This window comes from Thermobifida sp. (assembly GCF_017577275.1).
Lineage (GTDB): Bacteria > Actinomycetota > Actinomycetes > Streptosporangiales > Streptosporangiaceae > Thermobifida > Thermobifida fusca.
The window spans coordinates 1-45,162 of sequence record NZ_PITY01000011.1 but is presented as its reverse complement, the minus strand read 5'-3'; the positions used below and the strand labels follow the sequence as shown (position 1 = coordinate 45,162).

At 68.8% G+C, this 45,162-nt stretch carries 35 protein-coding genes; 10 read left to right on the top strand and 25 right to left on the bottom strand.

Features of this window, described 5'->3' with window-relative positions; all coding sequences use genetic code 11:
• Positions 1-466: 466 nt before the first annotated feature.
• Positions 467-2,731, bottom strand: coding sequence for a DNA helicase PcrA (gene pcrA / locus CW348_RS01190; RefSeq protein WP_011293003.1), 2,265 nt, complete (start codon positions 2,729-2,731; stop codon positions 467-469).
• Positions 2,732-2,828: 97 nt separating this feature from the next.
• On the opposite strand from pcrA, the gene CW348_RS01185 reads away from it, so the two are divergent.
• The gene (locus CW348_RS01185) at positions 2,829-3,758 is read left to right on the top strand and encodes a nucleoside hydrolase (RefSeq protein WP_011293004.1); all 930 of its coding nucleotides are present in this window, start codon (positions 2,829-2,831) and stop codon (positions 3,756-3,758) included.
• A 5-nt stretch (positions 3,759-3,763) separates the two neighbouring features.
• On the opposite strand, the gene CW348_RS01180 is transcribed toward CW348_RS01185, so the two are convergent.
• The gene (locus CW348_RS01180) at positions 3,764-4,429 is read right to left on the bottom strand and encodes a response regulator transcription factor (RefSeq protein ID WP_041428250.1); all 666 of its coding nucleotides are present in this window, start codon (positions 4,427-4,429) and stop codon (positions 3,764-3,766) included.
• 93 nt (positions 4,430-4,522) lie between these two features.
• Positions 4,523-5,707 (bottom strand): ATP-binding protein, encoded by a 1,185-nt coding sequence (locus CW348_RS01175; protein WP_011293006.1) that lies wholly within the window; start codon positions 5,705-5,707, stop codon positions 4,523-4,525.
• Positions 5,708-5,855: 148 nt separating this feature from the next.
• Between CW348_RS01175 and CW348_RS01170 the strand changes: the two genes are divergently transcribed.
• The 5 genes from CW348_RS01170 to CW348_RS01150 all read left to right on the top strand — a co-directional run bounded on the left by CW348_RS01170 (position 5,856) and on the right by CW348_RS01150 (position 10,132).
• Positions 5,856-7,265: a PspC domain-containing protein gene (locus CW348_RS01170; RefSeq protein WP_011293007.1), complete on the top strand. Its 1,410-nt coding sequence runs from the start codon at positions 5,856-5,858 to the stop codon at positions 7,263-7,265.
• The gene (locus CW348_RS01165; RefSeq protein ID WP_011293008.1) at positions 7,252-7,458 is read left to right on the top strand and encodes a hypothetical protein; all 207 of its coding nucleotides are present in this window, start codon (positions 7,252-7,254) and stop codon (positions 7,456-7,458) included. Before CW348_RS01170 ends, CW348_RS01165 begins: the two co-directional genes overlap by 14 nt.
• Before the next feature lie 182 nt (positions 7,459-7,640).
• On the top strand, positions 7,641-8,138 hold the full coding sequence (locus CW348_RS01160) for a (2Fe-2S)-binding protein (RefSeq protein ID WP_011293009.1): 498 nt from the start codon (positions 7,641-7,643) through the stop codon (positions 8,136-8,138).
• Positions 8,135-8,998 carry a xanthine dehydrogenase family protein subunit M gene (locus CW348_RS01155; protein WP_011293010.1) on the top strand — a complete coding sequence of 288 codons (864 nt, stop codon included), beginning with the start codon at positions 8,135-8,137 and terminating at the stop codon, positions 8,996-8,998. The genes CW348_RS01160 and CW348_RS01155 overlap by 4 nt, the downstream gene beginning before the upstream one ends.
• A 174-nt stretch (positions 8,999-9,172) precedes the next feature.
• Positions 9,173-10,132, top strand: a complete 960-nt coding sequence (locus CW348_RS01150; RefSeq protein ID WP_227480925.1) for a hypothetical protein — start codon at positions 9,173-9,175, stop codon at positions 10,130-10,132.
• A gap of 162 nt (positions 10,133-10,294) precedes the next feature.
• Here the strand turns inward: CW348_RS01150 and guaA are convergent, their stop codons facing one another.
• The 11 genes from guaA to groES form a co-directional block, all read right to left on the bottom strand.
• A complete protein-coding gene (gene guaA / locus CW348_RS01145; protein ID WP_011293012.1) occupies positions 10,295-11,881 on the bottom strand; it encodes a glutamine-hydrolyzing GMP synthase in 1,587 nt (528 codons plus the stop codon).
• A gap of 159 nt (positions 11,882-12,040) precedes the next feature.
• Complete coding sequence (locus tag CW348_RS01140; protein ID WP_011293013.1) at positions 12,041-13,618, bottom strand: succinic semialdehyde dehydrogenase; 1,578 nt, start codon at positions 13,616-13,618, stop codon at positions 12,041-12,043.
• A gap of 115 nt (positions 13,619-13,733) precedes the next feature.
• Positions 13,734-14,747 carry a UDP-glucose 4-epimerase GalE gene (gene galE, locus CW348_RS01135; RefSeq protein ID WP_011293014.1) on the bottom strand — a complete coding sequence of 338 codons (1,014 nt, stop codon included), beginning with the start codon at positions 14,745-14,747 and terminating at the stop codon, positions 13,734-13,736.
• Positions 14,748-14,883: 136 nt separating this feature from the next.
• Complete coding sequence (locus CW348_RS01130; RefSeq protein ID WP_011293015.1) at positions 14,884-16,227, bottom strand: AAA family ATPase; 1,344 nt, start codon at positions 16,225-16,227, stop codon at positions 14,884-14,886.
• Between the two features lie 8 nt (positions 16,228-16,235).
• Complete coding sequence (locus CW348_RS01125; protein WP_061783938.1) at positions 16,236-17,957, bottom strand: glycerol-3-phosphate dehydrogenase/oxidase; 1,722 nt, start codon at positions 17,955-17,957, stop codon at positions 16,236-16,238.
• A 192-nt stretch (positions 17,958-18,149) separates the two neighbouring features.
• Positions 18,150-19,022 (bottom strand): lytic transglycosylase domain-containing protein, encoded by an 873-nt coding sequence (locus tag CW348_RS01120; RefSeq protein ID WP_016189222.1) that lies wholly within the window; start codon positions 19,020-19,022, stop codon positions 18,150-18,152.
• A 209-nt stretch (positions 19,023-19,231) separates the two neighbouring features.
• A complete protein-coding gene (locus tag CW348_RS01115) occupies positions 19,232-20,344 on the bottom strand; it encodes a GuaB3 family IMP dehydrogenase-related protein (RefSeq protein WP_011293018.1) in 1,113 nt (370 codons plus the stop codon).
• A 156-nt stretch (positions 20,345-20,500) separates the two neighbouring features.
• Positions 20,501-22,003 (bottom strand): IMP dehydrogenase, encoded by a 1,503-nt coding sequence (guaB, locus tag CW348_RS01110; RefSeq protein ID WP_011293019.1) that lies wholly within the window; start codon positions 22,001-22,003, stop codon positions 20,501-20,503.
• A gap of 111 nt (positions 22,004-22,114) precedes the next feature.
• Entirely contained in the window at positions 22,115-22,735 is a 621-nt protein-coding gene (locus CW348_RS01105) for a sigma-70 family RNA polymerase sigma factor (RefSeq protein ID WP_049755075.1), read from the bottom strand.
• A gap of 164 nt (positions 22,736-22,899) precedes the next feature.
• Positions 22,900-24,513 carry a chaperonin GroEL gene (gene groL, locus CW348_RS01100; protein ID WP_011293021.1) on the bottom strand — a complete coding sequence of 538 codons (1,614 nt, stop codon included), beginning with the start codon at positions 24,511-24,513 and terminating at the stop codon, positions 22,900-22,902.
• Positions 24,514-24,655: 142 nt separating this feature from the next.
• Complete coding sequence (gene groES, locus CW348_RS01095) at positions 24,656-24,967, bottom strand: co-chaperone GroES (protein ID WP_011293022.1); 312 nt, start codon at positions 24,965-24,967, stop codon at positions 24,656-24,658.
• Positions 24,968-25,160: 193 nt separating this feature from the next.
• Between groES and CW348_RS01090 the strand changes: the two genes are divergently transcribed.
• Positions 25,161-26,432 (top strand): class I SAM-dependent methyltransferase, encoded by a 1,272-nt coding sequence (locus tag CW348_RS01090; protein ID WP_011293023.1) that lies wholly within the window; start codon positions 25,161-25,163, stop codon positions 26,430-26,432.
• Between the two features lie 309 nt (positions 26,433-26,741).
• Positions 26,742-28,715: a hypothetical protein gene (locus tag CW348_RS01085; RefSeq protein ID WP_394355881.1), complete on the top strand. Its 1,974-nt coding sequence runs from the start codon at positions 26,742-26,744 to the stop codon at positions 28,713-28,715.
• 110 nt (positions 28,716-28,825) lie between these two features.
• Here the strand turns inward: CW348_RS01085 and tsaD are convergent, their stop codons facing one another.
• From tsaD to CW348_RS01050, 7 genes are all read right to left on the bottom strand, one after another.
• Positions 28,826-29,869, bottom strand: coding sequence for a tRNA (adenosine(37)-N6)-threonylcarbamoyltransferase complex transferase subunit TsaD (gene tsaD, locus CW348_RS01080; protein ID WP_011293025.1), 1,044 nt, complete (start codon positions 29,867-29,869; stop codon positions 28,826-28,828).
• Entirely contained in the window at positions 29,866-30,324 is a 459-nt protein-coding gene (rimI, locus tag CW348_RS01075) for a ribosomal protein S18-alanine N-acetyltransferase (protein WP_011293026.1), read from the bottom strand. The genes tsaD and rimI overlap by 4 nt, the downstream gene beginning before the upstream one ends.
• Positions 30,321-31,016 (bottom strand): tRNA (adenosine(37)-N6)-threonylcarbamoyltransferase complex dimerization subunit type 1 TsaB, encoded by a 696-nt coding sequence (gene tsaB, locus CW348_RS01070; protein ID WP_016189229.1) that lies wholly within the window; start codon positions 31,014-31,016, stop codon positions 30,321-30,323. The genes rimI and tsaB overlap by 4 nt, the downstream gene beginning before the upstream one ends.
• An 11-nt stretch (positions 31,017-31,027) precedes the next feature.
• Positions 31,028-31,525: a tRNA (adenosine(37)-N6)-threonylcarbamoyltransferase complex ATPase subunit type 1 TsaE gene (gene tsaE / locus CW348_RS01065; RefSeq protein WP_011293028.1), complete on the bottom strand. Its 498-nt coding sequence runs from the start codon at positions 31,523-31,525 to the stop codon at positions 31,028-31,030.
• Positions 31,526-31,629: 104 nt separating this feature from the next.
• Positions 31,630-32,754 carry an alanine racemase gene (gene alr, locus CW348_RS01060; protein ID WP_278459562.1) on the bottom strand — a complete coding sequence of 375 codons (1,125 nt, stop codon included), beginning with the start codon at positions 32,752-32,754 and terminating at the stop codon, positions 31,630-31,632.
• 85 nt (positions 32,755-32,839) lie between these two features.
• Positions 32,840-34,999 carry a PrsW family intramembrane metalloprotease gene (locus CW348_RS01055; protein WP_011293030.1) on the bottom strand — a complete coding sequence of 720 codons (2,160 nt, stop codon included), beginning with the start codon at positions 34,997-34,999 and terminating at the stop codon, positions 32,840-32,842.
• A gap of 573 nt (positions 35,000-35,572) precedes the next feature.
• Positions 35,573-37,045 carry a bifunctional ADP-dependent NAD(P)H-hydrate dehydratase/NAD(P)H-hydrate epimerase gene (locus CW348_RS01050; RefSeq protein ID WP_011293031.1) on the bottom strand — a complete coding sequence of 491 codons (1,473 nt, stop codon included), beginning with the start codon at positions 37,043-37,045 and terminating at the stop codon, positions 35,573-35,575.
• Positions 37,046-37,252: 207 nt separating this feature from the next.
• Here CW348_RS01050 and CW348_RS01045 point away from each other — a divergent pair, with 207 nt between their 5' ends.
• A complete protein-coding gene (locus tag CW348_RS01045) occupies positions 37,253-37,744 on the top strand; it encodes a DUF4913 domain-containing protein (RefSeq protein ID WP_011293032.1) in 492 nt (163 codons plus the stop codon).
• Positions 37,745-37,746: 2 nt separating this feature from the next.
• On the opposite strand, the gene coaA is transcribed toward CW348_RS01045, so the two are convergent.
• Complete coding sequence (gene coaA, locus CW348_RS01040) at positions 37,747-38,652, bottom strand: type I pantothenate kinase (RefSeq protein WP_016189231.1); 906 nt, start codon at positions 38,650-38,652, stop codon at positions 37,747-37,749.
• A 552-nt stretch (positions 38,653-39,204) separates the two neighbouring features.
• Between coaA and glmS the strand changes: the two genes are divergently transcribed.
• Positions 39,205-41,055 (top strand): glutamine--fructose-6-phosphate transaminase (isomerizing), encoded by a 1,851-nt coding sequence (gene glmS, locus CW348_RS01035; protein ID WP_016189232.1) that lies wholly within the window; start codon positions 39,205-39,207, stop codon positions 41,053-41,055.
• 161 nt (positions 41,056-41,216) lie between these two features.
• Here glmS and glmM read toward each other — a convergent pair whose 3' ends face one another.
• The 3 genes from glmM to rplM form a co-directional block, all read right to left on the bottom strand.
• The gene (glmM, locus tag CW348_RS01030) at positions 41,217-42,566 is read right to left on the bottom strand and encodes a phosphoglucosamine mutase (RefSeq protein ID WP_104612846.1); all 1,350 of its coding nucleotides are present in this window, start codon (positions 42,564-42,566) and stop codon (positions 41,217-41,219) included.
• 224 nt (positions 42,567-42,790) lie between these two features.
• Positions 42,791-43,300 carry a 30S ribosomal protein S9 gene (gene rpsI, locus CW348_RS01025; RefSeq protein ID WP_011293036.1) on the bottom strand — a complete coding sequence of 170 codons (510 nt, stop codon included), beginning with the start codon at positions 43,298-43,300 and terminating at the stop codon, positions 42,791-42,793.
• A gap of 33 nt (positions 43,301-43,333) precedes the next feature.
• Positions 43,334-43,783, bottom strand: a complete 450-nt coding sequence (rplM, locus tag CW348_RS01020) for a 50S ribosomal protein L13 (RefSeq protein ID WP_011293037.1) — start codon at positions 43,781-43,783, stop codon at positions 43,334-43,336.
• Positions 43,784-45,162: the final 1,379 nt, after the last annotated feature.

Genomic DNA, 45,162 nt, shown 5'->3' with positions numbered 1-45,162 from the left:
GGGGCAGGAAGGAGCCAAAAACCACACAAACCCGGCTGTCAAGAAACAACCACGCGCTGTTGAGTTCTCAAGAAACAACCGCCAACCGTCTACAAACCCACACGGGCTCTTCCCCGGATGCGGCACATCACTTCAGAGCTCTTCCGGCGCCTGCCGGCTTCGCTCTTGGCTTCTTTCTTTACTCTAGCGCCTCTCCGAGAGTGCTCGGACCATCGGCGCTGGAGTGGGAGAACCGGCCCGTCCGCGGCAGCTACCGCGTCCGTCTCGCTCGGTTCGCTTATCCAGATTACCGTGCTCTGCGGAGTGCTTCGCACATCCTCTGGACTGACCACCGTGCCCGGGCACGCCCGGAAGCCCGGCGGCGTTGGAAGACTTTATCCCACGTTCGCCCGCTTGGCGAATCGGGTTCGGCCAGGACGCATATGCCCAGGTCGAACCCGTATCCGCGGATGCGTGCCCGTCGTCGTCAGAGCTTCTCCAGCGGAGCGAACTTGACCATGAGGTCCTTCTGCCCGACCCCCGCTCCGAAGTCGACACGGGCCCGCGTCCGATCCCCGGTGCCGTCGACCGAGAGCACGGTGCCCAGCCCAAAGGAGTCGTGGTTCACCTTGTCGCCTGGCCGCAGCGCTAGCACCGGGCGCTCGGCCTTGCGGGTCGGCCGCGACGTGCGGGCAGGGGACACGGAACGGCGGAGCGCCTCCGTCGTGGACTCTGCCCGGCGCCAGGTCACGAGTTCTGCGGGAATCTCGTCCAAAAACCGCGACGGAGGGTTGTAGGCCGCGGCCCCCCAGGAGCTGCGTGTCGCAGCCCGGGTCAGGTAGAGCCGCTCCTGGGCACGGGTGATACCGACGTAGACCAGCCGCCGCTCCTCTTCCAGTGCGGACCGGTCGCCGAGCGCCCGCAGGTGCGGGAAGACCCCGTCCTCCAACCCGGTGAGGAAGACCACGGGAAACTCCAATCCTTTGGCCGAGTGGAGGGTCATGAGGGTGACGGCCCCGCCCTGGTCGTCCTCGTCAGGGAGCTGGTCGGTGTCGGCGATGAGGGAGACCTGCTCGAGGAAGTCCACCAGGGTCGGTTCCGCACCGTCGCGGCCGGTTTCCCCGTCGGCTCCTTCTGCGGCCAGCGCGGCGTCAAAAGACGATTCGAACTCGCGGGCGACGCCGACGAACTCCTCGAGGTTCTCCACGCGGCTCTCGTCCTGGATGTCCTTGGAGTTGACGAGCTCTTCCAAGTAGCCGGTGCGTTCCAGGACCGCTTCAATCGTCTCGGCCGGGCTGCGGGTGGCAGCCAGCTCCTCGAGTTCTTCGAGGAGCGCGACGAACTCTTTGATCGCTTTGAGCGAGCGGGTGGCGATTCCCGGTGCTTCGTCTGCGCGGCGCAGGGCCTGCGCGAACGTGATCCGCTCCTGTGCCGCGAACTGTTCGATGACCTGCTCGGCCCGCTCCCCGATCCCGCGTTTCGGCACGTTCAGAATGCGGCGCAGGCTCACCGAGTCCTCAGGGTTGGCCAGCACGCGGAGGTAGGCGAGGATGTCGCGGATCTCCTTGCGTTCGTAGAACCGCACCCCGCCGACGATCCGGTACGGCATGCCGGTGCGGACGAACACTTCCTCCAGTACGCGGGACTGGGCGTTGGTCCGGTAGAACACCGCGACATCGCCGGGGGTGCAGGTTCCCGCGTCGGTGAGGGCGTCGATCTCCTGGACGACGAACGTTGCCTCGTCGCGCTCATCGTCGGCGACATAGCCGACGATAGGCTCGCCCTCTCCCTGGGCGGACCACAGGTTTTTCGGGCGGCGCTCCGTGTTGTGCGCGATAACGGCGTTGGCTGCGGAGAGGATGGTCTGCGTGGACCGGTAGTTCTGCTCCAGCAGGATGGTGGTGGCCTGCGGGTAGTCGCGCTCGAACTCCAGAATGTTGCGGATCGTCGCCCCGCGGAAGGCGTAGATGGACTGGTCGGCGTCGCCCACCACGCACAATTCCGGTCCCGGGGTGGCGGGGTCGCCGTCGCCTACGAGCTCCCGGATCAGGGCGTATTGGGCGTGGTTGGTGTCCTGGTACTCGTCGACCAGCAGGTGCCGGAACCGCCGCCGGTAGTGCTCGGCGACCTCGGGGAACATCTGCAGCAGATGGACCGTGACCATGATGAGGTCGTCGAAGTCCATCGCCCCCGCCTCGTAGAGGCGCTGCTGGTAGAGCTGGTACGCCTCCGCGAGAGCGCGCTCCTGCACGGTTTCTGCCCGCCCCGCGAACGTGTCGTAGTCCACCAGTTCGTTCTTCAGGCTCGACACCTGGGCGGAGAACGACTTGGGCGGGAAGCGTTTGGGGTCCAGGTCGAGTTCGCGGCAGACCAGTTGCATCAGCCGCTGGGAGTCCGCGGAGTCGTAGATGGTGAAACTGCTGGGGTATCCCAGGCGGGCCGCCTCGCGGCGCAGGATGCGCACACAGGCCGAGTGGAAGGTCATCACCCACATGGCGCTGGCCGTGCGTTCACCGAGCAGCCGCTCGACACGCTCCTTCATCTCGGCTGCGGCTTTGTTGGTGAAGGTGATCGCGAGCACCTCGCTGGGGCGGACTCCCCGCTCGGCCAGCAGGTAGGCGATGCGGTGGGTGAGGACACGGGTCTTGCCTGACCCCGCTCCAGCGATGATCAGCAGCGGGCTGCCGTGGTGGAGCACCGCGGCGCGCTGGAGCTCGTTGAGACCTTCGAGAAGCTGCTCTTGGGAGGACACCCCACCAAGGGTAGACGCGGCGGAAGGACACCGCTGACCTCCTGCCGCGGCTAGTCTGGGCCGTTGCCCGTGGAAGCAACGGTTGTGGAGGGATTCAGTGCGGGTTTTCGTCGACTGCGACCCGGGGATTGATGACGCGCTGGCATTGGCCTACCTCGCGGCGGACCACAGGGTCGAGATCGCGGGGGTAGGGGCGGTCTACGGGAACACGGGGGTGGAGAGCACCGCGGAGAACGCGGTGCGGCTGCTGCAGCTTTTCGGACGTCCCGAGACCCCGGTTGCGGTGGGGGCGGCGCGCCCGCTCATGCAGCAGCCCCGGCTCGCCCGGCATGTCCACGGGGACAACGGGCTCGGAGGGATCGAACTGCCCGAGGCGGCGAAGCGTCCCGTGTCCGAGTCGGCAGCGGAGCTGCTTGTGCGCCTGGCCCGGTCGGCTCCCGGGGAGCTCAACGTGCTGGCGCTCGGTCCGCTCACCAACCTGGCTGTGGCGTTGGCTCTCGAACCGCGGCTGCCTGAGCTGGTGAACCGGGTCGTGGTGATGGGCGGTGCGGTCCGGTCGCCGGGCAACGTCACCCCGTGGGCCGAAGCGAACGTCAACAACGACCCTGAGGCGGCCGAGGCAGTGCTCGGCGCGGGGTTCGACCTGACTTTGGTGGCTCTCGACGTCACCATGCGAGCCTTGGCGACCGAGTCGTGGCTGGAGGAGTTGGCGGCGCTGCCGGGGGAGCGCGCCCAGTACGCGCACCGGTTCCTCGCCTACTACGTGGGCTGGTACACGTCGTTTCTGGGCCAGCGGGCGTGTCCGATGCACGACCCGCTTGCTGCAGCGGTGCTGGTGGACCCGTCGCTGGTGAAAGAGTCGGAGACCGTTCCCGTGCTGGTGGAGCTGGCCGGTGCGCACACACGCGGCATGACCATCGCGGATCTGCGTCCCCGCCGCGAGGAGACCTCGCGGCCTGCGGTGGTGCTGCCCACCGAGGTGGACGTGCCCAAGTTCCTCTCCCGGATGCTGCGCGCGCTGGCCTGAGCGGGTTAGACGAGTTTGCGGGCCGTAGCCCAGCGGCTCAGTTCGTGCCGGTTGGACAACTGGAGTTTGCGCAAGACCGAGGAGACGTGGGTCTCCACGGTCTTCACCGAGATGAACAGTTCGCGGGCGACCTCCTTGTAGGCGTAGCCGCGGGCGATCAACCGGAGCACTTCGCGTTCCCGCTGGGTGAGGCGGTCGAGTTCCGGGTCGACGGGGGGTGCGTCGGTGGCCGCGAACGCGTCGAGGACGAATCCCGCGAGACGTGGGGAGAACACGGCGTCACCGTCGGCCACCCGCACAATCGCGTCGGCGAGCTCCGTGCCGGAGATGGTTTTCGTGACGTAGCCGCGGGCGCCGGCGCGGATCACTCCGATGACGTCCTCGGCAGCGTCGGAGACCGACAGGGCGAGGAACCGGATCTCAGGGTGTTTCGGCAGGATCCGGCGGAGCACCTCGATTCCTCCGCCGCCGGGCAGGTGGACGTCGAGCAGGACCAGGTCGGGACGCTGTTCGCTGATGACGCGGACCGCCTCGTCGACGTCTCCGGCTTCGCCGACTACGTCGACGGTGTCGCCGAGTTCGCCCCGCACTCCACTGCGGAACAGGTGGTGGTCGTCGACGATGACGATCCTCGGGATACGGCCACTGGCGAAGGTGTTCTCTTCTCCCACATCGTGGGACTCTACCTGGCTGTACCATCCCCGCAAAGACGGCGTCCTCCTTCGGACACGGGCTGCTGGGACTGGAGTGTCGTCTGGGTCGCGCTAGGTCTCCCCAGACGGGGACGGGCGGGGCATGCGTAGTTGGACTTCGGTCCCTTCCCCGGGTGCGGTGCGGATTCGGGCGTGCCCGCCGTGGCGTTCCATCCGGCCGATAATCGAGCCGCGGACGCCCATGCGGTCGGCTGGTACCGCGTCCAGGTCGAATCCGGGGCCGCGGTCGCGGATGAAGACGAGGACTTCGTCCGGTTCCACTTCGCAGAACACGGAGATGGTGTCCACTCCCGCGTACTTGGACGCGTTCACCATGGCTTCCCGGGCGGCTTGCAGGGTGGCACGCAGCCCGTCGTTGAGGGGGCAGTCGCCCACGCAGACCACTTCGATGGGGACCCCGTGGACCTCTTCCACCTCGGCGGCCACTCCTTCCAGCGCGGGGGAGAGAGTGAGATCCACGTCGGTCCGGCGCTGGTAGAGCCAGTTGCGGAGGGCCCGTTCCTGGACTCGAGCCAGCCGCTGCACTTCGCGCGGGTCGTCGGCGCGGCGCTGAATGAGGGTGAGGGTGTGCAGCACCGAGTCGTGGATGTGCGCGGCGAGTTCAGCGCGTTCCTGGCTGCGGATGCGTTCTCGGCGTTCCCGGTCGCGTTCCCGCACCAGGCCAATGATCCAGGGGGCGACAATCAGCCCGATCCCGGCAAGCAGGGTGAGCGCGAACGTGAGTCCGGCGCGTGCTTCGTGGAGCTGCTGCTGGAAGGCGAGGAACCCGATCACGCCGACGATGACGAGCAGGACGCCCAGGCCGGTGCGGATCCACGCTTTGCCGCGCAGCGTGGTGGAGGCGACCCACTCGTCGCGTTCCGCGGGGTTGGCCTGCTGCCACAGGATGGTGCCGCCGAGAGCACCGAAGACCAGGAACCACAGCAGCGGGTCCAGGACACCGCCGAAGAACAGGAAGAGCATGCCCAGTCCGGCGGCCAGGGCGATGTAGGCCAGGATCTGGCTGATGTCGCGGCCTTTGCGGCGGGTGCGCTCCTCCGGGTCGGCTGTCGTGTCCTCTTCCGCCTCCGGGTCGGGGGGGACGAGCAGGAGCAGGACGAGGTAGACCGCGACCCCGATACCGCCGACGGCGAGAGCGAGCAGCGCCAGCCGCGCCACGACCGGGTCGATGCCGAGGTGGCGGGCTAGTCCGGAGCAGACTCCGCCTAGCAGCCGGTCGTCCGTGCTGCGGTACAACTGCGGTGGCTCTTCTCGCGTCGCGGTCACCGTCTCCTCGCATTCGTCTGCCTGGTACCAGCATGCCTGCCGGGCTGCGCGGTCTGCATCGGGGGAACTCCCCGGTCCCCCGGGACCCGAGTTCAGGGTGAGGTCAGGGAACTCCCTGATGGGAAGCGGGAACACCACGGGAGAGCATGGAGCCATGGTGGACGGCGAGCAGAACAGTGCGGCGCGGGCAGCGGAGCCCGCCGCCGCGGAGACGTCCGCTCCGACCAGCGCCGCTGAGCGCGCCCTGTGCCGGGACGATGTCGCCGCCGTGCTTACCGGGGTGGCGGCTGGTTTGGGGCGTTATACGCGGATCGACCCGGTGGTGTGGCGCACGGCGTTCGCGGTCACCGCGCTGGGCGGGGGGACCGGGGTGTGGCTGTACGCCTTTGCGTGGCTGCTGATGCGGGATGCGCGCGGCGGCCCCGCCATGGCGGAGCAGTTGTTCAGCCGGAGGCTGACCGGGGATGCTGTCCTTGCCCTCCTCGGCTGCGGTCTGGCGGTGGGGACAGCTTTCACCCTGTTCGGCGGGTTCAGTTGGACGACGCTGGTCCTGGCGGTGCCGCTGGTGCTGGGCTGCCTGGTCGCGCACAACCGCGGAGTGGATCTGGCCCACACCCTCCGGCAGTTGCCGGAATGGTTGAAGAAGCAGGATCCCCCGCCGAGCGTGGCTGCTCCTAGCCCTGCCCCTGCCTACTACCATCCGGGCCAGTCGTGGACTGCGGCCTCGGACGGCCCCGTCGACTTGGCTGTCCTCGCGCGGCAGGCCACCGAGCCCGAGGCCGGCCAGAAAACGACGGCCCGTCACGAGGCTGCTGCGGGCATCGCAGAGCTGCGGCCGCAGGAGCGGAACGGGGCCTGCTCCTCGTCCCGGCGCGGCGGGGTAGGGCTGTTCGCTCTCGTGGTCTGGGGTGCGCTGGCCTTGACCGGGGTAATGTTCGTCTTCGGTGGGGTGTCGGTGGATGCCCTGCTGGGGCCGCAGACTGCCCCGCTCTACCTGGGAGGGATTGTCACGTTGTGCGGGGCGGTCCTCATCCTGGGCGCGTGGGTGGGGAATCCGCGCGGCATCGTCCCGGTCGCCACCCTAGCGACCGTGCTGGCGGTGGGTGCCACGGCAACCGATGTGACCGAAGCGCGGTTCGGCTCGGTCACCTGGCGGCCGACCGCGGTCGCCGAGATACGGGAGCCGTTCGAGTTGACTGCCGGTCAGGCCCGTCTCGACCTGACCAGGCTTCCCGTGGAGCCGGGCCAGGAGGTGACGGTGCGGGCGCGGGTCGGTCTCGGATCGGTGGAGGTCATCGTGCCGGACACGGTGCGGACCGTGGTCCGCGGTCAGGCCGGGATCGGTTGGGTCACGCTCGGCGACCAGATGTTCGAAGCGGGTCTCAGGGTGGATGTCCACGAAGTCGTTCCCCCGCGCTCGGGCCCGGGCAGTAACGAAGGCGAGGACGCTGCGGCGGAGGTGCCGACGCTGAACCTCATCGTGGATTCCTGCGCGGGCAATCTGGAGGTGTCGCATGTCACGGCGTAGCACCGACTGGGCCTCGCTGGTCGCAGGGCTGCTGTTCGTGCTGCTAGGGCTGGCGTTCGTGGTCAGTGGCACGACCGCGTGGGACTTCAACGTGCTGTGGCTGCTTCCGGTGCTTGCCCTCGGTTTGGGAGTGGTCGGCATCGTGCGTGTGCTGCTGCGGTCACGCCACTCAGAGCACCGGCGTTCCTCGTGAAACCCTGGGTCAGGCAAATTTTCTGTCTGCCGCGCGGAAAAACCTCGTATGGCGGCTCCGCGTGCTGACCGCCGCTGGAACCCCTCGTCTAGGGTCGTTGCGCACTGTGACGTGACGGACACACTGGCGCGTGCGTGAAGCCGGGGACTACGGGTTTCCCCGGCGGGGAGGGGGAGGTCCGTTTGCCTGGCATCGGTGTCACTGTGGACGGCACGCGGTACGAGGACGAGGTTGACGCGTGTCTTCCCCTCTCCCAGTACCTGCGGGAACGGAAAAGCGGCGGTATTCCCGTGGACTGCCCGACCGCCGAGTGCGGGGCGTGCCTCGTGCTGGTGGACGGGGTGGCCGTCAAAAGCTGTCTGATGCTGGCGGTCCAGACGGACGGGTGCACGGTCACCACGGTCGACGGGTTGGCGGACGACGCTACCGCGCACTCTCTCCAGAAAGCGTTCCGGCGGCATGTGCGGCGGTGCACCCGGTGTCGGCCCGGGCTGGTGGTTGCGGCAGTGGAATTGCTGCGGGGCTGCTCTTCCCCTTCGGAGCAGGAGATCCACGAGGGACTGTCGGGGGTCCGGTGCCCCTGCGGCAGTGACGCCGACATCGTGCGCGCGGTGTGCGAGGCGGCGGACGCAGTGCAGGACGCGGACACACAGCTCCCCGAGACGCGGGTGGTCGGATGAGCGGAGACAACGGCGTACTGCCCCCGGGATGCGAGTACGCGCGGGCGCACAGCATCGCGGAAGCGGTGCAGATCCTGGGTGAGAGCCTAGAAGGGCGGGTGCTGGCGGGCGGTCAAAGCCTGGTGCCGCTGCTGCGGTCGCACCAGGTCTGCCCTGATGTGCTCGTGGACCTGGGTGGGGTCGCGGAGCTGCGCGGGGTGCGGGACGAAGGGGACTCGCTGTGGATCGGGGCGCTCACCACCTACCACGAGGTGGCGAGCCATCCGCTGGTGCGGTCCCATGCCCCGTTGCTGGCCAGGGTTGCGGGGGTGATCGCCGACCCGGCGGTGCGCCACCGCGGCACGGTGGGCGGGGCGTTGGCATACGCCGACCCGGCGTTCGAGCTGCCTACTGCGGCAGTGGCGTTGGGGGCGGAATGCCGGATCACCGGTCCTGCCGGGGAACGCGGGGTTCCCGCGGCGCACTTCTTCGTAGCGAAGCGGACCACTGCGATAGGCCCCGACGAGCTGGTGACCGGTATCCGAGTGCCCAAGTGGCCGGGCTGGTCGTTCCACTACGAGCGGTTTCCCACCGACCGGCGGTCGTGGGCGATCGGCGGGGCCGCGGCAGGGGTGCGCCGCGGCGACGGGGTGATCGCTGCGGCCCGCGTGGTGCTCGGCAATGTGGGGCCTACGCCGTTGCGGGCTGCCACCGTGGAGGCGGCGTGCATCGGTCTTCCGAGCCGGGCTGCCCTGCTGCGCGCGGCAGCGCGGGCCGTTGACGAGGTCCTCCCGTCGGACAGTGCCAGCGGCGACGTGGAGCACCGGGGTCTGGCCCGGGTGTTGACGGGTCGGGCGCTGATCACCGCGGCAGGGGTGTGACCTCGCGGTACGCGGAGACCCGGCCCGCTTATCCGAAGGAAAGGCTACTGTTCCACGACGGTTCAGTGAGATTCCGGCTGCGCCCTCGCTTGCTGAGCCGCGGTTCGGGGGACGATGGTGCATGCAACCCGTGGGAGTCAGGGAGTCTCCTCCCCTGGTGTTTGGAGTCACCGCGTGGAACCGCAGTACAACCCCTCCTTCGGGGGTGGCCCGCAGTATGGTCCTCCTCCCGGACAGTATCCGCCTGGCCAGCCGCACCGGGGAGTGCCCCCGCCCGGCTACCAGGTTCCCCCGCCGATGCCCCCTCCTGGACCTGCGGGTTATACGCCGCCGCGCCGCAGCAGCACCGGTCTGATCCTCGGCCTGTTCTCAGCCAGCCTGGCGCTGGTTGTGGTTGTGGTGACGCTCGTCCTCGTCACAAGTTCGCCCGCCACACGGATCAGCGACCTTGACGCGGTGCACGAAGTCATTGAAGAGCGCTACGAGCGCCACCCGTTCCTGGGGGTCGGCGGTTTCGAGGGCAAGCACACGATCTATGTCGGGCTGAGCCTCTCCTACGTTTCCGGCGTCGGTGAACTCCGGCAGGTCTCCGAGGATCTCGTCGGGACTGTCTGGGAGCACGTGCCCGGCTCTTATGAGCAGGTGGTCACCGCACTGCTCTCTTGGAGCGAGGACTCGCTGTTCGTGGAGCAGTGGGACACGGCGGCCCTGCGAGAGCAGTTCGGTCCGCGTCCGAGCGGACTGGCCGTGGAAGAGGTTGACGGCCGGGATCCCACACTGATCCGGCCTGGAGACTGCTCTGCTGAGCAGGGCTACTGCAATTCTTTGCCTGAGGCGCTGCTGACCGAGAACAGTCGGGCGCTGACGGAGTACACCTGCGGCCTGTTCGAGGAGGGGAGCGCGTTCCCCACCGAACCCTTCCAGATCCGCAACGACAAGAACCCGTACGGCGCGAAGTCGTCGGTCACCTACCTGCTTTCTCCGCTGACTGACTCGCGGCCGGACCTCCTCCATGTCGCGCTGTTGGGGAAGCGCGACGCGTTCCTCGAGGTGACGTGCGTCATCGACGGTGTGGAGGAGAACGAATTGTTCAGCCGCGCAGAGTACGAGAAGGCGTTGGAACTGGTGGAGTAGGCCCCTTCCCCGTGCCACGGGAGGCGGGGGTGAAGACAACGCACGGCTCCCCTGGTGCAGGGGAGCCGTTGCGGTCTTCGCGGCGCGGGAGTGAACGGCGACTCCGGTGGAGGCGTCACGGCCGGGTGCGGTCCCCTGCCGTGGCTGCCGCGGACCGGAGGGTCACTCCCATTCGATCGTGCCGGGCGGCTTGCTGGTGATGTCGAGGGTGACCCGGTTGATGTCGGGGACCTCGTTGGTGATGCGGTTGGAGATCGTGGCGAGGACGTCGTAGGGGACCCGGGCCCAGTCGGCAGTCATGGCGTCTTCGCTGGTGACCGGGCGCAGCACGATCGGGTGGCCGTAGGTCCGGCCGTCGCCTTGCACCCCCACGGAGCGCACGTCTGCCAGCAGCACCACCGGGCACTGCCAGATGGCGCGGTCCAGTCCGGCTCGGGTCAGCTCTTCGCGGACAATGGCGTCGGCTGCCCGCAGGATCTCCAGCCGCTCCGCGGTGACCTCGCCCACGATGCGGATGGCCAGGCCCGGGCCGGGGAAGGGGTGCCGCCACACCATTTCTGCGGGGAGGCCGAGTTCTTCGCCGACTCTGCGGACTTCGTCCTTGAACAGCTCCCGGAGCGGTTCGACCAGGGTGAACTGCAGGTCGTCGGGGAGTCCGCCGACGTTGTGGTGCGATTTGATGTTGGCGGTCCCGTTGCCGCCCCCGGACTCCACCACGTCCGGGTAGAGCGTGCCTTGGACGAGGAATTCGACGGCTTCGTCGCCTTCCCCGGCTTCAGCGACGATCTCGCGGGCTGCCTGTTCGAAGACGCGGATGAACTCGCGTCCGATGATCTTGCGTTTGGTTTCCGGGTCGGTGACCCCGGCCAGAGCGGTGAGGAACCGCTCTTGGGCGTCGACGACTTTGAGGCTGGCTCCCGTAGCGGCGACGAAGTCTTTTTCGACCTGCTCCGCTTCCCCTTGGCGCAACAGCCCGTGGTCAACGAAGACACAGGTCAGACGGTCGCCGATAGCGCGCTGCACGAGGGCGGCCGCTACCGCGGAGTCCACTCCGCCGCTCAGCCCGCAGATCGCCCGCTTGCTGCCGATCTGGGCGCGGATGCGCGCCACCTGGTCTTCGACGATGTTGACCATCGTCCAGGTGGGGCGGCAGCCCGCGGCCTCGTAGAGGAAGTGCTGCAGCACGGCCCGGCCGTGCTCGGTGTGGACCACTTCGGGGTGGAACTGGACCCCGTAGAGGGCCCGGTCGCGGTGCTCCATCGCGGCCACCGGGGCGTCCGCGGTCTGCCCGGTGACGGTGAACCCGTCGGGGACCTGGGACACGGCGTCGCCGTGCGACATCCACACGGTCTGCTGCTGAGGCAGGCTGTGGAACAGCAGGCTGTCGGTGGCGACGTTGATCGTGGTACGCCCGTATTCGGAGCGTCCCGTCCGTTCGACGGTGCCGCCGAGGGTCTGCGCCATGACCTGGAAGCCGTAGCAGATCCCCAAGATGGGCACCCCGGTGTCGAACAGGCCGGGGGGAGCTTGCGGGGCTCCGTCGGCGTACACCGAGGAGGGGCCACCCGACAGGATGATGGCCTTGGGTTTTTTGGCGAGCATCTCCTCGACCGGCATGGTCGGAGGCACGATCTCGCTGTAGACGTGGCATTCGCGTACCCGACGCGCGATCAACTGCGCGTATTGCGCGCCGAAGTCCACGACGAGAACGGTGTCGAACGTGCTCTCGGGAGCACCGGCAACGGACACGTAACGGCCTTCCAGCGGAGATACGGAGACAGAACCACCGCCAGTGTAGTGCGCTGCCGGGTGGTAGAGCGGCGGGAGCGGCAGCAGGGCACGGGTTCTGCTGCCGGATCTCCGCTCTACCACGGCGTCGCAGGGGCACAGAGTGTGCGGAAGCTCACCTCAGCGGATGCGTAGGGCGCGCATGAGCCGGATGCCGGTGGTCATCACTCGCGACAGGGTTTCTGCGGACATCCCCGGGGGGCCGCTGAGGCCGACGACGTGCTGGCTGGACACGGTCTGCGCTTCGGTGTAGCGCAGGATGCCCTCCACTCCGTGGCGTCGTCCCAGGCCGGAGCGTTTCATCCCGCCCATGGGGGCGCCGTAGCTGGCGAACGCGGCGCCATAGCCTTCGTTGATGTTGACTGTCCCGGCTTTCAGCCGTTCCGCGATGCGGCGTCCCCGGGCCACGTCCCGAGTCCACACGCTGGCGTTGAGCCCGTAGGGGGTGTGGTTGGCGCGTTCGATCGCTTCGTCTTCGGTGGTGAACCGGTAGAGGGAGACGACCGGTCCGAAAGTCTCTTCGGCGCACAAGGTCATGGACTCGTCGACGCCGGTGAGCACGGTGGGCTCGTAGAACAGCGGTCCCACGTCGGGGCGGGGGCGGCCTCCGGCCAGGACGGTGGCTCCTTTGCTGCGGGCGTCCTCGACGTGGGCGACGACCCGGTCGAATTGGCGTTGGGACGTGAGAGAGCCCAGGTCCGCGGAGTAGTCGAGGTCCGCTCCGAGCCGCAGGTTCTTCGTCTCTGCCACGAATTTCTCGACGAACGCGTCGTAGATGGAGTCGTGGACGTAGAGCCGTTCCATGGAGATGCACAGTTGGCCGGAGTTGCTGAAGCAGGCGGCTACGGCGCCGTGCACGGTCCGGTCCAGGTCGGCGTCTGCGCACACGATCATCGGGTTCTTGCCGCCGAGTTCCGCGGAGCAGCCGATGAGCCGGGAGGCGGCACGCTGGGCGATGCGGGCTCCGGTCGCTGAGGAGCCGGTGAAGGCGACGTAGTCGGCCTCGTCGACCAGCGGGTCACCGATCTCCGCGGGTTCGCCGAGGACGACGAGCCACAGGTCGCGGGGGAGTCCTGCTTCGACGAGCAGGTCGATGGCCCACAGCGCGCTCAGCGCGGTCTGGGTGTCGGGTTTGGCGACGACGGCGTTGCCTGCCAGCAGGGCGGGGACAGCGTCTGCGACGGGCAGGGTGAGCGGGTAGTTCCACGGGGTGATGACGCTGACGACCCCTTTGGGCTGGTAGTTCACCCTGGTCCGGGTGGCGAGGGGGATGGCGCCGGGCGCGCGGCGGCGGCGGAGGAGTCGGGGGGCATGGCGTGCGTAGTGGAGGGTGCCGAGGGCCGCGTCGCAGACTTCTTCGAAAGCGTTCTTGCGGGCTTTCCCGGTCTCCCATTGCAGGATGTCCAGGATTTCGGTTTGCCGGTCGAGCAGCAGGTCGGAGAAGCGGAGGAAGGGGGCGATGCGCTGGCGGGGCGAGCGCTGCGCCCATTCGCGCTGGGCGGCGCGGGCGCGGCGGAACGCTTCGGTGACGTCGCTGGCCGAGGACTGGGGCAGGGTGGCGAGGGGTTCCCCGGTGAAGGGTGCCGTGGTGACGACGGTACGGCCGGTACTGCTGACCACGTGGCGGGTCAGCCGCTGGACTAGAGCGTCGTCCAAGGGGAGGGAACGCGTTGCTGTGGGGTGCGTCACAGTCTCCATACCAGCAGCTTAGGCGAGCCGCCCTCCACTCGCTACCGGCAAGTAATGAAACAGGGCTGCGCATGTGCCCGCACCCCGGACCGGCACGCTCCCGGGGACGGTCGTCCGGCAGGACTCAGCCGGCGAACCCGTTCGGGTTCATGGTCTGCCAGCGCCACAGGTGGGCGCAGGCCTCGTCCAAGGTGTACGCCGTCTTCCACCCCAAGTCCCGGTTGGCGGCGGACGGGTCGGCGTAGCAGACCGCGATATCCCCCGGGCGGCGGGCCACCACCTCGTAGGGGATCGTCTTGCCGCAGGCCCGCTCGAACGCCGCGATCGCCTCCAGCACGGAGACCCCGTGGCCGCTGCCGAGGTTGTAGGTGCGCATCCCGTAGGCGTCCCCGAGCCGCTCCAGCGCAGCGACGTGCCCGCGGGCGAGGTCCATCACGTGCAGGTAGTCGCGCACTCCCGTGCCGTCGGGAGTGGCGTAATCGTCCCCGTAGACCAGGACCCGCTCCCGGCGTCCAGCCGCCACTTGGGCGATGTAGGGGAAGAGGTTGTTGGGCACCCCTTCGGGGTCCTCTCCGATCAGCCCGCTGGGGTGCGCCCCCACCGGGTTGAAGTAGCGCAGCGTGATAATCCGCCAATCCGGTGCCGAAGCGACCAGGTCGGAGAGGATCCGCTCCGCGAACAGCTTGGTCGCCCCGTAAGGGTTGGTGGCGCGCAGCGGAGCATCCTCAGGAATCGGCACCCGGTCGGGGTCGCCGTAGACGGTCGCTGAAGAGCTGAACACTAAAGAGCGCACGCCGTGGGCGTCCATGGCTTCGCACACCGTCAACAGTGCGTCGAGGTTGTTGCGGTAGTACAGCAGCGGAAGCTCCACGGACTCGCCCACCGCTTTCAACCCGGCACAGTGGACCGCCGCATCGATCCGGTGCTCGGTGAAGACCCGGTCCATCAGCTCCCGGTCGGCGCAGTCGCCGACGTAAAAGTGGACGGAACGGCCGGTAATGCGCTCTACCCGGCGCACCGCTTCCGCGTGGCTGTTGCGCAAATTGTCGACCACGACCACGTCGTGGCCGTTCTCCAACAGCTCGACAGCGACATGCGTTCCGATGTACCCGGCTCCGCCGGTGAGCAGTACGTTCATGGTGATATCCGGATTGACGTGGCACGATGCAGCAACCCTGCTGCGCCACCAGCATAGACGTGCAGGTCGTCTGGCCGGAGCATGCCGCCCCGGCGCCGAGTGATCCGCCGCGCCCTGCGAGCAGCGCCCGGGCTCCTCATGCGCGGCCGTCCGCGACCGTCCACCGGGGGGTGGAGAGCGGACGTGTCGGCGGAAACCAGACGCGTTCCGCTGGCACGCTGACGATCTCCCGTTCGGGGTAGCGCAGCGCGGTCAACCGTCCGCCGAACACGCACCCCGTGTCCACGCACAGAGTGTTGTTGCGCCACTCCACGTCGGCAGCGGGCACGTGTCCGTACACCACGGTCGCCTGTCCCCGGTAGTTCCGGGCCCACGGAAGCCGCACAGGCAGCCCGTACTCGTCGACTTCCCCGGTGGTCTCGCCGTACAACGCGAAAGCACGGACCCGTTTGGAGTCCCGTCCGTGGTATTTCTCCGGCAGCCCGGCATGGGCGACCACCAGTTTTCCGCCGTCGAGAATGTAGTGGCTGACCAGGTCTGCGCAGAAGGCGCGGACCCGGGCCTGGAACGCTTCCGGCTCCGCGGCAAGCTGCTGCAGGGTTTCCCGCAGACCGTGCGAGACCTGCACGCGCCGTCCCTGCAGCGCCCTCCGCAACCGGTCCTCATGGTTGCCCGCCACGCACAGGGCGTCGCCGTCGGCGACCATTCCCATGACCAGGCGGAGCACGCCAGGCGAGTCCGGTCCCCGGTCCACCAGGTCTCCCACGAACACCGCGGTGCGTTCGACGTGGTGGGCGCCGACAGCGCGCCCGTGCTCGTCGCGCACCAACTGGTAGCCGAGCTGGTGCAGCAGCGCCTCCAGTTCGAGCCGGCAGCCGTGGACGTCGCCGATGATGTCGAAGGGGCCGCGCAGCTCGGAGCGGTAACCGGGAAAAGGCACCAGTCGCACCGTGACGGTGTCGACCGTTGCGGGATCGCGGAGCACGTAGACCGCTCTGAACCCTTCCTGGCCCAGGCGGTCCAGGGCGTGCTGCAGGTCGGTGAGCTGCCGGTCGATGGCCTTGGCGCTGAGGGCGCGGTCCGACCGTTCGCGGGCGCGCTGCCGGATCACGTCCACGGGAGGGACGAGGGCGATCGCGACACTCGGCAGATTGTGCCGCCGCGCGATCCGCCGCAGCGCAACCCGGGCGTGCGTGTGGAGGTTGGTGGCGTCGACGACGGTGAGCAGGCCGCGCTGCAGCCTCCGGTCCACCACGGCGTGGAGGATGGTGAACGCGTCGTCGGTGGCGGACTGGTCGTTTTCGTCGTCGCTGACGACCGCCCGGTAGTGGTCCGAGCTGACCACCTGGGTGGGGCGGAAATGCCGGGCGGCGAACGTGGACTTCCCCGCCCCGGAAACCCCGATGAGCAGCACCAGGCTCGCCGCGGGAATCTCGAGGACGCGGGGGGTGTCTGTCGTCTTCCCTTGATCAGCGTTCACTTGCGTGGTCAGACCCGTACGGTGGTGGCTTGCGGCACGATATCCGGGGCACCGTGCTGGACCGCGTCGGCTTCCTGGTCGCTGTCTTGCTCCTGGGCGGCCCGTTCCGCTTCGATCCGGGCACGGTAGTACTCCACTTCTCGGGCGATTTGGGCATCGTCCCAGCCGAGCGGGCCGGCCATGAGCTGTGCCGCCTCCTCAGCCGCGGCAAGGCCGCGGTCCCACGTCTCAATGGCGATGTGGGTGCGGCGGCTGAGCACGTCGTCGAGGTGGCGGGCCCCTTCGTAGCGGACCGCGTAGACCACTTCGGCACGCAGGTAGTCGTCGGCGCCGGTCAACGGCTGCTTCAAATCCGGCTGTTCGGCGATCAGTCCCAGCACTTCGTGGATGAGGGAACCGTAGCGGCGCAGAAGGTGCTGGATCCGGGACACGTGCAGGCCGGTGCGGCGGGCGAGGATGCGACGCTGGTTCCACAGCGCGAAATAGCCGTCGGCGCCCACCAGGGGAAGCCGGTCGGTCACCGACGGGGGCACTCCCCCGCCCAGCCCGTGGGCGACCGCGTCCACCGCGTCCTTGGCCATGACCCGGTAGGTGGTGTACTTTCCGCCCGCGATGAGGACTAGGCCGGGCACCGGGTGCGCCACGGTGTGCTCCCGGGACAACCGGGAGGTCTCCTCGGACTCCCCCGCGAGCAGCGGCCGCAGCCCCGCATACACCCCCTCCACGTCGTCTCTGGTCAACGGGGTTTTCAGGACTGCGTTGACGCGGTTGAGCACGTAGTCGATGTCGGTTCGGCTGGCCGCGGGGTGCGCCTTGTCCAGGTCCCATGCGGTGTCGGTGGTGCCGAGGATCCAGTGCCGTCCCCACGGGATGACGAACAGCACGCTCTTCTCGGTGCGCAGGATCAGCCCGGAGGATGCGTGGATCCGGTCCCGAGGCACCACCAGGTGAACGCCTTTGGAGGCGCGCACGTGGATCTGGCCGCGCCCGCCCACCATCTCCTGGATCTCGTCGGTCCACACCCCGGCCGCGTTGACCACCTGTTTCGCGCGGACCGCGAACTCTCGGCCGGTTTCCAGGTCGACGACGCGGGCCCCGGTGACATGCTCCCCTTCCCGCAGGAACCCGACGGCCTGGGTACGCGAGGCGATGTGCGCGCCGTAGGTGGCGGCGGTGCGGAGCACCATCACCACGTAGCGGGAGTCGTCCACCTGTGCGTCCCAGTACTGCACGGCGCCGACGAGGGCGTCGCGGCGCAGCGCGGGGAAGATCCGCAGGGCGGCACGGCGGCTGAGGTGGCGGTGGCCGGGCAGGCCGCGGGTGCGGGTGCCGGACAGGGCCAGCGCGTCGTAGAGGGCCACCCCCGCCCCGATGTAGGGGCGTTCCCAGTGGGAGCGGAGCGGGAACAGGAACGGCACCGGGCGCACCAGGTGCGGGGCGATCCGGCTGAGGAGCAGGCCGCGTTCGGTGAGCGCCTCGCGGACGAGAGGGAAGTCCAAGTGCTCCAGGTAGCGCAGGCCCCCGTGGATGAGCTTGCTGGACCTGCTGGAGGTTCCTGAAGCGAAGTCGCGGGCCTCCACGAGCCCGACGGAGAGGCCGCGCGCCACCGCGTCCAGAGCGACACCCGCTCCGACGATCCCTCCTCCGACCACCAGCACGTCGAGTTCGGTGTCGGCCATGGCCCTGAGGGCGGCGTCCCGTTCCTGTGGTCCCAACCGTGCTGCCGTCATCTGGTGCGCGGGGTCCCCTCCTCCTTTCCGGGCGCCGGGCGGAGGCAGAGGACGCCGCTTCCCTCCTCTCGCGGGAAGCCGCGTGCGGTGCGGCATGGGAGCGAGCGATGTGGTGAACGACGTTCTGTTCTGCTGGCTTCAGGCTATATCTGACGGTTCACCACAATCTGTACCCACTGTGGAGACGGTCAGTTAAAGCGCGTTGACATAGTCGGCGGCGATGGAGAGAACCTTCCGCCCGTACTCTTCGGACCGGTTGTACGACAAGATCGCTTCCCACCAGTCCTGGCTGGTGGTCAGCACCCGGCCGTCCGCGCACAGGTAGCGGGCGGCGCTCAGCGCGGCGTCGTCGATGTCGTGGGGGTTGGGTGTGCTGTTGTCCGCGGAAGCGCCCCAGATCTCCCACGTGCTGGGGATGAACTGCATGGGGCCGACAGCCCGGTCCCACACCGGGTCGCCGTCGAGCTGTCCGCCGTCGGTATCAGGGATCGCGGCGGTGCCGCGGCTCCCGTCGAGGGGAATGCCGATGACCGGGACAGTGGTGGTCCCGTCGGGGGCGAGCTCCCCGCCCGCGTAGGTGCCGTGGCGGGATTCCACTTCGCCGATCGCCGCCAGAGTCGGCCAGGACACTTGGCACTCCGGCTGCTCCGCGAGGAGCTGCAGTTGTGCAGCCGCGTACGCCTGCAGGGCGCGGCGCGGGATTCCGGTGGCAGCCGAGACCCGGTCGAGCCATGCGGGGTCGATTTCGGGGAGGGCCGCGTGCTGGTCGGACGGCAGCGGGCGGGAGCCCGGGACTCCTTCCGCCTCCGCGGTGCTGGCGTTGGTCTCGGTGAGCGTCTCCACGCGTCCCCCGAGTTCGTGGGGGCCGGGGGGCAGCAGCTGCGGTGCGGAGGATTCAGCGGTGAACGCCACGATGCCGAGAATGCCGCCGGTTACCCCCACCACCGCGGCGATCGCGGCTCCCGCCACGCCCAAGGCACGCCACCCGCCCGACATTCCGGGTTTGGGCGCCGGGGAGGCGGGGGGTGTGTCGGTTCGGACTTTGGAGAGCGTCTCGGCCACCACAACCCCACTCTCTGCCAGACACATGCACGAGCCCGGGGAAGAAGCGTCGGCCTTCCCCTGACGGACAGCAGACGTAACAGGACAGTCACCCTAGTTCGTCGCGTTCCGTCTGTTAAGGGGGGTTCGGAATCAAATGACGCCCCCGGGACTCAACTCGGGGGCGTCGCAGCAGAGGGGGTGCGGTTGTCGTTACGAGGTGAACTGCGCGGTTAGTTCGGCGCCACGACGACCTCGACCCGCTGGAATTCCTTCACATCGGTGTACCCGGCGGTAGCCATGGTGCGGCGGAGCGCGCCCATGAGGTTCATGGAGCCGTCGCTGGTGGAAGCCGGGCCGCGCACGATCTCCTCCAAGGTGCCGATCGTGCCGACCTTGAGCCGCTGGCCCCGCGGCAACTGGTGGTGGTGTGCTTCGCTGCCCCAGTGGTAGCCGCCGCCGGGGGCTTCGACGGCGCGGGCCAGCGGGGAGCCGACCATGACCGCGTCGGCGCCGCAGGCCAACGCTTTAGCGATGTCGCCGCTGCGGGTCATCCCGCCGTCCGCGATGACGTGGACGTAGCGGCCCCCGGACTCGTCGAGGTAGTCCCGCCGGGCCGCGGCGACGTCGCCGATCGCGGTCGCCATGGGCACGGCCACCCCCAGCACGCTGCGGGTGGTGTGCCCCGACCCGCCGCCGAAACCGACGAGCACCCCCGCAGCACCGGTGCGCATGAGGTGCAGGGCGGCGGTGTAGGTGGCGCATCCCCCGACCACGACGGGAACGTCGAGGTCGTAGATGAACTGCTTGAGGTTGAGGGGCTCCGTGCGGCCGGAGACGTGTTCGGCGGAGACCGTGGTGCCGCGGATGACGAAAATGTCCACCCCGGCCTCGATCACGGCCTTGTGGTACTGGGCCGTGCGCTGGGGGGAGAGGCGGGCCGCGGTGACTACCCCGGCGCGGCGGATCTCTTCGATCCGGCGGCCGATCAGTTCTTCTTTGATCGGTTCGGCGTAGATCTCCTGCAGTCTCCGGGTGGCTGTGGCGTCGTCGAGTTCCCGGATCTCCGCAAGCAGCGGCTCGGGGTCCTCGTAGCGGGTCCACAGCCCTTCTAGGTCAAGCACCGCCAGGCCGCCCAGCTCGCCGATGGCTATCGCGGTCTTCGGTGAGACCACGCTGTCCATTGGGCTCACCATCAGCGGCGTGTCGAACCGGTAGGCGTCGATCTGCCACGAGAGGGAGACCTCTTCGGGGTCGCGGGTGCGCCGCGCGGGCACAATCCCGATCTCGTCGAGCTCGTACGCCCGCCGTCCGGCCTTGCCCAGCCCGATCTCAACCTGAGCCAACGCTGTGCTCTCCTCTGTAGTCTGTGAAGCCGTCTCGCTCGGCAGGGTCTTCGGTCAGGACCGCCGAGTGCCGACGGAATCGACCGGAGGTGACCACCGGCGCGAGTCTACCGCCGCGGTATGCGCCCGCCCGGGCGGCGCGGGGTGGAAGGCGGATCAGTTGCGCGCCTGGTAGTTGGGGGCCTCGACCACCATCTGGACGTCGTGCGGGTGGCTTTCTTTCAGCCCGGCAGAGGTGATCTGCATCAACTGGCCGCGCTCACGCAGTTCGTCCAGGGTGCGCACCCCCGCATACCACATGGACTGGCGCAGCCCGCCGATGAGCTGGTGCGCCACCGCGGACAGCGGGCCCCGGTAGGGGACGCGGCCCTCGATGCCTTCGGGGATGAGCTGGTCGTCCGTGACCACCCCGGCCTGGGAGTAGCGGTCCTTGGAGTAGGAGCGGCCCCGCATGGCGCCGAGCGAACCCATGCCGCGGTAGGACTTGTACTGCTTGCCGTTGATGAAGAGGAGCTCGCCAGGGCTCTCCTCCACCCCGGCCAGCAGGCTTCCGATCATCACCGTGCTGGCGCCGGCGGCCACGGCCTTGGCGATGTCCCCCGAGTACTGGAGTCCGCCGTCGGCGATCAGCGGCACGTCGGCGGGGCCGGCGGCTTTCGCGGCTTCCAGGATGGCGGTGATCTGGGGGGCGCCCACGCCCGCGATCACCCGGGTGGTGCAGATGGAGCCTGGGCCCACCCCCACCTTGACCGCGTCCGCGCCGGCGTCGATGAGCGCCTGGGCGGCCGCGCGGGTCGCGATGTTCCCGCCGACGACATCCACCCGGGTGTTGGCTTTGAGCTTGGCGACCATTTCCAGCACCCCGGCGGAGTGGCCGTGCGCGGTGTCCACGACGAGGAAGTCGACCCCGGCGTCCACGAGCGCTTTGGCGCGCTCCTCCGCCTCGGGTCCGACACCGACCGCGGCACCCACGACGAGTCGGCCCTCAGCGTCCTTGGTGGCGTTCGGGTACTGCTCGCTCTTCGTGAAGTCTTTGACGGTGATGAGGCCGCGCAGCCGACCCTCGTCGTCCACGAGCGGAAGCTTTTCGACCTTGTTGGCGCGCAGCAGTCTGAACGCTTCCTCGCGGGACACGCCGACCGGGGCGGTGACCAGCGGCATGGGGGTCATGACTTCGCGGACCGGACGGGAGCGGTCCTCTTCGAAACGCATGTCCCGGTTGGTGACGATCCCGACGAGGCGCCCGTCGTCGTCGACCACGGGGGCACCGGAGATCCGGTAGTGGGCGCTGAGCCGTTCCACGTCGGCGAGCGTGTCGTCGGGGTGGCAGGTCACCGGGTGGGTGATCATCCCCGCTTCGGAGCGTTTGACCAGGTCGACCTGGGCGGCCTGGTCCTCGATCGAGAGGTTGCGGTGCAGGACTCCGGCCCCGCCTTGCCGAGCGATCGCCACGGCCATCCGCGCCTCGGTCACGGTGTCCATTGCCGCGGAGACCAGCGGGATGCTCAGGGTGATATTGCGGGTGAGACGGGTGGTCGTGTTCGCCTCGCCAGGCTGGAGATCCGAGTACGCGGGTACCAGCAGGACATCGTCATAGGTGAGCCCGGGAGGGAGCACTTTCTGGAACTCCTCCTGGTCTCCTGTTGGTTTGAGCGACATGACACCTTCCAACCCAAGCGGCAGCTTCCCTTGCCTCATCCTAGGGCTCATGAACCACTCGCTGTGGCCGGTGGACGGCGTCAGGACTCTCACAAACCGCAGGGAGAAAACTCAGCGCAGTCGGTGCGCGGCACGGCGCAGCCGGGCCAGTGCGCGGTGCTGGGCGACCCGGACCGCGCCGGGAGACATGCCGAGGGCGTGCCCGGTCTCGTCCGCGGACAGGCCCGCGATCACGCGCAGGGACAGGAGGCGGCGCTGCTGTTCGGGGAGTGTGCTGAGGAGTTCTCGGGCCTGTTCTGCTTCGACGATGCGGACCGCGGACTCTTCCGGTCCGGGTGATTCGTCGGGGTGGTCGGGCACCGAGTCGGTGGGAACGTCGGCGCGGGTGCGGCCGCGCAGGGCATCAGCGACCTTGTGGGCGGCGATGCCGAAAACAAAAGAAGCGAAAGGGCGCCCCATGTCCCGGTAGCGCGGCAGCGCGGACAGCAGGGCGAGGCACACCTCTTGGGCCACGTCGTCGAAGTCGTGGGTGGAACCGGGGACGCGGGACAGCCGGGCACGGCAGTAGCGCACCACCATGGGATGGACTTCGCGGATCAGCGAGTCCACCGCGCCGTCGTCCCCTTGGGCCGCCAGCGAGGTGAGGTGGTTGAGCTCTGCGTCGTCTGCCCGCGGGCGGGTGGCCTGCCGGTGAGATGGTGGCGTGCCTTCCGCGACGCGTAGATCCCTCACATATCGAATGATGCCCACTGGCGGAGACTCACTCGCCACGATTCGAGACAACAGAATGGTTACATTTGGGACTATTCTCGCGGGACACCACGCGTGTCCCGGGGGTAGACCCGGGACACGCGTGGTAAAGGCCCGCTGCTTCCCGTGACGGGAGAGGCCTCGGATCAGTGGCTGTGGCCGTGGCCGCCCTCGGCGTTCTCTTCCTCCTCGGGCTTCTCCACGACCAGCGCCTCGGTGGTCAGCAGCATGCCGGCGATGGACGCGGCGTTCTGCACCGCAGACCGGGTGACCTTCACCGGGTCGATGATGCCCTGCGCCACCAGGTCGCCGTACTCCCCGGTCGCCGCGTTGTATCCGTGGCCGGGCTCCAGTTCCGCGATCCGGGAGACGACCACGTTGCCTTCGGCGCCCGCGTTGTTGGCGATCCAGCGGGCCGGCGCCACCAGCGCACGGCGCACGATCGCCACACCGGTGGCCTCGTCACCGGTCCGGCCCAGGTCGCCTTCCAGGGTCTTCGCGGCGTGCACCAGGGCGGAGCCGCCGCCGGCGATGATGCCTTCCTCCACGGCCGCGCGGGTCGCGGAGATGGCGTCCTCGAGACGGTGCTTGCGCTCCTTGAGCTCGACCTCGGTCGCGGCGCCCACCCGCAGCACGCAGACACCGCCCGCGAGCTTGGCCAGCCGCTCCTGGAGCTTCTCGCGGTCCCAGTCAGAGTCGGTGGCCTCGATCTCCTTGCGGATCTGGTTGATGCGGTCGTTGACCTCGGACTGGTCTCCGGCACCGTCCACGATGGTGGTGGTGTCCTTGGTGACGGTGATGCGGCGGGCCTTGCCGAGCACGTCGAGCTCAGCGTTCTCCAGGGTCAGGCCGACCTCTTCAGCGATGACCTGGCCGCCGGTGAGGATCGCGATGTCCTGGAGCATGGCCTTGCGGCGCTCACCGAAGCCGGGGGCCTTGACCGCGGCCACGGACAGCGTGCCGCGCATCTTGTTGAGCACGAGCGCGCCCAGCGCGTCGCCCTCCACGTCCTCGGCGATGATGAGCAGCGGCTTCTTGGTCTGGACGATCTTCTCCAGCAGCGGCAGCAGCTCGGCGAGGTTGCTGATCTTGCCCTGGTGGATCAGGATCAGCGCGTCCTCGAGCACCGCCTCCTGGCGGTCCGGGTCGGTGACGAAGTAGGGCGAAATGTAGCCCTTGTCGAACTGCAGACCCTCCGTGAACTCCAGGTCCATACCGAAGGTCTGCGACTCTTCGACGGTGATGACCCCGTCCTTGCCGACCTTGTCGAAGGCCTCGGCGATCAGCTCACCGATCTGCTTGTCCTGCGCGGAGTTGGTGGCCACGTAGGCGATGTCGCCGCGCTCGTCGATCTCGCGGGCCCGCGACAGCAGAGTCTCGGAGACCGCCTGGGCGGCGGCGTCGATGCCCCGCTTCAGCAGGATGGGCGAGGCACCCGCGGCAACACTGCGCAGCCCTTCGTTGACGAGCGCCTGGGCGAGCACCGTCGCGGTGGTCGTACCGTCACCGGCCGCGTCGTTGGTCTTGGTGGCGACTTCCTTGACGAGCTGGGCGCCCAGGTTCTCGTAGGGGTCCTCCAGCTCCACCTCGCGGGCGACGGTGACACCGTCGTTGGTGATGGTCGGGGCACCCCACTTCTTGTCGATGACGACGTTGCGGCCCTTCGGGCCGAGCGTCACCTTGACGGCGTCAGCGAGGCGGTTCACACCGCGTTCCAGAGCGCGCCGCGCAGACTCGTCGAACTCCAGGATTTTGGGCATTGGACTTCCTCGGATAGTGCTGAGATCGACTGCGGTGCACCGGCCGCGCCGGCTCAGGCACAGCGCGGCCACACGGAAAGCGCGCGGGCGGGTGGTCCCGCCCGCGCGCAGTCACACCTTGCTCGGAAGGATGTTCCGTGGCTTACTTCTCAACGACCGCGAGCAGGTCGCGAGCGGAGAGCACCAGGTACTCCTCACCGTCGTACTTGACCTCGGTGCCGCCGTACTTGCTGTAGAGGACGATGTCGCCCTCCTTGACATCCAGCGGGATGCGCTTGCTGCCCTCGTCGTCCCAACGGCCCGGGCCCACAGCGAGGACCTTGCCTTCCTGGGGCTTCTCCTTGGCGGTGTCCGGGATGACCAGGCCGGACGCGGTGGTCTGCTCGGCCTCCAGAGGCTGGACGACGACGCGGTCCTCGAGCGGCTTCAGCACAATCTTGGTGGCGGTCGACACGGTGTGACCTCCCCCTTCAGAATTTCTGAACGATGAATGGCATGCAGACAAAAGGGACGACCACGGCGGCCTGCCGTCGCGGGTGCCAGACCAACCTCGTCGCGATTAGCACTCTACCCTTGAGAGTGCCAATACGAAACAGTAGTGGCGCCCATCGGGGTCGTCAAACAACAGGTCACAGGGGAACACGAACGTGACAAACAGGGAGCTGGCAGGCTTTCTCGCTTTACGCAGTCCGGTGGGGGAACGCCTGCTTGGTGAAGTGGCCCCGGGCGAGTCGGCAGCCGACCCGCTGCGGGCAGTGGACCGGCTGCGCCGCCACCCAGCCCTCGCCGAGCTCCCTGAGGAAGAGGCCGCGGCACTCGTCCACGCGCTCCTCACCCAAGTCCGGTTGCGCAGTCGCGCCAAAGCGAAGTTCGGCCCGCTCGCCGACCAGATGTTCTTCACCCCTGCAGGCCTGGAACAGGCCACCCGGGCCCCGGTGGCGGCCTACCGGGCCCGCCGCATCGCCGACCGCGTCGCCAGCGCCACCGCCCCCGTCGCGGACCTGTGCTGCGGCATCGGCGCAGACCTGCTCGCGCTAGCCCGGGCCGGACTGTCCGTGGAAGGCGTCGACCAGGACCCGCTCACGGTCGCCGTCGCCGAAGCGAACATCGCGGCCGCGGGCCTGGCCGGGCGCGCCCAGGTGCGGCTCGGCGACGCCACCCAGGTCCGCTCTGCGGAGTACGCGGCTGTGTTCTGTGACCCCGCGCGGCGCAGCCACCGCGGCCGGGTCTTCGACCCGCGCGCCTACTCCCCCGCCTGGGACACGGTCGTGGCCCTGGCCCAGGCCGCCCCAGCCGGATGTGTCAAAGCCGCGCCGGGACTGCCGCACGAGTCGATCCCCGACGGCACCGCCGCCGAGTGGATCTCCGTGGACCGGGAGGTCAAAGAGACCACGCTGTGGTTCGGGGCACTCGCCGAGGGGGCCCCTTCCCGGCAGGCCACCCTGGTGCGTACCAAGCCCGGCTCCGGCGAAGTGGAGATCATCACGGTGGTCGACCACCGCCTGGGCACGCCTCCCCTCTCCCGGCCGCTGCGCTACCTGTACGAGCCGGACAACGCGGTGGTCCGGTCCCACCTGGTGGCCGAGGCCGCGGCAGCGGTCAACGGGTCGCTGCTCGACCCCGCGATCGCCTACCTCACCTCCGACTCCCTGGTCCGCACCCCGTTATGCCAGGTCTACGAGGTGCGCGAGGTGATGCCCTTCTCCTTGAAGCGGCTGCGGGCCGCGCTGCGAGAGCGGAACGTGGGCACGGTGACCATCAAGAAGCGCGGCTCCGCAGTCGACGTGGAACGGCTGCGCCGCGACTTGAAGCTGCGCGGGTCGGAGACGGCCGTGGTGGTGCTGACCCGGTTCGGCTCCCGGCCGTACTGCCTGTTGTGCGCCGAGGTTGCCGCAGGTGAGGACGGTGGGTCACCGTGAGCGCTCTTCTGCCGCGGTATCGCTGTACATAACGGTATGTATAGTTCTTTCGCCGTCTCATGAGACAACGGCTGGTCTGTCGTTAGACTGGCCGCGCTGAATGTTTCTCCCCTCAACTCGCGATTAGTCCGGCGGCTACTTTTACCCCCTTTTGGTGGGTTTCTTCTAGCAACCCATCACGACTCTGAGTAGGGACAAGACTCTGATCTGTCACGACGTGGATGTCCACGGCACCGTCGGACCTCGCGAGGACTCCCCGCCCTGAGCCACTGACGGGCGGGGAAGTGCCACATCTAAAGGAGCACCTCGGTGGAACAGACCAACCACAACTTCCTCAGCGGGGGAGGTCAGACCGGGATCTCTGATCGCATGCGGGAGCTGCTCTCCCGGGCCGCCCAAGAGCATCTCTCGGAGCAGAAAACACAGGATGCGATCACCGAGGAGATGCGCCAACGGCTGGAGGGCATGGAGTGGCTGCTGCGTGAGGTCCGGGAACGCGAGCTGGCCACTCTGACCGACGGCGTCACCACGGTCCAGGCCGGGGTCGAGTCGCTGTCCACCCGTCCTCCGGAGTGGGCGGAGACGCTCGCGGAACACATCGAGCAGGTGGGTGCCCGGGTTGAGCCGCTCGCGGAGATGGCCCCGCTGCGCTCGGACGTCACCGGGCTCGTCAGTGGCCTGGAGAGTGTGCTGGGCCGCCTGGCGGAACTCGCCGAGACCGCGTCCCGCACCGCAGAGCAGACAGCCGCGCTCACCGAGCGGTTGGACGGGCTGGCCAGCGCGATCGACCTGCGCCTGTCGCGGATCGACGAGGCCATCGAATCGCTGAGCACGCGTGCCGCGACCTTGGAGAACGCGGTGGAGACGGTCGGGGAGCGCGTGGAGCAGCGTCTCCTCGCCGCACTGGCCGAGCAGCGCGACGCGCTGCAGGAGGCCCGCACCGAACTCGGCCAGCGCATCACCGAAACCGCCGACGCCCTGCGCCAGGAGACGGCGGAGCAGACAGCCGCGCTCACCACCGCCCTGACCGAGCAGCGCGACGCGCTCACCACACGGCTCGACGAGCACCGCGACGCGCTCAGCGGCACCTTCTCGCAGAGCATGGAGTTCCTGACCACGCAGGCGGACGAGAACCACGCCGAGGCCACTGCTGCGATCGCCGACGTCAACAGCGCGGTGGCGGCGCTGAGCAGCACCACCGAAGAGCGGCTCGGCGAAATGCGGGAGCAGTTGCGCCGCAACCGGGTGGAACTGTCCGAACAGTCCGCGTCCCAGCACGCGGAACTGCGGGAACGCGACGAAGAGCTCCGCGAAGCGCTGCTGGCCCGGCTCGCGGAAACCGCGGACAGTCTGCGCGCCGCCTTCGACGAAGGGCGCTCCGCTGCGGCGACCGCGGCCGCTGAACTGGCGTCGGCGCTCGCCGAGGCCCGTTCCGACGCCAAGTCGGACTCTGCCGAACTCCTCGAGCAGCTCACTGCCCGGGTCGAGGAGCTGCGTGCCGCGGTGGCTGAAGAGCTCCGCACGCTCGACGCCGCGGCCCAGGAGCGGGGCGCCGCGCTCAGCGAACGGTTCGCGGAACACCACAACGCTGTCACGGAACGGCTCGACCAGCACGAGCGGGAGCTGGCGGAGCGGGTCGACACGCACCTGTCCACGATCACGACCCGGTTGGACAGCCAGCACGAGTCGCTGGCCGGCAAGTTCGAGAACAGCCTGGAGAACCTAGGCAGCCGCTTCGACACGTTCGAAGGCCGCTTCGACGGCAGTTTCGAAGGCATCGACGGCAAGATCGACGGGATCAACGGGCGGCTGGACGGCCTCGACGGCCGGGTCACCGGTGTGGAAGGCAAGTTCGAAGGGGTCCACGGCCACTTCGAAGGGGTTGACGGGCGGCTGGAGGCGATCGACGACCGGCTGGAGGCCGTCAACCAGCGTCTCGCTCAGCTTCCGGCTTCGCTCGAAGTCAGCGAGGTGCACCGTCGCCTGTCCGAGCTGGTGGAACGCCCGGTCATCGACCACAGCGACCGGCTCGACTCGCTGGACCGCAAGCTCGACGAGAACCTCAACCCGCTGCTGAACGAGCTGCGGGCCCGGCCGGACCGGCACGAGTTCGAAGAGACCCTCAGCGAGGTGGTGGAGACGTCGCACGACGACGTCACCAAGCGCCTGGCGGCTCTCGAAGAGACGATGCTCGCGCTCGCCGAAGCCCTGCTCCGCCCCGGCCGCGACGGCGGCAAGAAGCGGCGCAACAGCAGCGACTTCGACGACCTGGACGACGAGTAAGTCTCGTCCTCTCCCGGGGCCGGTCCGCGTGCGGGCCGGCCCCTGCCGCTGTCTGGGGGCCGCTGGGGCAGTAGAGCCCCCAGCGGCGGATCGGGATGCTCGCGGCCCGGTCAGTTCACGAGCACGCTGCTCACCGGCAGCGAAGTGTCCACGGCCATGTCCAGCGGGGACGGCGGTAGCCCCGCGGCCACCACTTCCGCGCCCAGTGCCGCGATCATCGCCCCGTTGTCGGTGCACAGCCGAGGCCGGGGCACACGCACTTCGATCCCTGCCGCGGCGCACCGCTCTTCCGCGAGCGCCCTCAGCCGCGAATTAGCGGCCACCCCGCCGCTGATCACCAGGTGGCGCACCCCGTGCTCCCGGCACGCGTCCACTGCCTTGCGGGTCAGGACGTCCGCGACCGCCTCCTGGAACGCTGCGGCCACGTCGGGCACGCTCACGGGCCTCCCCTGCCGTTCCGCGTCCTCTACCCAGCGGGCCACGGCGGTCTTCAACCCGGAGAACGAGAAGTCGTAGGTTCCGTCCCCCCATTTGCCGCGCGGGAAGTGGATGGCGGTGCCGTCCCCGTCGCGGGCGGCGCGGTCGATCGGCGGTCCCCCTGGATACGGCAGGTTGAGCAGGCGCGCCACTTTGTCGTAGGCCTCGCCCGCGGCGTCGTCCACGGTCTCGCCGAGCAGTTGCACGTCGGTCGCCAAGTCCCGGACGAGGAGGAGGGACGTGTGCCCGCCGGACACGAGGAGCGCCACCACCGGTTTGGGGAGCGGCCCGTGCTCCAACTGGTCAACGGCGACGTGGCCGACCAGGTGGTTCACCCCGTACAGCGGTTTGTCCAGGGCGAGCGCGTAGGCTTTGGCCGCGGACAGGCCGACCAGGAGCGCCCCCGCCAGGCCAGGCCCCACGGTGACCGCGATCGCGTCGACATCGGACAGCCGCACCCCGGCGCGTTCCGCGGCCCGGCGCACGGTGGGGGTCATCGCCTCCAAGTGGGCGCGGCTGGCGACCTCGGGCACCACGCCGCCGAACCGGGCGTGCTCATCGACGCTGGACGCAACCTCGTCGGCGAGCAGTTCACAGCCGCGCACGAAAGCGACCCCGGTCTCATCGCAGGAACTCTCGATCCCCATGATCAGGGGCGGCTGGCTGGCAGTGGTCATCGCTCTTCCTCAATGGGCTCCAGGCGGCGCATGATGATGGCGTCCGCGCCGACGTAGTAGCCGGAGCGGACTCCGACCTCCACAAAGCCGAACTTCTGGTACAGGTCCCGGGCACGCGGGTTGTCCGACCGGACTTCCAGGAACATGGCGGTGATGCCGCGGCGGCGCGCCTCGTCCAGCAGCGCGGTCAGCAGGGCGCGGCCGATCCCCTTCCCCCACCGTTCGGGGGCCACGGCAATGGTCTGCACGTCGCCTTCGGGAGGTACCGCGCGCAGTCCCGCATAGCCGACGAGTGTCCCGTCGGCCTCCTCAGCGACCAGGTAGTAGCGGTCGGGTTGGGCGAGTTCGTCGCGGAAGATCCCCTCGCTCCACGCGTCGGCGGGAAACAGGGTCCGCTCCAATGCGAGGACTTCTGCGACGTCGTCGAGGGTCATCGAACGCAGCAGCGGAGTCATCGGGACCGTCCCAGTTCGGCCGCCGTGGGCTGGCGTACTTTCTTCGGCGCCCCGGGGATCTGGGCGTCGGGTCGGCGCAGGTACAGGGGACGCGGCTCCGGCAGGGGGGTGCCGTCGCGCAAGGCCCGCACCGCGAATTCACCGAGCGCGGCCGCTGTCGGGTACAGCGGTTCGGCTGCCTCAGGGTCCTGTCCGAAGACGTCGGCATACAGGTGGGCGCCGTGCCCGATCACCGGCAGGCCCGCGGTGTCGACGTCGGCGGGCCGGTTCACGGCGATGTCCCCGACCCGGGTCGCAGCATCGGTGTAGCGGGCCCAGAACACTTCTTTGCGGCGGGCGTCGGTGGCGGCGATGAACGGGGTGGTCCGTCCCGACGCCCACGCGAGAGCGTCCAGGGTGGCCACGCCTACGCAGGGCACGCCCAAGGCTTCGGCGAGGGCGTGCGCGGTCGCCAAGCCGACCCGCAGCCCGGTGTACGGGCCGGGACCGATACCCACCGCGATGTGGGTGACGTCCTCCAGGTCTACCCCGGCGTCCGCGACGACCGTGCGGATCTGGGGGGTGAGGAGCTCCCCGTGGCGGCGCGCGTCCACGGTGGTGCGGGCGGCCCGCACCCGTACCCCGTCCGGGCCGGACTCGCACAGCGCCGTCGTCACAGCGGGAGTGGCAGTGTCGAAAGCCAGTAGCAGCACGGTGGACCAGCCTATTCGAGTTTGTCCCCGGCGAGTGCGGTCAGTGTGCCGCGCCAGCGGTCGCCGATGCGGCGGATCTGCACGGTCCGCGTGTCGTCGGCGTGCCGGTCGATGCTGATCTCCAGGCGGTCGTCGCTGAGCCACTCCGCGATTCCCGTCCCCCATTCGACGACGGTGACCGACTCCGCCATTCCCGCTTCCAGGTCGAGGTCGTCGAGTTCTTCGGGGCCGCTGAGCCGGTAGGCGTCCACGTGGACCAGGTCGGGGCCGCCGACGAGGCTGGGATGGGTGCGGGCAATAGCGAAGGTCGGCGACGTCACGGGGCCGCGCACCTGCAGTCCTTGGGCGAGCCCTTGGGTGAAGGTGGTCTTGCCTGCGCCCAGCGGCCCGGAGAGCAGCAGGAGGTCTCCGGCGCGGGTTTCGGCCGCAATAGCGCGGCCGAGGGCCCGCATCGCCGTGTCGGTGGCGACGGTGACAGTGGTCGTGTCAGGTGAGGAGGTGTCGGTCATATCCGTTCGGCTCGCGGCGTTGTGAGGGAAGCGGTGGGTACCGCGCCGTACAGCACCAGGGTAGGCACTCGGGGGGAGCGGTCCGGACAGTGTGCGGTGCGGGATCAGCGCACAGCGCCGGTGTAGACGCGCGGCACCCGCCGGCCGATGCGGGTGACGATCTCGTAGGAGATCGTGTCCAAGGCGTCCGCCCAGTCTTGGGCGGTGGGTTCGCCGTGGTCGCCGGGGCCGAACAGGATTGCACGGTCGCCGGGGGTGACCGTGTCGTCGCCGATGTCCACCACGAACTGGTCCATGCACACGGTTCCGGCGATGGTGCGGCGGCGGCCTGCCACGAACACGGGGGCGCGGTTGGTTGCGGCGCGCGGCACCCCGTCGCCGTAGCCGAGGGGTACCAGGGCGAGGTTGGTTTCCCGGTCGGTCACGTAGCGGTACCCGTAGGAGACGCCGCTGCCGGGGCGGACTCGTTTGCAGCCCACCAGGGTGGCGCTGAGTGTCATGGCGGGCCGCAGGCCCGGCACGTCCAGGCCGGGGATGGGGGACAGCCCGTAGGTGGCGATCCCGGGCCGCACCAGGTCGAATCGGGCATCGGGTCGGGTGAGGAGCGCCGCAGAGTTGGCGATGTGCCGGACCTGGGGGTGCAGCCCGGCCTTGTCGGCGACGGACAGCGCCTGGTGGAAGGCTTCAAGCTGGGCGGTGGTGGCGGGGTTGTCGGGCTCGTCGGCACAGGCGAGGTGAGAGAACACTCCGGTGACGGTGAGCAGCCCTGCGGCTTCGGCGCGCGCCAGGGCCGTAGCTGCGGCAGACCAGTCGGCGGGGCCGATACCGCCGCGGTTCAGCCCGGTGTCGACTTTGAGGTGGATGCGGGCCTGGCGGCGCGCCTGCCGGGCCGCGTCAATGACCTCGTTGATCACCCACATCGATCCGATACCGAGGTCGATGCCGGCGTCGATCGCCTCGGTGAGGGGTTCTCCGGGGGGCACCAGCCAGGCGAGGATCGGCGCGTCGATGCCGGCAGCACGCAACTGCAGCGCCTCGGCAATGAATGCGGTGCCCAGCCAGGTTGCCCCTCCGGCGAGCGCTGCCCGCGCGGCAGGGACCATGCCGTGCCCGTACCCGTCTGCTTTGACCACGCCCATCACCTGGGCGCCCGCTGCTCGTTCAGCGAGGAGCGCAATGTTGCCGCTGATGGCGTCCAGGTCGATCCTGGCTTCGGCAAAAGACGACATGTGTGCAAGTCTGACACGAAATCGGACGTCCGACCCGGGACTGCGGTCCCTGATTTGTGCGGGTTTACCAGCAGAAATCGGCTCCTTACCGAGAGCGCACCAGCAGGCGTGCGGTGCTCTTCGGCAGCAGCAGTCCCAGCATGCCCACGGCCGCATAGGGCAGCTGCCCCGGGGCGGCTGCGCCCAGGACCGCGCCGATCGTGGCACGGGGAGTGCGCAGGAAGCGGCGTGGATTCGGCTGGTCGCGCGGCACCGACCAGCCGCTGGCCAGCAGCGAGACCAGGGCTCCTGCCCCGACCAGCACCCAGACGGCGTCAGCAGTGGGCAGCGCGGTGAACCATGCGGTCACGGCGAGGAGTGTGGGGAGCGCGTAGGCGCCGCCTAGTACTCCAGGGTCGAGGCTGTCCACGACCGCGGCTGCCGCGGCACAGACAGCCAGTGCTGCCGGGGTGGCCAGCCCGAGCCGTACCAGCAGTCCGTCTGCTTCCGCGGCGAGCTTGTCCCGGTCGGGGACCCGGGTCGGCTGTCCCGCGGCTCGGGCCACGCCCATGGCGTGTTCGCGGCGGCGGCGCAGGACACGCCAGGCCGTGCAGAGCGCTGTCGGGCCCCGGCTGGCGGCCGCGAGCTGGACCGTGTATTCGTGCAGGATCGCGGCTGCCGCTTCGACGAGGGTGACAGGGAGCCGCGCCCAGGCCAAGGCGATGCGGCGGAACAGCGGGGCGATGTCCCCGGGCAGGTGGGAGCGGTACCACACTGCACGGCCGTAGGCTTGAGCGGCCAGACGGCGCAGCGGGGCTTTCCCCGGGAGAGGCGGCGTGGTGTGGGCGGCGAGCCGCTGCATCCGGTAGTCCAGCAGGACCCCGCAGACCAGGAAGAGGAGCAGCAGCCAGCGGGTTGCCGCGCCGTTGCCGTAGAGCGCGAACACGGTCGCGGTGAGGGCGGTGGGCTCCAAACCGGCGAGCAGAGCGTTGAAGGTGAGGTGTTCGAGGGCGGCCGCGCCCAGCGCGAGAGGCGGCAGCAGCCACAGCTTGGCCCCGTACAGGCGCCGTCCCACGACGGCGATCCCGAGTGTGGCGCCCACGAGTCCGGTGGTGACCGCATGCCCGGAGAAGCGGATGTCTGCCCACGGGATCTCCAGCCATCCGGGGAAGAGGGTGAACGCTCCTCCTTGCGGCAGGGGGTGGAAGGCGGTCTCGTCCGCGCTCAGGACGGTGGCGACGGTCTCCGCGAGCTGGAAACCTGCCCCGCAGGCTGCCGCGGCCAGCAGATAGTCCACGGCGGCGAAGCGCCGCATCCGACGGCGGGCCACCAGCCAGAACACGAGGAACGGCAGGAATTTCGCGACCTCTTCGACGGGTACCGCGACGGCGACGGAGGCGAGCGGGTCGAAGGGGTCGAGGCGCAGCAGCGCGGCCACAGCCAGTTCCAGGAAAGCGATGGGGCCGAGGGCGAGGGCACCGAGGACGGTCAGGCGCAGCAGCGCGGCGAAGCTGAGAGTGCGGGACCGGGCCAGCCAGGCGAGTTGCGCGAGCAGCCACACGGTCAACGCGACAGCGGTGAGCGCGGTGGGGATCGCAGGGACGACCAGGGCGGCGAGGGCGAGCAGGAGCAGGGCGATCCACCCCCACGCGCCCCGCACCGCACGTGCCCGGGCAACGGAGCGCGGTGACCGGTCGCGGAGCGCTTCCCCCCATGCGCTGACGCGTTCCCCCACGTCGCCCCGGGGTTTGCGTTTGTCACGGCCGGCGGGGTCGAGGCAGCCGTAGCGGACAGCGGCCTGGAGGAGTTCCGGATCGTTCCTGGTGTGCGCGGTCTCCGCGAATTCGGCGCGGGCGCGGCCGATGTCGTCGCCGACAAAGGCGGCCACATAGTCCGCGGGTCCGGCGGCCACGGTGAGCTCGTCTGCGGTGACGAGGACCGCTGCGGAGAGGTCTTCGAGGCAGACGAGGAAGTCGGTGGGGGTGTCGCCCCAACTGCGGATGACCCCGATCAGCGAGGAGGTGGCCGCGCGCACTTGAATGACCGGTTCGTAGGCGTATTCGGAGCGGGTGCGGCAGATCAGCACGTGGTCGACGCCTACCGCTGCGGCGGCTGCGGTGATCCGCTCAATAAGGGAAGTGTCGCGCGCTGCGGTGAACGGCGCCACGATTTTACGGTCGAATTCGATCCAGTCCAGGTCGAATTCGGTGGCGGTGGCGCAGATCCGCAGTACCAGATCGCGCGTGAGCATGGCCTGCTGGTCCATGGCCTCGTTTTCCTGTATCCGGGGTGCTGGCGCAACACGTCACACCGGAGCGCTCCGGCGAAGTGTTTACGTTATCGCGGCGAAACGACTCTTTTTCAAGAGGTCTGGGAACACGGTCCCACTCGGGGGCGAACCCGGCATGTTCACGGTGTGGTATTGCGTGCCAGAGGGATAAGGGGAACTCCTGCCGTGTGATCGGATCAGTTCCGTTTTTGGTGCGGGAGAAAATACCCGCGGTTTTTCGACGACGCTCGCCTTCGTCCGGGCATGGAAACACCCCGGCACCAACCGTGTTGAATCAACCGGTCCCGTTTTCGGACCGCGCCGTGCTGACGAGTCGCAATTCCCCGCTAGGAGCCTCCACGCGGCTTTCGGGCCGAGGGCAGAGCGGCAGCCCGACGCATCAGCGGCCCCAGCACCAGGGCTGGACGTGCAGGAATTCCGCCTGGCTGGGTGCGCTGTCCTCTTTTCTCAAGCTGCGCGACGGGTGCTTTCCTCCGCTGGAGGACGTCCTGCAAGGAGAATGCGTGCGCCTGGACGGTCGGCGAACGCCCTGCGGTAGCGCGGCAGGCCTTATTCGCGGTACACGACCGCGGAGATCGCCCGCGGAATGGCGTCGAACAAGTCGGATGCACTGATCGGAGCGCCGCCGTGCGCCAACCGGGCCGCCATACCGTGCAGGTAGGCGCCGCACGCCGCTGCCTCCCACGGAGGCAGGCCGGTAGCCAGCAGTGCGCCGATCATGCCTGCCAGCACATCCCCGCTCCCCGCCGTGGCGAGCAGGGGCGTGCCCGTCGGGTTGGCCGCCACCGCCCGGTTCGGTTCCGCAACCAGTGTCGTCGACCCCTTCACCAGCACGGTGCAGCCGTATTCGGCGGCAGCGCGCCGCGCATAGTCCAACCGGTGCGCTTCGACGTCGGCGCGCTCCACGCCGGGCAGGAGCCGCGTCAACTCTCCGGCGTGCGGGGTGAGCAGGGTGGGGGCTGTGCGCTCCCGCACCAGGGCCGGGTTGCGGGCGAGCAGAGTGAGAGCGTCGGCATCCACCAGCACCGGAACGTCACTGGCGAGCACCGCTTCCAGCTCGGCGAGCGCTGCGGGGTGCAGTCCGCGCCCCGGGCCGATCACCCAGGCCGCGACCCGCTGCGGCAGGCTCGCCACCGGGTCTACCGGGTCCAGCGCCGAGGCGACCGTCTCCGGCCACCGGGCCACTACCTCGCGCGCCACCTCCGGTTCGCCCACATACCGCAGCAAGCCCACCCCGGTGCGCAGTGCGCCCCCTGCGGCGAGCACCGCGGCCCCCCGGTAGCGGTTGCTGCCCGCGGCCAGCGCCAGCACTCCCCGACGGTATTTGTCGCTCTCCGCGGTGGGCCGGGGCAGCAGCGCGGCAACATCCTCAGCTTGGAAAGACACCAGGTCCGGGTCGGGTAGTTGCGGGGCCAGCCCGATATCGACGAACTCGACCACGCCTGCGCGCCCCGCGCCCGGGTCGACCAACAGTCCCGGCTTGTACGTGCCAAACGTGACCGTCACGTCGGCCCGCACGCTAGCCCCCGGCACCGCTCCCGTGTCCGCGTCCACCCCGCTGGGCAGGTCCACGGCAACCACCGCGGCATCGGTGGACTCGGTCAACGCGGCCAGTGAAGCGTGCGGTTCCCGCAACGCCCCGCGCACCCCGATCCCCACCAGGCCGTCCACGACGAGATCCGCTCCGGCGACAAGGGCCGCTGCCTGCTCCACCGAGGCCGTGCGGCCGCCGGCGGCCCGCAGTGCGGCCAGGCCGCGCTCATGCAGGGTGCGTCCCGCGCCGACCGCGGTGACCGCGGCGCCGCGACGTGCCAGCTCAGCCCCGGCGAAAAGCGCGTCACCGCCGTTGTCCCCGCTGCCGACCAGCAGCACTACGCGCGCCCCGGACACGCGGGGCAGGATCCGCACGCACACTGACGCCAGGCCGAAGGCGGCTCTCCGCATCAGCGTGCCTTCCGGCAGTTGCGCTAGGAGCGCGCCTTCCGCGGCGCGGACGGTTTCCACGATGTGTGCGGTGCGCATACCTCTCCCCGTGGTCGCTGCCGGGTGCGGGCACACCCGTCCTCCGGTGCAATCATGGTTGCGGACGGCATCGGATCGTGTGGTGCGGTGGTCCTTATCCAGCTACCCATCCGTCACCGATGCTGCCCGCCCGTCCTGGTTTACTTCTTCCAACGCGAAAGAGAAAGATCAGTCGTCATCCATCGACAAGCAGCACGGGACGCTCCCATGACCTACACCGACGACCGTGTCGATTCCGGTTTGACCGACCGCGTCTCCCTCCTGCAGAACGCCATGCACAAGCTCGGCGCGGACGTCATCCGGCTGCAGACCCAGCTCAGTGAGATCGCGACCGCGGCACCGCCGCGTTCGCAGGAACGGGCCCCCGCCTCGCAGTTCATCTTCAACCTGTCCCGGGATGAGTACCGGGGAGAACTCGCCGCTCTCGTCTCGTGGGTGAACGACTTCTTGATCCCCGTGTATGCGGGCCCAGTGACCCGCTGGTGCCCTGCCTGGTGGGAGCATCACGAGGCGGTAGGCAGGCTCCACGCGCTGCGTCTGTCCTACCTGGAGCTCACCGACACCACGATCTCCGGGGCATCGGGGCCGGGAATCTGGCACCGCGATCACCTGGACCCTGTCCTGGACCGGCTCTTCGCCCCTGACGGCCCGTTCGTGAACTGCCTGGGCCCCGCCGGGCACCGTCCGAAAGACTCCTGACTTCAGGTCTTCCGCAAACGGACCCGGCGGACCCGGTGGTCTTCTCCTTTGAAGAGGACCAGGGTCGCGCGCGGCCGGGTGGGGATGATGTTCTCCACCAGGTTGACCTCGTTGATGGTGTGCCAGGTGTGCATCGCGAATTCTTTGGCTTCTTCCTCAGAAGCGGACGTCGCCATCGCGTGGAAGTAGGAGCGCGGGTCCTCGAACGCGGTGCGGCGCAGTTCCAGGAACCGGTTCAGATACCACGACCGGATGTGCTCCACGCGGGCGTCCACGTAGAGGGAGAAGTCGAAGAAGTCGGCCAGCGCCAGCCGCCCGGGCGGAGGCGGCTGAAGCACGTTGATGCCCTCCACGATGAGGATGTCGGGCCGGTGCACGATCTGCGTCTCGCCAGGCAGGATGTCGTAGGCCAGGTGCGAGTAGACGGGGATCTCCATCTTGTCCGCTCCGGCCTTCATCTCTGAGACGAACCGGAGGAGAGCGCGCCGGTCGTAGCTTTCCGGGAAGCCCTTCCGGTTCATGATCCCGCGCTCCTCCAGCACCGCGTTGGGGTAGAGGAAGTTGTCGGTGCTGACCAGTTCGACGTGGGGATGGTCCGGCCACTGCGACAAGAGTGTCCGCAGCAGCCTGGCTGTCGTGGACTTGCCGACGGCTACGCTCCCCGCTACTCCGATGACGAACGGGGTGGGACGGTCGCTTTCCCCGAGGAAGTCCCGCACCGCCGCGTGCCGCTGCCGGGTCGCTTTGACATACAAGTTGAGCAGTCGGGAGAGCGGCAGGTAGATGTCCCGGACTTCGTCCAGCGACGTGGGGTCCGCGGTACCGCGGAGCTTCTCCAGTTCCGCTTCCGTCAGCGACAGCGGAGTCGCCGCCCGCAACTCGGCCCATGCTTGGCGGTCGAGTTCCACGTACGGCGTCAAAAAGCCGTTTTTCGTCGCGTGAGACACGTCTGCTCACCCTAGACGAACGGGATTCGGTACCTGTGGGGCACCCCGCCTCTTCACGCGTTCAGACCCCTGACCATGGGTGGCACGGTGCGCCGGTGGAGCTTCCCCGGCCCCCTGCACCGCTGCGCAGTCCTGGCATAGGACTCTTCCGACAGTATGGGGCGGTGCTGTTCCCGTCCCGGCAGGGGGAAGGCTGCCCCTGCCCTGCAGACGCCGCGACACGCATTCCTCGCCTCTTTCGCTGTGTGGCCTGGCCGAGGATTCCGGGCGCCTCCCCGCAGCGTCCCCTCCCGATGTCCGCGGTGTTTTCCAGGGAGGTGCGGGACCCCCGGCTGAAAACCCGGTGTGAGAAGTCAGACGCTTTCCTGAGGCAACCACGGCAAACCCGCGGGGCCCGACCTGCGCCAAACCGGCGGGCTGGAGCACTGGTCTATACCGCTACCTGCGAAAATCATGCAAAGACAGGACCGCTGCTCCTCTCTTTCTCCCCCTTTTTTGGTTACTCTGACGCTCATGTGTGGAATCGTTGGCTACGTCGGGCCGAAACCGGCGCTGGAAGTCGTCGTCGAAGGTCTGGCCAGGCTTGAGTACCGGGGATACGACTCCGCGGGAGTTGCAGTGCTCAGTGACGGCAAACTCCAGACGGAGAAACGGGCCGGCAAGCTGGCGAACCTGCGGGCCGCGCTGCAAGCCAATCCGCGTTCCGCCGACGGCATCGGCATCGGCCACACCCGCTGGGCCACCCACGGTGCGCCCACCGACGGCAACGCCCACCCCCACGTAGACGAGATGAACCGTGTGGCGGTGGTCCACAACGGCATCATCGAGAACTTCGCGCAACTGCGGATGGAGTTGGAGGAGCGTGGCTGCAAGTTCCGCTCCGAAACCGACACCGAAGTCGTCGCCCACATGCTCAGCGAGCAGCTCACTGAGCACAACGGCGACCTTGGTGCGGCTATGCGCTCGGTGTGCCGCCGTCTTGAGGGCGCCTTCACCCTGGTCGCGATCTCCGAAGACGACCCGGGACTGGTGGTAGCCGCGCGCCGCAACTCCCCGCTGGTCGTCGGCCGTGGCAACGGAGAGAACTTCCTTGCCAGCGACGTGGCCGCGTTCATCGCGCACACCCGCGACGCCATCGAACTGGGCCAGGACCAGGTGGTCGAGCTGCGGGCCGACTCGATCACTATCACCGACTACGACGGTGCCCCTGCCCAGGTGCGCGAATACCACGTGGACTGGGACGCTTCCGCCGCGGAGAAGGGCGGCTATGACTACTTCATGCTCAAGGAGATCGCCGAACAGCCGCGTGCGATCGCGGACACGCTGCTCGGCCGGGTCGCCGTGGACGGCACGCTGACCCTGGACGAGATGCGGCTGGCTCCCGAGGAGCTGCGGCAGATCTCCAAGATCGTCATCGTCGCCTGCGGCAGCTCGTACCATGCGGGCCTGATCGCCAAGTACGCCATCGAGCACTGGTGCCGTATCCCGTGCGAGGTCGAGGTCGCCAGCGAGTTCCGCTACCGCGACCCGATCCTGGATCCCCAGACGCTGGTCATCGCCATCTCCCAGTCGGGGGAGAGCATGGACACCCTGATGGCGGTGCGCTACGCCCGGGAGCAGCAGTCCCGGGTGCTGGCGATCTGCAACGTCAACGGCTCCACGATTCCCCGGGAGTCCGACGGGGTGCTGTACACGCACGCCGGCCCCGAGGTGGGTGTGGCCGCGACCAAGACCTTCCTCACCCAGCTCGTCGCCTGCTACCTGGTCGGCCTCTACCTGGCTCAGGTGCGCGGCCTGAAGTTCGGCGACGAGATCAACGCGATCATCGGGCAGCTCGCCCGCATGCCGGAGCAGGTGGAGAAGGTACTCAACACCGTGCAGCCGGTCCGCGACCTGGCCCGCTCGCTCGCCGAAGCGAAGACGGTGCTCTTCCTAGGCCGGCACGTGGGCTACCCGGTGGCTATGGAAGGCGCCCTCAAGCTCAAGGAACTGGCCTACATGCACGCGGAAGCGTTCGCGGCCGGGGAACTCAAGCACGGACCGATCGCGCTCATCGAGGACGGTCTGCCGGTCGTTGTCGTGGTGCCGTCCCGCGAGGGCCGCAGCGTGCTGCACGACAAGATCGTCTCCAACATCCAAGAGATCCGGGCACGGGGTGCGCGGACCATCGTGATCGCGGAGGAGGGAGACGAGAGTGTCCGCCCCTACTCTGACACTCTGATCGAAATCCCCGCCGTGCCCACCCTGCTGCAACCGCTCGTGGCAACCGTGCCCCTGCAGGTGTTCGCCTGCGAGCTGGCACTGGCCAAGGGCAACGACGTGGACCAGCCACGCAACCTGGCCAAGAGCGTGACCGTGGAGTAAGTCTCGCATCTCGTGCGGAAGGGGCCGGCACGCCGAGTGCTGGCCCCTCGCTGTGTCCGCGGTCCTCGAGCAGGGCCGGGCAGCAGAGCCTTGGCGCACACACTGCTGCCCTGTTTCCCGCCGGGAGGGAAACAGGGCAGCAGCGCTTCCCAGCAGGCTTTTTACGCGTTGATGGACAGTTCGTCTCGGACTACGTCGGCCAGCCGGTCAGCGATGGCCTGAGCACGGTCCTGCGACGTTGCCTCCACCATCACCCGGACGATCGGCTCGGTGCCGCTCGGCCGCAGCAGGACGCGGCCGCTGTCCCCGAGCTCCGCCTCGGCCGCAGCCACTTCCGCAGCGATCCGCTCCGATGTGGCAACCCGGGTCTTGTCCACCCCGGACACGTTCACCAGCACCTGCGGCAGCCGGTTCATGACCTTGGCGAGCTCAGCCAGCGCCACTCCCCTCCGGTTGACCGCGGCGAGCAGGTGCATGCCGGTCAGCAGGCCGTCGCCCGTCGTCGCATGGTCCAGCAGGATGATGTGGCCGGACTGCTCCCCGCCCAGCGAATACGACCCAGCCCGCATGGCTTCGAGGACGTAGCGGTCGCCCACCTGGGTTTCGACCAGGGTGATCCCGGCTTCCTTCATGGCGAGTTTGAGTCCCAGGTTCGACATGACCGTGACCACGAGGGTGTTGTTGTGCAGCGCGTTCGCCTCGTACAGTTCCAGCGCCAAGACGGCCATGATCTGGTCGCCGTCGACAACAGATCCGTCAGCGGCCACCGCCTGGCAGCGGTCAGCGTCCCCGTCGTGCGCGATGCCCGCATCGGCGCCGTGCTCCAGCACCGCCGCGCGCAGCGCGTCCAGGTTGGTGGACCCGCATCCCTCGTTGATGTTGAACCCGTCGGGCTTGTCGCCGATCGCGATCACGTCGGCGCCGGCACGGCGCAGCGCCTCCGGGGCGATCCCCGCTGCCGCACCGTTGGCGCAGTCCACAACGACTTTCAACCCGTCCAAGCGGTTGGGCAGGGAGTTCACCAGGTGGGTGATGTAGCGTTCCACGCTGTCCGTATCGTCGGTGACCCGGCCGACGTCCCGGCCGGTTGCCCCCGCCACGGCACGGCCCAGCCGCCGTTCGATCTCGTCTTCCACCTCGTTTGACAGTTTGTGGCCGCCGCGGGCGAAGAATTTGATGCCGTTGTCCGGAGCCGGATTGTGACTGGCGGAGAGCATCACCCCGAAGTCCGCGTCCAGTTCGCCTGTCAGAAAAGCCACGGCAGGCGTGGGCAGCACACCGAGGCGGATGACGTCCACCCCGGCGCTGGCGAGTCCCGCTACTACGGCCGCTTCCAGGAACTCGCCTGAGGCACGCGGATCACGGCCGACCACGGCGCGGGGCCGCTTTCCGGGAATGCCTCGCTCTGGGAGGACTTCAGCCGCCGCAATGGCGAGCTCCAGGGTTAGTCCAGCAGTGAGATCGCGGCCCGCAAGCCCGCGGACTCCGTCGGTGCCAAACAGCCGTGTCACGAACCAATCGCTCCGTTTCGTCCAGATGATGGCGCTGGTCGCCGCTACGGACACCAGTATGTGGCGGCGAGAGCGCACCAATGCCGATAGAAACGACTATGGCCCGCACTGACCACTCGTTTTTGAGACAACGAGTCATCAGTGCGGGCCTAGGACCTGTTCCCCGTGGGACACGTCCAATCGTGACCACGTTGTAATAACGTGGTCGCCAAGTCGGAAAAGAACTACCGCTTGGAGTACTGGGGCGCCTTGCGGGCCTTCTTAAGACCGGCCTTCTTCCGCTCGACCTTCCGGGCGTCCCGAGTGAGGAAGCCGGCCTTCTTCAGCGGCGGACGGTTGTGCTCGGGATCCATGGCGGCAAGTGCGCGGGCGAGGCCGTGACGGAGCGCACCGGCCTGGCCGCTGGTGCCACCGCCGTTCAGGCGTGCGAAGACGTCGTAGGCGCCCTCAAAACCCAGAGTGGCCAAGGGCTCCTTGATGAGCTGCTGGTGCACCTTGTTCGGGAAGTACTCCTCAAGCGACTTGCCGTTGATCTTCCACTCACCGGTGCCCGGGACGACACGGACGCGCGCGACAGCGGTCTTCCGGCGGCCCGTTCCCAGAGAGGGGCCGACCGCCGTCGGGATGTATGTCTCGCCGACCGTCTCGGGAGTCTCGGTGGTGTACTCGGCCGGGTACTCTTCGGAGTTCTCGTCGTATTCCTGAACGTCTTCGATGCCGGTGGGCTCGACCACGGTTCTCCTCGTACTTCCTTAGTCTCGCGACGCCTACGCGGGCTGCTTGATCTTGGTGATCTCGTACGGCACCGGCTTCTGGGCCTGGTGCGGGTGCTCCGGCCCGGCGTACACCTTGAGCTTCTTCGCCATCCGACGGCCGAGAGAGTTCTTCGGCAACATGCCCTTGACCGCCTTCTCTACAGCGCGTGCCGGGTTCTTCGCCATCAGTTCGCTGTAGGGAATGGAACGCAGGCCGCCGGGGTAGCCGGAGTGACGGTAGGCCCGCTTCTGCTCCAGCTTCTTACCGGTCAGCACCACCTTGTCGGCGTTCACGACGATCACGTAGTCACCGGTGTCGACGTGGGGCGCGTAGTACGGCTTGTGCTTGCCGCGCAACAGCGTGGCAACGCGACTAGCCAGCCTGCCGAGCACGACATCGGAGGCGTCGATGACGTGCCACTGACGCTGAATATCGCTGGGCTTGGGGCTGAATGTGCGCACGATCGTATTGCCTTCTCAGTCGGCGGTGTCCGTCTCTGTGCGAGACGGCAAACTCGTACTTACTGGACCGAACAGTCTCCGGGTGTCCCGGAACTCTTCGATAGATTTGAGTGCGCAGACGGTGATGCGTGATCGGCGCCCAACGAGGTCTGGTGGGTACCCACGACAACTCAACGCACAACGACAGAGAATCGTAACCCGCACGCAGGCCACGGTCAAAATCCCCATGGCTCTCGTGGCATGCCATGGGGCGACCAGGCTCGCGCACGATGCGCGATTACTCCACTCTCATTATGCCTTGACCGTCGAGTGCTTGCGCACTGTCACCGGTCCCGACCCGCCGGGTCGATCACACCACCACGCGCGTCAATTCGAGGTCAGGTGCTCTGCCCCAGGGGAACCGGACGGTGGAACGGTCCACTGCGGAAAGCACTGACTAGGATGGTGCCGGCAGTGTCGCCACCGCCTTATCACATGAGGATAGCGTGTGAGCGGGGAAACCCCGCACCGCTCTCCTCGTTTCTTCTGTTCTGCCCCTGGCGGTGTGTCCGCTCGAACGTGCGACGCTCCGACAGGACTGTTCGCCCCCCCTGGTCCGGTTCGCGGCTTCGCGACCGATTCTGAACAGGCGAGAATACGGAATTCGTGACGAAGCACGCGGCGGGGTTCAGCCGTTCGCGGCTCCACTCCCCGCCCCAGGACAGCATCCGGAGTCTCCCATCGCACCGCAACCGAACGAGCCAGCCGACGGACCAACTCCTCCCGGACCGTCGTTCCCTCCCCCGCCCGCCGACCCTCATCAGGGCGCGGACGAGACCGCGCAGGCTCCGCGGTCTGCTTCTTCCCTTCCATCATCCCCATCCAGCCAAGGCCATGACCTTCTCGGGTTGGAATCGCAATCCCCGTTAGGACCTATGCCATCCACAGCTCGTCCACCTCAGCCATCTCCTGGACAGCCTGGACCTTCCGGCCCGCAGCCCGCTCCGGGCCACGCGTCGACGGGGCCGCAGCCTGCCCAAGGACAGCCCGTGCCTGCGGGCCCGCACCCCGGTCAGGGGCAGCCCGCGCTTACCGGCCCGCAGCCTGCACAGGGCCAGCCCGGTCCTACGCAAGGCCAGCCGATGACGGGGCCTCAACCACCCCAAGGACAGCCCGGCCCCGGACAACCCCCCGGCCCCCCCCCCCCCCCCGCCCCCCCCCCCCGGCCCCCCCCCCCCCCCCCCCCCCCTCCCCCCCCCCCGGCCCCCCCCCCCCCCCCCCCCCCATACCCCCCCCCCCCCCCACCCCCCCCCCGCCCCCCCCCCCCCCTTGCGCCCCCCCCCCGGGCCGCGCCCGGCCCGACCCCCCCCCCCCGCCCCCCCCCCCCCCCCCGCACCCCC

Excerpts from the sequence above, each read along its gene's own strand:
- CW348_RS01170 (WP_011293007.1), top strand. The coding sequence starts at position 5,856 with ATGGGAAGCGGGAACACCACGGGAGAGCATGGAGCCATGGTGGACGGC.
- CW348_RS01165 (WP_011293008.1), top strand. The coding sequence starts at position 7,252 with ATGTCACGGCGTAGCACCGACTGGGCCTCGCTGGTCGCAGGGCTGCTG.
- CW348_RS01155 (WP_011293010.1), top strand. The coding sequence starts at position 8,135 with ATGAGCGGAGACAACGGCGTACTGCCCCCGGGATGCGAGTACGCGCGG.
- CW348_RS01140 (WP_011293013.1), bottom strand. The coding sequence starts at position 13,618 with ATGGAGACTGTGACGCACCCCACAGCAACGCGTTCCCTCCCCTTGGAC.
- galE (WP_011293014.1), bottom strand. The coding sequence starts at position 14,747 with ATGAACGTACTGCTCACCGGCGGAGCCGGGTACATCGGAACGCATGTC.
- CW348_RS01125 (WP_061783938.1), bottom strand. The coding sequence starts at position 17,957 with ATGACGGCAGCACGGTTGGGACCACAGGAACGGGACGCCGCCCTCAGG.
- guaB (WP_011293019.1), bottom strand. The coding sequence starts at position 22,003 with ATGTCGCTCAAACCAACAGGAGACCAGGAGGAGTTCCAGAAAGTGCTC.
- groL (WP_011293021.1), bottom strand. The coding sequence starts at position 24,513 with ATGCCCAAAATCCTGGAGTTCGACGAGTCTGCGCGGCGCGCTCTGGAA.
- tsaD (WP_011293025.1), bottom strand. The coding sequence starts at position 29,869 with ATGACCACTGCCAGCCAGCCGCCCCTGATCATGGGGATCGAGAGTTCC.
- rimI (WP_011293026.1), bottom strand. The coding sequence starts at position 30,324 with ATGACTCCGCTGCTGCGTTCGATGACCCTCGACGACGTCGCAGAAGTC.
- tsaE (WP_011293028.1), bottom strand. The coding sequence starts at position 31,525 with ATGACCGACACCTCCTCACCTGACACGACCACTGTCACCGTCGCCACC.
- alr (WP_278459562.1), bottom strand. The coding sequence starts at position 32,754 with ATGTCGTCTTTTGCCGAAGCCAGGATCGACCTGGACGCCATCAGCGGC.
- CW348_RS01055 (WP_011293030.1), bottom strand. The coding sequence starts at position 34,999 with ATGGACCAGCAGGCCATGCTCACGCGCGATCTGGTACTGCGGATCTGC.
- CW348_RS01050 (WP_011293031.1), bottom strand. The coding sequence starts at position 37,045 with ATGCGCACCGCACACATCGTGGAAACCGTCCGCGCCGCGGAAGGCGCG.
- CW348_RS01045 (WP_011293032.1), top strand. The coding sequence starts at position 37,253 with ATGACCTACACCGACGACCGTGTCGATTCCGGTTTGACCGACCGCGTC.
- glmS (WP_016189232.1), top strand. The coding sequence starts at position 39,205 with ATGTGTGGAATCGTTGGCTACGTCGGGCCGAAACCGGCGCTGGAAGTC.